Annotated in this window: 55 protein-coding genes; 32 read left to right on the forward strand and 23 right to left on the reverse strand. The window is 72.2% G+C overall.

Annotated elements, in window-relative coordinates; genetic code table 11:
- Positions 1-67: 67 nt before the first annotated feature.
- The 3 genes from AB0O07_RS35220 to AB0O07_RS35230 all read right to left on the reverse strand — a co-directional run bounded on the left by AB0O07_RS35220 (position 68) and on the right by AB0O07_RS35230 (position 3840).
- The gene (locus AB0O07_RS35220; protein WP_365641433.1) at positions 68-1432 is read right to left on the reverse strand and encodes a hypothetical protein; all 1365 of its coding nucleotides are present in this window, start codon (positions 1430-1432) and stop codon (positions 68-70) included.
- Positions 1433-1883: 451 nt separating this feature from the next.
- A complete protein-coding gene (locus AB0O07_RS35225; protein WP_365641436.1) occupies positions 1884-3011 on the reverse strand; it encodes a hypothetical protein in 1128 nt (375 codons plus the stop codon).
- 127 nt (positions 3012-3138) lie between these two features.
- The gene (locus AB0O07_RS35230) at positions 3139-3840 is read right to left on the reverse strand and encodes a class II aldolase/adducin family protein (protein WP_365641591.1); all 702 of its coding nucleotides are present in this window, start codon (positions 3838-3840) and stop codon (positions 3139-3141) included.
- A gap of 227 nt (positions 3841-4067) precedes the next feature.
- Between AB0O07_RS35230 and AB0O07_RS35235 the strand changes: the two genes are divergently transcribed.
- Positions 4068-5381, forward strand: coding sequence for an inorganic phosphate transporter (locus AB0O07_RS35235; RefSeq protein ID WP_365641439.1), 1314 nt, complete (start codon positions 4068-4070; stop codon positions 5379-5381).
- Complete coding sequence (locus tag AB0O07_RS35240) at positions 5378-5650, forward strand: hypothetical protein (protein ID WP_365641442.1); 273 nt, start codon at positions 5378-5380, stop codon at positions 5648-5650. Before AB0O07_RS35235 ends, AB0O07_RS35240 begins: the two co-directional genes overlap by 4 nt.
- Before the next feature lie 92 nt (positions 5651-5742).
- Here the strand turns inward: AB0O07_RS35240 and AB0O07_RS35245 are convergent, their stop codons facing one another.
- Both AB0O07_RS35245 and AB0O07_RS35250 read right to left on the reverse strand, forming a co-directional pair.
- A complete protein-coding gene (locus tag AB0O07_RS35245) occupies positions 5743-6198 on the reverse strand; it encodes a GNAT family N-acetyltransferase (RefSeq protein ID WP_365641445.1) in 456 nt (151 codons plus the stop codon).
- A 76-nt stretch (positions 6199-6274) separates the two neighbouring features.
- Positions 6275-7555 carry an XRE family transcriptional regulator gene (locus AB0O07_RS35250; protein WP_365641448.1) on the reverse strand — a complete coding sequence of 427 codons (1281 nt, stop codon included), beginning with the start codon at positions 7553-7555 and terminating at the stop codon, positions 6275-6277.
- A 233-nt stretch (positions 7556-7788) separates the two neighbouring features.
- Between AB0O07_RS35250 and AB0O07_RS35255 the strand changes: the two genes are divergently transcribed.
- From AB0O07_RS35255 to AB0O07_RS35290, 8 genes are all read left to right on the forward strand, one after another.
- Entirely contained in the window at positions 7789-8235 is a 447-nt protein-coding gene (locus tag AB0O07_RS35255) for an ATP-binding protein (protein ID WP_365641451.1), read from the forward strand.
- The gene (locus AB0O07_RS35260) at positions 8232-8435 is read left to right on the forward strand and encodes a hypothetical protein (protein WP_365641454.1); all 204 of its coding nucleotides are present in this window, start codon (positions 8232-8234) and stop codon (positions 8433-8435) included. Before AB0O07_RS35255 ends, AB0O07_RS35260 begins: the two co-directional genes overlap by 4 nt.
- Positions 8436-8688: 253 nt before the next feature.
- Positions 8689-9711, forward strand: coding sequence for a thymidylate synthase (locus AB0O07_RS35265; protein WP_365641457.1), 1023 nt, complete (start codon positions 8689-8691; stop codon positions 9709-9711).
- Positions 9708-10265: a nucleoside-diphosphate kinase gene (locus tag AB0O07_RS35270; protein ID WP_365641460.1), complete on the forward strand. Its 558-nt coding sequence runs from the start codon at positions 9708-9710 to the stop codon at positions 10263-10265. Before AB0O07_RS35265 ends, AB0O07_RS35270 begins: the two co-directional genes overlap by 4 nt.
- A gap of 32 nt (positions 10266-10297) precedes the next feature.
- The gene (locus AB0O07_RS35275) at positions 10298-11461 is read left to right on the forward strand and encodes a radical SAM protein (protein WP_365641463.1); all 1164 of its coding nucleotides are present in this window, start codon (positions 10298-10300) and stop codon (positions 11459-11461) included.
- A complete protein-coding gene (locus AB0O07_RS35280; RefSeq protein ID WP_365641465.1) occupies positions 11458-12060 on the forward strand; it encodes a 3'-5' exonuclease in 603 nt (200 codons plus the stop codon). The genes AB0O07_RS35275 and AB0O07_RS35280 overlap by 4 nt, the downstream gene beginning before the upstream one ends.
- Positions 12057-12665: an AAA family ATPase gene (locus AB0O07_RS35285; protein WP_365641468.1), complete on the forward strand. Its 609-nt coding sequence runs from the start codon at positions 12057-12059 to the stop codon at positions 12663-12665. Before AB0O07_RS35280 ends, AB0O07_RS35285 begins: the two co-directional genes overlap by 4 nt.
- A gap of 41 nt (positions 12666-12706) precedes the next feature.
- On the forward strand, positions 12707-13183 hold the full coding sequence (locus tag AB0O07_RS35290) for an NUDIX hydrolase (RefSeq protein WP_365641471.1): 477 nt from the start codon (positions 12707-12709) through the stop codon (positions 13181-13183).
- Positions 13184-13243: 60 nt separating this feature from the next.
- Here the strand turns inward: AB0O07_RS35290 and AB0O07_RS35295 are convergent, their stop codons facing one another.
- Positions 13244-13978, reverse strand: coding sequence for a hypothetical protein (locus AB0O07_RS35295; RefSeq protein ID WP_365641473.1), 735 nt, complete (start codon positions 13976-13978; stop codon positions 13244-13246).
- 94 nt (positions 13979-14072) lie between these two features.
- Here AB0O07_RS35295 and AB0O07_RS35300 point away from each other — a divergent pair, with 94 nt between their 5' ends.
- The 5 genes from AB0O07_RS35300 to amaP are packed head-to-tail and all read left to right on the forward strand — an operon-like array spanning position 14073 to position 16551.
- On the forward strand, positions 14073-14543 hold the full coding sequence (locus AB0O07_RS35300) for an Asp23/Gls24 family envelope stress response protein (protein WP_365641476.1): 471 nt from the start codon (positions 14073-14075) through the stop codon (positions 14541-14543).
- A gap of 51 nt (positions 14544-14594) precedes the next feature.
- Complete coding sequence (locus tag AB0O07_RS35305) at positions 14595-14786, forward strand: hypothetical protein (protein WP_365641479.1); 192 nt, start codon at positions 14595-14597, stop codon at positions 14784-14786.
- Positions 14783-15175, forward strand: a complete 393-nt coding sequence (locus AB0O07_RS35310) for a hypothetical protein (protein ID WP_365641482.1) — start codon at positions 14783-14785, stop codon at positions 15173-15175. Before AB0O07_RS35305 ends, AB0O07_RS35310 begins: the two co-directional genes overlap by 4 nt.
- A complete protein-coding gene (locus AB0O07_RS35315; protein ID WP_365641485.1) occupies positions 15172-15933 on the forward strand; it encodes a DUF6286 domain-containing protein in 762 nt (253 codons plus the stop codon). The genes AB0O07_RS35310 and AB0O07_RS35315 overlap by 4 nt, the downstream gene beginning before the upstream one ends.
- A 39-nt stretch (positions 15934-15972) precedes the next feature.
- A complete protein-coding gene (gene amaP / locus AB0O07_RS35320) occupies positions 15973-16551 on the forward strand; it encodes an alkaline shock response membrane anchor protein AmaP (protein WP_365641488.1) in 579 nt (192 codons plus the stop codon).
- Between the two features lie 116 nt (positions 16552-16667).
- On the opposite strand, the gene AB0O07_RS35325 is transcribed toward amaP, so the two are convergent.
- From AB0O07_RS35325 to AB0O07_RS35340, 4 genes are all read right to left on the reverse strand, one after another.
- Positions 16668-17423 (reverse strand): SDR family oxidoreductase, encoded by a 756-nt coding sequence (locus AB0O07_RS35325; protein ID WP_365641490.1) that lies wholly within the window; start codon positions 17421-17423, stop codon positions 16668-16670.
- 4 nt (positions 17424-17427) lie between these two features.
- A complete protein-coding gene (locus tag AB0O07_RS35330; RefSeq protein WP_365641493.1) occupies positions 17428-19383 on the reverse strand; it encodes a glycoside hydrolase family 15 protein in 1956 nt (651 codons plus the stop codon).
- A gap of 147 nt (positions 19384-19530) precedes the next feature.
- Positions 19531-20358 carry an SURF1 family protein gene (locus tag AB0O07_RS35335; RefSeq protein ID WP_365641496.1) on the reverse strand — a complete coding sequence of 276 codons (828 nt, stop codon included), beginning with the start codon at positions 20356-20358 and terminating at the stop codon, positions 19531-19533.
- Between the two features lie 147 nt (positions 20359-20505).
- Positions 20506-21504: a DEDDh family exonuclease gene (locus AB0O07_RS35340; protein WP_365641499.1), complete on the reverse strand. Its 999-nt coding sequence runs from the start codon at positions 21502-21504 to the stop codon at positions 20506-20508.
- Positions 21505-21627: 123 nt separating this feature from the next.
- Between AB0O07_RS35340 and AB0O07_RS35345 the strand changes: the two genes are divergently transcribed.
- Positions 21628-22401 carry a VIT family protein gene (locus AB0O07_RS35345; RefSeq protein ID WP_365641502.1) on the forward strand — a complete coding sequence of 258 codons (774 nt, stop codon included), beginning with the start codon at positions 21628-21630 and terminating at the stop codon, positions 22399-22401.
- Here AB0O07_RS35345 and AB0O07_RS35350 read toward each other — a convergent pair.
- Positions 22398-25481, reverse strand: a complete 3084-nt coding sequence (locus tag AB0O07_RS35350) for an NACHT domain-containing protein (RefSeq protein WP_365641504.1) — start codon at positions 25479-25481, stop codon at positions 22398-22400. The two genes, AB0O07_RS35345 and AB0O07_RS35350, sit on opposite strands and share 4 nt — an antisense overlap.
- A 169-nt stretch (positions 25482-25650) precedes the next feature.
- Positions 25651-27279 (reverse strand): S8 family serine peptidase, encoded by a 1629-nt coding sequence (locus tag AB0O07_RS35355; protein WP_365641507.1) that lies wholly within the window; start codon positions 27277-27279, stop codon positions 25651-25653.
- Between the two features lie 367 nt (positions 27280-27646).
- On the opposite strand from AB0O07_RS35355, the gene AB0O07_RS35360 reads away from it, so the two are divergent.
- The 3 genes from AB0O07_RS35360 (at position 27647) to moaA (ending at position 30899) form a co-directional block, all read left to right on the forward strand.
- Positions 27647-28072, forward strand: a complete 426-nt coding sequence (locus tag AB0O07_RS35360) for a DUF485 domain-containing protein (RefSeq protein WP_365641509.1) — start codon at positions 27647-27649, stop codon at positions 28070-28072.
- Positions 28069-29724: a cation acetate symporter gene (locus AB0O07_RS35365; protein ID WP_365641512.1), complete on the forward strand. Its 1656-nt coding sequence runs from the start codon at positions 28069-28071 to the stop codon at positions 29722-29724. Before AB0O07_RS35360 ends, AB0O07_RS35365 begins: the two co-directional genes overlap by 4 nt.
- Positions 29725-29909: 185 nt before the next feature.
- On the forward strand, positions 29910-30899 hold the full coding sequence (gene moaA / locus AB0O07_RS35370; protein ID WP_365641515.1) for a GTP 3',8-cyclase MoaA: 990 nt from the start codon (positions 29910-29912) through the stop codon (positions 30897-30899).
- A 7-nt stretch (positions 30900-30906) separates the two neighbouring features.
- On the opposite strand, the gene AB0O07_RS35375 is transcribed toward moaA, so the two are convergent.
- The gene (locus AB0O07_RS35375; protein WP_365641518.1) at positions 30907-31203 is read right to left on the reverse strand and encodes a hypothetical protein; all 297 of its coding nucleotides are present in this window, start codon (positions 31201-31203) and stop codon (positions 30907-30909) included.
- Positions 31204-31545: 342 nt separating this feature from the next.
- The gene (locus tag AB0O07_RS35380) at positions 31546-31935 is read right to left on the reverse strand and encodes a DUF3099 domain-containing protein (RefSeq protein WP_365641520.1); all 390 of its coding nucleotides are present in this window, start codon (positions 31933-31935) and stop codon (positions 31546-31548) included.
- A gap of 254 nt (positions 31936-32189) precedes the next feature.
- Between AB0O07_RS35380 and AB0O07_RS35385 the strand changes: the two genes are divergently transcribed.
- On the forward strand, positions 32190-32483 hold the full coding sequence (locus AB0O07_RS35385; protein WP_365641523.1) for a GlsB/YeaQ/YmgE family stress response membrane protein: 294 nt from the start codon (positions 32190-32192) through the stop codon (positions 32481-32483).
- Between the two features lie 141 nt (positions 32484-32624).
- Here the strand turns inward: AB0O07_RS35385 and tyrS are convergent, their stop codons facing one another.
- The 3 genes from tyrS to AB0O07_RS35400 all read right to left on the reverse strand — a co-directional run bounded on the left by tyrS (position 32625) and on the right by AB0O07_RS35400 (position 37030).
- The gene (gene tyrS, locus AB0O07_RS35390) at positions 32625-33947 is read right to left on the reverse strand and encodes a tyrosine--tRNA ligase (protein WP_365641525.1); all 1323 of its coding nucleotides are present in this window, start codon (positions 33945-33947) and stop codon (positions 32625-32627) included.
- Between the two features lie 76 nt (positions 33948-34023).
- Positions 34024-35427 (reverse strand): metallopeptidase TldD-related protein, encoded by a 1404-nt coding sequence (locus AB0O07_RS35395; RefSeq protein ID WP_365641527.1) that lies wholly within the window; start codon positions 35425-35427, stop codon positions 34024-34026.
- Positions 35428-35506: 79 nt separating this feature from the next.
- Positions 35507-37030: a TldD/PmbA family protein gene (locus AB0O07_RS35400; RefSeq protein ID WP_365641529.1), complete on the reverse strand. Its 1524-nt coding sequence runs from the start codon at positions 37028-37030 to the stop codon at positions 35507-35509.
- A 461-nt stretch (positions 37031-37491) separates the two neighbouring features.
- Between AB0O07_RS35400 and fabG the strand changes: the two genes are divergently transcribed.
- Together fabG and fabI are read left to right on the forward strand one after the other, a co-directional pair.
- Positions 37492-38211 (forward strand): 3-oxoacyl-[acyl-carrier-protein] reductase, encoded by a 720-nt coding sequence (gene fabG / locus AB0O07_RS35405; protein WP_365641531.1) that lies wholly within the window; start codon positions 37492-37494, stop codon positions 38209-38211.
- A gap of 4 nt (positions 38212-38215) precedes the next feature.
- Entirely contained in the window at positions 38216-38986 is a 771-nt protein-coding gene (gene fabI, locus AB0O07_RS35410) for an enoyl-ACP reductase FabI (RefSeq protein ID WP_365641532.1), read from the forward strand.
- Between the two features lie 208 nt (positions 38987-39194).
- Here the strand turns inward: fabI and AB0O07_RS35415 are convergent, their stop codons facing one another.
- A complete protein-coding gene (locus AB0O07_RS35415; protein WP_365641535.1) occupies positions 39195-39905 on the reverse strand; it encodes a FadR/GntR family transcriptional regulator in 711 nt (236 codons plus the stop codon).
- Positions 39906-39981: 76 nt separating this feature from the next.
- Here AB0O07_RS35415 and AB0O07_RS35420 point away from each other — a divergent pair, with 76 nt between their 5' ends.
- From AB0O07_RS35420 to AB0O07_RS35435, 4 genes are all read left to right on the forward strand, one after another.
- Positions 39982-41439: a CynX/NimT family MFS transporter gene (locus AB0O07_RS35420; protein WP_365641538.1), complete on the forward strand. Its 1458-nt coding sequence runs from the start codon at positions 39982-39984 to the stop codon at positions 41437-41439.
- Between the two features lie 4 nt (positions 41440-41443).
- Complete coding sequence (locus AB0O07_RS35425) at positions 41444-41566, forward strand: SGM_5486 family transporter-associated protein (RefSeq protein WP_365641541.1); 123 nt, start codon at positions 41444-41446, stop codon at positions 41564-41566.
- 160 nt (positions 41567-41726) lie between these two features.
- Positions 41727-42002, forward strand: a complete 276-nt coding sequence (locus AB0O07_RS35430) for a hypothetical protein (RefSeq protein ID WP_365641544.1) — start codon at positions 41727-41729, stop codon at positions 42000-42002.
- Positions 42003-42125: 123 nt separating this feature from the next.
- Positions 42126-42644, forward strand: coding sequence for a histidine phosphatase family protein (locus AB0O07_RS35435; RefSeq protein WP_365641547.1), 519 nt, complete (start codon positions 42126-42128; stop codon positions 42642-42644).
- 144 nt (positions 42645-42788) lie between these two features.
- Here AB0O07_RS35435 and serB read toward each other — a convergent pair whose 3' ends face one another.
- Positions 42789-44084: a phosphoserine phosphatase SerB gene (gene serB / locus AB0O07_RS35440; RefSeq protein ID WP_365641550.1), complete on the reverse strand. Its 1296-nt coding sequence runs from the start codon at positions 44082-44084 to the stop codon at positions 42789-42791.
- A gap of 592 nt (positions 44085-44676) precedes the next feature.
- Here serB and AB0O07_RS35445 point away from each other — a divergent pair.
- A complete protein-coding gene (locus AB0O07_RS35445) occupies positions 44677-47250 on the forward strand; it encodes an FHA domain-containing protein (RefSeq protein WP_365641553.1) in 2574 nt (857 codons plus the stop codon).
- 133 nt (positions 47251-47383) lie between these two features.
- Here the strand turns inward: AB0O07_RS35445 and AB0O07_RS35450 are convergent, their stop codons facing one another.
- From AB0O07_RS35450 to AB0O07_RS35460, 3 genes are all read right to left on the reverse strand, one after another.
- A complete protein-coding gene (locus tag AB0O07_RS35450; RefSeq protein ID WP_365641556.1) occupies positions 47384-48061 on the reverse strand; it encodes a transglycosylase SLT domain-containing protein in 678 nt (225 codons plus the stop codon).
- A 300-nt stretch (positions 48062-48361) separates the two neighbouring features.
- Complete coding sequence (locus tag AB0O07_RS35455) at positions 48362-49447, reverse strand: S-adenosylmethionine:tRNA ribosyltransferase-isomerase (RefSeq protein ID WP_365641593.1); 1086 nt, start codon at positions 49445-49447, stop codon at positions 48362-48364.
- Between the two features lie 179 nt (positions 49448-49626).
- Positions 49627-50325: an SDR family oxidoreductase gene (locus AB0O07_RS35460; protein WP_365641559.1), complete on the reverse strand. Its 699-nt coding sequence runs from the start codon at positions 50323-50325 to the stop codon at positions 49627-49629.
- A 206-nt stretch (positions 50326-50531) separates the two neighbouring features.
- On the opposite strand from AB0O07_RS35460, the gene AB0O07_RS35465 reads away from it, so the two are divergent.
- From AB0O07_RS35465 to AB0O07_RS35475, 3 genes are all read left to right on the forward strand, one after another.
- The gene (locus AB0O07_RS35465) at positions 50532-51677 is read left to right on the forward strand and encodes a GAF domain-containing sensor histidine kinase (RefSeq protein WP_365641562.1); all 1146 of its coding nucleotides are present in this window, start codon (positions 50532-50534) and stop codon (positions 51675-51677) included.
- 67 nt (positions 51678-51744) lie between these two features.
- The gene (locus AB0O07_RS35470) at positions 51745-52374 is read left to right on the forward strand and encodes a response regulator transcription factor (protein ID WP_365641595.1); all 630 of its coding nucleotides are present in this window, start codon (positions 51745-51747) and stop codon (positions 52372-52374) included.
- A gap of 200 nt (positions 52375-52574) precedes the next feature.
- A complete protein-coding gene (locus tag AB0O07_RS35475; protein WP_365641566.1) occupies positions 52575-52823 on the forward strand; it encodes a chaplin in 249 nt (82 codons plus the stop codon).
- Between the two features lie 192 nt (positions 52824-53015).
- On the opposite strand, the gene AB0O07_RS35480 is transcribed toward AB0O07_RS35475, so the two are convergent.
- Complete coding sequence (locus AB0O07_RS35480) at positions 53016-53813, reverse strand: hypothetical protein (RefSeq protein ID WP_365641569.1); 798 nt, start codon at positions 53811-53813, stop codon at positions 53016-53018.
- Positions 53814-53952: 139 nt separating this feature from the next.
- On the opposite strand from AB0O07_RS35480, the gene AB0O07_RS35485 reads away from it, so the two are divergent.
- The gene (locus AB0O07_RS35485; RefSeq protein WP_365641571.1) at positions 53953-54744 is read left to right on the forward strand and encodes an ABC transporter ATP-binding protein; all 792 of its coding nucleotides are present in this window, start codon (positions 53953-53955) and stop codon (positions 54742-54744) included.
- 76 nt (positions 54745-54820) lie between these two features.
- Complete coding sequence (locus AB0O07_RS35490) at positions 54821-55252, forward strand: NfeD family protein (protein WP_365641574.1); 432 nt, start codon at positions 54821-54823, stop codon at positions 55250-55252.
- Positions 55253-55319 lie beyond the last annotated feature (67 nt).

Raw genomic sequence — 55319 nt, forward strand, 5'->3', positions numbered from 1 at the left:
GCTGGGGGGGGGTCCGGTCCCGGGGCGCCCCGGGACCGTACCCCCACCCCCCGACGGGGCACCGGCGTCAGTGGCCTCCGGTGTGGACCTGGAAGGCGGCCCTGCGGACCGCCTTGGCCAGCGCGGGGTCCGGGTGCGCGGCGGCCAGGGCGACCAGCACCTGGACCGTACGCGGATGGCCCAGGGCCCTGACCTCGGCGAGCAGGGCGGGCACATTGCCCTGGACCGCCGATTCCAGGTGCCGGACCAGCAGATCGCTCTCCCCGTGGTCGGCGACGGCCGCCGCGGTGTCGACCCAGAGCCAGGTGGACTCCTCGCGGGTCAGCACCTCGGCGGCCTCCTCGGGATCGGCGCCCTCGTACTCGGCGAGCCAGAGCAGCGCGTACGGCCGGAGCGAGGTGTCGTGGGCGGCGGCCCGCACCTCCGCCTCGGCGGGGGCGCCGACCACCCGCAGCGCCTCGAAGGCGAGCCCGCGCAGCAGGGCGTCCTCGCCCCGGGCGACGGTGAGGAGTTCGGAGACGGCGCTGCCGACGGTACGGGCGGCGAGCCAGGCCCGGTACTCGGCGCGGGCCGGGCCCGGGGTGAGCCGGGCGCAGCCGCGCAGCATGTGCTCGGCGGACTGCTCGATATTGCCCGCGGGGCTCTGCGCCGCGACGCAGATCTGCTCCAGCTTGACCCAGACCGCCCAGTTGCCGAGCGGGGTGAGGGTGGCGTCCCCGTCGCCCCGGGTGAGGGCGCCGACGGCGGCGAGCCCGTCCAGCGCCCAGTCCAGCAGCGGCGGGAGCAGGGCCTGGTCGACCGGTTCCGCGGCCTGCGCGGCCTGCGCGGCCTGCGCCGCCTGTTCGGCCCGCACGGCCTGCGGCTCGGCGGAGGTGGGCGCGGGGGTGGGCTGGGGGCCGTACGGGACCTCGCAGCGCCCCTCGTGGAGTTCGGCGACCCGCTGCTGGAGCAGGTCGAGCAGGGCCGGTGCGAGGACGGGCCCGGCGGAGAGATGGAGCAGCGAGAGCACCTGGGGGACGGCCTCGATGACCTCGGCGACGGTCCCCGGGGCGATATCGGCCGGGCCGGGGTGGAGCAGCGACCAGGCGTCGAAGAGGGCGACCCAGCCGCGCTGGACGGCGCTGTCGTCGCGGTCCCAGGCCTGGAGCCGCCAGCCGGGGCGTACGGCGCCGTCGTGCAGCTCGACGAGGCCGGCCAGGCGTGCCCTGTCCCAGGCGGCGCCCACCTGCTCGGGGGTCAACTCCAGTGCCGTACAGGCCCGTTCGCGGGCCGCCTCGGTGAGCGGTCCTGATCCGGGGGCCCGGTCGACGGCGGCCCAGCGGGCCACCCGTACCGCGTCGGCGAGCACCGCGCGTGCCTGCCGGGCCAGCTCGGCCCGGGGCGGGGTGCCCTCCGGCGGACGTGGCGCCGGGCGGCTGCGCCGGTCCGTCACGGCCCGTGGGGCCGCGGTCAACGGCCGTGCGCGGACGAGTTGGAGTCGGGAGTTGCGCGCCAATTGCTCATCAGGCTTTCGGGACGTCACGGGGGCAGTCTTCCCGGTGACCGCCCGAAAGCCCAAACGGAACCCCTTTCGGCGGTACCGGAAGGGCGGAAGGGGTCTCTCGTGCGGAGCGCTCCCAGCGGGGCGCGAGATATGTCGGACGGCTGTTCGGGCAGGTGGGGAGGGGTGTGGTGCGGGGGCGCCCCCGATGGTGGCATCTTCGGCGCGGGGGCGTGAAGGCGGCGCAGAGAAACAAAGCGGAGGCGCGCCGGGGGTGCCCGGGCGGGGTCGGCGCCACCGGGTTTCGGGGCGTGCGGCAGCACCGTACGGACGGGGCGGTCGCCGTCCGGGCCGGGGGCCGGCGCGGTACGGGCGGAGCGTCCGCCGTATGAAGGACGGAACGCTACATGAGGGGGGTGAGGAAGCGGCGCAGCAGCTCCTCGTAACGGTCGGGGTCGGCGTTCCACATCGCGCCGTGCGGGGCGTTGTCGACGGTGTGCAGGGTGACCAGGTCGGGCCGGTGCGCGGCGAGTTCGCGCGAGGGGCCCCAGGGGGCGATGGTGTCGCCGGGGCCGTGGAAGATCACCGTCGGTACGTGCAGGTTGCGCGGGTCGGCGGCCTCCAGCAGCCGGTCGCCGTGGAGCTGGGCGCGCCCCTGGGCCGAGCGCACCGCGAGCGGCAGCAGCGGCCCGGGGACCCGGCGGGCGCTCGCCAGGGCCCGTACGGTGGCCTCCCAGTCGAGCACCGGCGAGTCGAGGACCAGCCCGGAGACCCGTTCGCTGAGCGCGGAGTTGCCGACGGCGTGCAGCGCCATCGAGGCGCCGGTGGACCAGCCGTGCAGGACGACGCGCTCGGCGCCGAAGCGGACGGCGTACCGGATCGCCGCGTCGAGGTCGCGCCACTCGGAGTCGCCGAGGTGGTTGAGGCCGTCCGGAGAGCGGGGCGCGCCGGGGTCGCCCCGGTAGCCGAGGTCGAGGACGGGCAGCCGCTGGGCGGCGAGGAACTCCAGGACGTTGAGGGGGTGTTCCCGGGTGGTGCCGAGGCCGTGCACGGTGATCACCCAGGTGTCGCGCGGGCCCGGTACGAACCAGGCGGGCAGGGAGCCGAGTTCGCCCGGCACCCAGACGTCCTGGTGGGCGAGGCCGAGGGCGGTACGGGGGTCGCCGGTGTACGTCTGCGGGGTGAGCCGGACCCGGGTGCCGGGCACGAGGGTGCCGTGGTTCACCCGCTCCAGGCGGCGGACCACGGTGTCGGCGGCGTGCGGGACGCCCTCCAGGACCGGCCCGACGACGGCATGCGCGCCGCCGCCCTCGATGCCGTACCGGCCGGGGCGCAGGGTGGCGAGCGAGCGGGTCAGGGTGACCTGCCCGGCGGCCGTGGCGTGCACGGTGATCTTCTGGTCGCTGGGCAGGGGTCGCCCCGACGGTGCCCTGAGGGCGGCATCGGCGGCGTACCGGCCGGCCGCGACCGCGGCCGCGCCGACCCCGAACAGTGTGGTGACGGCCACTGCCGTCGCGGTTGCCGGGCGCACGCCCCCAGTCTCCCCACCGGGACCGGGAGCGGCGACCGGACGGGGGCCGTCAGGGGCGCGGGGCGGGCGGGGGGCGGCCTGAGTGCGGGGCCGGGGGCATCAGGGGCGGCCGGGACCGTACGTGCCCTCAGGAGCGCCCCGGACCGTACCCCCTGAGCTTCTCCGCCACCTCCGCCACCTGCTCCTCGGTGAGCAGCGCGGGGGTGCGGCCCGGGAGCGCGCTGGCGGTGAGCCAGAGCCTGCACATCCATTCGAGCTGGGCGGTCCGGTCGTACGCCTGGTCGAGGGTGGCGCCGTACGCGACCGTGCCGTGGTTCCCGAGCAGACAGGCCGTACGGTCCGCGAGCGCCGCCCGGGTGTGGCGGGCCAGTTCCTCGGAGCCGTAGAGGGCGTACGGGGCGACCCGGACCGGGCCGCCGAGGGCCGCCGCCATGTAGTGGATCAGCGGCAGCTCGGTGACGAGGGTGGAGACGGCGGTGGCGTGCACGGCGTGGGTGTGCACGACGGCGGTCGCGTCGGAGGCGCCGTAGACCGCGAGGTGCAGGGGGAGCTCGCTGGTCGGCGCGAGCGCACCGAGCACCTGATTGCCCTCTCCGTCGACGGCGACCACGTCACCGGGCCCGAGCCGGTCGTACGGTACGCCGCTGGGGGTGACGAGGATCAGCTCGCCGACCCGTACCGACACATTGCCCGAGGTGCCGACGACCAGCCCCTCGGAGGCGGTCCTGCGGGCGGTGGCGACCAGCTCCGCCCACCCCCGGGCCACGGCGTCCCCGCCTCCGCCCCCGTCCCCGGCTCCGTTCCCGACCCCGTCCCCGGCGTCACCCATCCGCTCATCCGTCATACGGCGATCCTGCCAGCCGCCGTGCGCCGCGCCCATACGTCCCCGTACGCCGCCGCGCACAGCGGTGAACCGTTCGACAACTTCTGGTCAACTCCTGGGCAACTCACAGGGAGGGACACCTTGAATACCTTCTCAGTTCATCCTCCGTTCACCCTGGCTCCCTACGTTCACCTAGGCCAACGACGTCGAACGATTGCCTGGGTCCTGGGTCAATGGAACACATCACCCTGCTGCTCGCGATTGTGATCGTGACAGCTCTCGTGTTCGATTTCACAAACGGTTTCCACGACACCGCCAACGCCATGGCGACGACCATCTCGACCGGTGCTCTGCGGCCCAAGGTCGCGGTGGGCATGTCGGCGGTGCTCAACCTGGTCGGGGCGTTCCTCTCGGTGGAGGTCGCGAAGACGATCTCCGGCGGGCTCATCAACGAACAGGGCATCAGAACGGAAGTCATCTTCGCGGCGCTCGTCGGCGCGATCCTGTGGAACCTCTTCACCTGGCTGCTCGGGCTCCCGTCCAGCTCCTCCCACGCGCTCTTCGGCGGTCTGATCGGCGCCACGCTGATGTCCGTCGGCGCCTCCGGCGTCAACGGCGGCGTGGTCGTCACCAAGGTGCTGATCCCGGCGCTCGCCGCCCCCGTGGTCGCCGGGGTCGCCGCGATGCTGGCGACGCGGCTGACGTACCGGATCGGCCGGGTCGCCGGCGGCGACGAGAAGGCGACCGACAAGGGGTACCGGGCCGGTCAGATCGCCTCCGCCGGGCTGGTCTCGCTCGCCCACGGCACCAACGACGCGCAGAAGACGATGGGCGTCATCACGCTGGCGCTGGTCACCGGCGGGGTGCTCGCGCCCGGCTCCAACCCGCCGATGTGGGTGATCCTCTCCGCGGGGATCGCGATCGCGCTCGGCACGTACCTCGGCGGCTGGCGCATCATCAGGACCATGGGCAGCGGCCTCACCGACCTCCGCCCGCAGCAGGGCTTCGCCGCCCAGACCAGCGCCGCCACGGTCATCCTGGCCTCCTCGCACCTGGGCTTCTCGCTCTCCACCACGCAGTCCTGCTCCGGCGCCGTGATGGGCGCGGGGCTCGGCCGCAAGGGCGGGGTGGTCCGCTGGTCCACCGCGACCCGGATGTTCGTCGCCTGGGGGCTGACCCTGCCGGCCGCCGGGCTGGTGGCGGCGGGCGCGGAGTTCCTCACGGGGCAGGGCGACTGGGGCGTCACGGTGGTCGCGGTGCTGCTGGTCACGGCCTCCGCCGCGATCTGGCTCGCCTCGCGCCGCCGCCCGGTGGACCACACCAACGTGACCGCCGAGCCGACGCCGGACGCGTCCGCCGGGTCCGGCACGTCCGCAGGGGGCACCGAGCCGGCCGGCGTGGTGACCACCGCCATCGCGGCCGTCACGCCGCCGCCCCCGGCGGGCGCCACGGCCCAGAACCTGACGGCCACCATCCCGCCCCCCGCGCCCGCTGCCACCTCCACCCCCGCCCCCTCCGCCACGCCCTCCAAGGGAGCGACCGTATGAAGATCGACTGGGCGGCGCTCGGCTCCGTCTTCGGCGTCAGCCTCGTGGCGACGGTCGGCCTCGTGGGCCTCTTCGCCCTGGGCGTCGTCGGCCTCGCCCGGCGCGACTCCCCCACCGCCCCGAGCACCCCGGCCGCGACCTCCGCCGCCGCCTCCACCCCCGCCACCGCCACCGGACGAGCCCCCCTCGCCGCCCGCGCGGGCGCGTACCTCTGCTTCGCGCTCTGCGCCGGTGCGGTGGCGTACGGGATCGCCCTCATCGTGGCCTGAGCACGCGTCTCCGGCCGGTCGCCGGCGGGCTCTCCGCCGGGGGCCGGCCTCGGCGCGCCTACAAGGGGCGTTTCCTGCCCCGCTGGGGCTGGTCAGCGGGTGGCGCGGACCATCACGGTGAGGACCGGCGAGGCGGCTGACGGCTGGCTCTGCCCGATGTCCTCGAAACCCCAGGACCTGTAGAGCGCGTGAACCTTCCCGTCACCGGCCTCCGGATTGACCATGAGCGTGACGTACGGCTCCTCGCGCGGGGCGAGGAAGGCGTCGAAGATGCGCGACGCGGTCCCTGTGCCACGCCACGCGGTGCGTACGCCGATCTCCTTCAGGGCGACGGCCGGACGCTCGGTGTACTCATCCGCCGGGGCCGGGGTGGTGCGCTGCCAGTACCGGTCGCCGCGCTCGATCGTGTTGCCGTAGGCATAGCCGACCGGGTGCCCGTCCGCGTACCCGAGGACGGCGACGAACCCTGGCTCGGCCCCGTGCCGGTCCAGACGCTCGCCGAAAGCGGTCACCGCGTAGTTCGGGAGGTGGAGCAGCGGGGCGCGCACGTCGGCGTAGACGTCGATCAGATCGCCTCGGGCGGGAGCGGGGCCGGAGAACGTATCCGGATGGCGAGGGCTGTGGTCAGGCCGTGGTTCTCCGGGCGGCGACGGCGTGCTCGGTCCAGGACTGCGCGGCGGTGCTGCCCGGTGCGGTGGCGCGCAGTGCGGCCCCGAACTCTTGCAACAGGAACGTCACCCTGGCGTGTTGGGCGGCGATGTCGGAGGGGACCTTCATCGCCGTGCCGACAGCCAGTTCGGCATCGCCCTGACCGAGTTGGGCGACGGCGAGCCGGGCGGTGTTGATGGCACGGTCGCGCCGCATCCCGGGGCCGAGCAGGGTCAGGCTCCGGTGGGCGTGCGTCTCGGCCCGTTCGAAGTCTCCGAGACGGAAGTGCGCGGCGAGAGCGAGCGTTTCCAGTTCCGCTCCGCTGCGGACCGCGGCCATCCACACCGGCCGGGCGAGATCCGGATCCGCACGTTCGAGCGCGTCCTGAGCACGGCCGAGGGAGCGCCGCACGGCTGCGGAGTCGCCGGTGAGGCCGTACGTGGCGGCGTGGCGAGCATGTCCCAGGGAGGCGAAGAGCGGATCGCGGCACGCGATGTTCAGGTTACGGGCGACATCGTTGGCGGCGAGCGCGTCGACAGGGCGGCCCAGATGCCGGTACATGGTTCCCGTGTGGCTCCAGATGCGGAACTTGATGGTCTGGTCGCCGGACATCTCGGCGAGGGCCTGCGCTTCGCGCATGTGTGCCTTCGCGTCGTCGTAGCGGCAGCCGTCGATCGCCGCCCACATCGCCGAGGAGCGGAACGACGCCGCACATGCGTACAGGCTGTTGCGTACGCGTTCGGTCGCGCTTCCCGCGTTCTGTAGGTTCAGCGCCTCGTCGGCGAGCATGGCGGCCCGCCGTTCGACACCGAGCTGTCCGCCGTGGCGCTGGTCTGTGGCGATGACCTCGACGAAGCGCACGCGAAGACGGTCGACGTCGCTCATGCCGATGCGGCGGGAAGGCGTGCCGGGCGCTGCCGCCGTTGTCGTGGCGGCAGCGGCACCGCCGACGAGGGTGCGGTCCTTCACGCCATGGCCGTCCTGCGGCGGAGCCGCAGGGACCGGACTCCGGCCTCGTGGAACGAACCCCAGGGCGACGGCAGTCAGGCCGGTGACGTCCTCAAGGGCCTTGCGGGTGGCCGATTTCGGCCACTTGACCCGGCCCGCTTTCCAGGACCGGATCGATGAACCGTCCAGCCCGCCGGGCCGCCCGGTGAGCCGTTCGACGGCCCCGTTGACGGCATCGGCCAGGCTGTTGGAGCTGTGCCCGTGTTCGGTCATCCATGCGACCAGAGCCGTATTACGCGTGGCGTGCATATCCGCACCGTAACGGCACGGTTCCCGCCTGTCAGGCAAAGGGAGGTCAAATCACCCTAGGGCATTCCGGTGGATACCGTTCGATCACCCTAACCGCCTTACGGAAAACGGGAGTTGTCTGATTACCGGCCGCGAGCAACGCCATATGAGCGGCTGCTGACGGCCCTTCCGTCCCGGAGAAAACCCCGAGGGCCGAGCCGGGCGCCGCCGAGACAACGACGAAGGCTCCACCCATGACGCGTCTCAGGACCCATGTTCAGGCCGCCCCCGTCGGCCACCCCGCCTACAGTCAAACGTTTCCGTGCGAGCCGGAGACGGCCGAGGCCGGACGCAGACTCGTCCGCCACGCGCTCTCCGTATGGCGCCTCGACGACGTCGCCGACCACGCGGTGTTGATCACGTCGGAGCTGATGGCGAACGCCGCCCGGCACACCACCTGCCCCTCGATCCGCCTGCTGGTCGGACGGCCGGCCACGCGGCGCGTACGCATCGGAGTGGTGGACCGCGCGCCCTCGCGACTCCCGGTACTCGGCCTGGCCGCTGCCGACGACGAGTCCGGTCGCGGTCTGCTCCTCATCGACGCGATTGCCGACCGCTGGGGCTACGACCTCCACCGACGCGGCAGGTGCGTATGGGCCAAAGAGGTCTGGGCGGAGCTCCGTGTCGAGGCCGCCCAGTGACCGCTGATCCCGCCTCCCCCTCCCTGCCGGACCTGACCCGGCTGAGGCCCCGGCAGCAGATGGCCATCGACTGCGCCCGCTGCGCCCGGCACCTGGGCATGTCCGGCCAGGTGCTCGGCGACGTGCGCTACCGGGGTCTGCTCTTCCGTCTGTGGATCTGCGAGAACGGGTGCCACCCGAACCCCCGTGGCGCGCGGTGACCGGCCGCCACCCCCGTACGGGCTCTCCCTTGGCCCCTGACCATCACCACCCGCTGATGTGCCACTGGGAAGTCTGGTGGCTGGTCGCGGACATCGCCGGACTGCTGACAGCCATTGCTCTGGCCCTGCTGGCCGAATGACTGCCGATGGCCCCAGTCGTCCGGAGTCGCACGAGGAACCGTCAGGCGGTTCCAGCACAGAACTCAGTCCCTGTTCATCAGCCGCACTCACGGATCTCCGCTGACCTGGAGAAATGATGCTCATCACCTCGCCCTATCGCAGCGTTGAAGGCGCGTACCTCGACTTGCTGCAACTGGCCACGAACAACGCCGAGCACCACATCACCGCCCGAGGAAACGACGCCCGCGAAGTGATCGGCGTGGGCTTCCGACTGCCCGACCCCCGCCAGAGGCTCCCTTACCTGGCCACGCGGAAGATCAACCCTGTCTTCCAGTTCGCCGAAGCGCTCTGGTACCTGGCCGGCCGCCGTGACCTGGAGATGATCGGGTACTACGCCCGTTCAATGCGGTCCAGCTCCCCCGATGGGGTCACCCTCGGCGGGTCCGCCTACGGTCACACCCTGTTCAACCCCGCCGCCGGCGACACCGCCTCGCCGTTCGACCGTGTCCTGAAACTGCTCCGTACGGAGACCGACAGCAAGCGTGGGTATCTCCCTGTCTTCTCCGCCTCTGAGCTGGCGGTCAGGGACAACCCCGACGTGGCGTGTCTGGCCGGACTGCACCTGCTCGCCCGCGGCGGACACCTGCACATGGTCTGCACCATGCGGGCCAACGACCTGGACTGTGGCCTGCTGTCCGATGTGTTCAGCTTCACGATGATCCAGGAATACGCGGCCGTGCAACTCGGTCTGGAGCTGGGCACGTACACCCACTTCATCGGCTCCGCACACGTCAACGACCGGAACGCCGAGCGCGTCAGGAGGGTGCTGGACGAAGCGGACATGAGACGCCACCCGCACCACTTTCCGTTCCCGGCGATGTCGGCGGAGACCACCCCTGCCACCATCACGCAGATCCTCGAACACGAGGAACTGCTGCGCACGAACAAGGCTCGGTACGGCGCGGACGACATCGCGGGCCTGGATATGGACGCGTACTGGCAGCAGACCATCTTGTTGTTCGAGGTCTACCGCCAGATCAAGCACGACCGGACCGAGACGGTGAGCCGCGACGTGCTCGATGCCCTGCATCCGGGGCTTCGCTGGCTACTCGAACACAAATGGGCGGCCTGCGCGCCCCCCGGAAACCGGCAGTGAGCCGGAAGCCGCCGAGCGGTGCCGTCGTAGAAGGCATCGACTTCGGCCGCTGGGCCGTCATCCTGTGCAAGCCGGACGCGGTCGAACGCGGACTGGTCGATGCCGTGCTGGAACGGATCGCCGCCGAAGGCGCTACGGTCACGAACCGGCGCGAGGTCACCGTGCGGCCCTGGCAGGTCCACGTGCACTACTGGGACTTGTTGGTGGACGCCGACTGGTTCCCCGATCGGGATATCCCCGCATGCCTCGACGAGGCGTACGCCGGACGACAGGTCACTGTCGCGCTCGCCCGCGCTGAGCCGGGCGTGCACACCCGGCTGCGCAATCTGTTGGGCCACTTCGACCCCACACGCGCTGCTCCGGGCACGATCCGAGGCGATCTCGGCGACGACAGCCTCAAGGCGGCACTCGCCGAGAAACGGCTTGTCCGCAACCTCGTGCACACCTCCGACAACGCGAACGCGGCACGCCGCGACTTCGGCACCTGGTACGGCGCCGGTCGGCGCGGCCTTCTCACAAACCTTCCGTTACCGAGCGGCCCCGCCGAAAACTGAACTCCCAGGAGATCATGATGAGCACTCCCGCCATGGGTACTCGCCGAGCCCTGCCGATCATGCCCGCCGACCAGATCGGCACTCTGAAGCCGGACCTCGCGGACGTGATCGAGTACCGCAAGTCAGGACTCTCGCTGAACTGGATCGTCGGCTGCCCGCTGGACTGCGGGTACTGCGTACGGCACCTCTTCGGGAACTTCGAGATGAAGGTCCCGCGACGCCTGATGAGTGACGAGGAAGCCGTACGCCAACTCGTCGGCCATGCCTACTTCCGACCGCACAAGACGCCGATTCAGCTCCTGAACCGGGCCACCGATCCGATGCTCCCCGTGGTCAAACCCCACGTGTTCGACGTCCTGCGACAGCTCGACGACCGTGGCCTGACCAATCACGTCCTGATCATCACACGCTGGCGTGTCGCGCCCGAGGACTGCGCCGTCCTCAACAGCTTCACGAAGCTGCGCCTGACCGTCCTGGTCACACACTCGAACATCCAGGACCCCGCTATCGAGCCGGTGGACAGCGGCATCGCCGCCGAGAGTTTGCGAACCCTCTACGAACACTCCGAGCGGTACCGGACCATTCTGTACTGGCGGCCCATCGTGCCCGGCCTCAACGACTCCGACTCCGACATCGCACGTGCACGGGAACTGTCCCGGCACGCGCACGCCACCGTGTTCACCGGCCTGTTCTTCCGCGACGAGATCGCCGCGTACTACGAGGCCCACGGTCTGACGATGCCGTACGAGGAGACGGCCCGGCGCAAGATCATGCCCGAGGCCGCCGAGCAGCGGATCCTCGACGCCTTCGAGCGGGACAAGTCCTGGGGAGCACTGTTCCGCAAAACCTCCTGCGGTGTGGCCTACGCCCATGAAGAAGCCGACTACAACGGGCATTACGGCATCCGGGAACTGTGCGACATCTGTCCGCCCGAACAGGTCGCCAAGTGCCGGGCCGCGTGGGTCAAGCCCGATCCGGCGAACGTCAGCCGGGAAGCGCGAGGTCTCGGAGCGACCGGTCCGATCGAGGTCAACGACCGTGCCATGGTCGTGGAGGGACTGGACGAGCCGCCGCGCTACTACCTCCAGCACGGCTTCGGCTACCAGTGCCACGACCGAGCCAAACCCCACCACCACCGCCGGCACGGCCGGGCCCCCATCGGCTGGACGGCGGAGAACGGAAACACCGGCACATGAACTTCTCCTCCTGGCCCCCGCTGCTCGTTGTCGATGTCGAGGGCAATGGCACCAACCCGCCCGACCTTGTAGAGGTCGCCGCCCTCCCCGTACGGGACGGGCGCCCGGACACGGGCACGGCAGGGGCGTGGGTGGCCAAGCCGCACCGCCCCGTCACCCCGTTTGCCGCACGCGTCCACGGTCTGACCAACGAGCGGCTGGAGAAGGCGCCGGGCTGGCAGGAGATCGCCGACCAGGTCCATACGCTCCTGGGCGCCTCGTGGATCTGCGCCCACAACGCGCACGTGGACTACAGGGTGCTCTCCGCGCACCTTCCGCAGTGGCAGCCGGCCGGAGTACTCGACACGCTCCGGCTGGCCAGGGCCACCTATCCCGGCCTCGCCAAGTACAGCCTCGACGCCCTGATCGAACACGCGGCGCCGGATCTGAGCGAAGCCCCCGCGCAACGTCACCGCGCGACCTTCGACGCCTACGCGACCGCACAGCTCCTCATCGCCATGGCCGACCACTACGCGAGCTGGGACCAACTCGTCGCCGTCGCCGTACCGCCCGGCCTCCCCGGAGCCCCCGATCCAGAACAGGAGCCCACCCTGTGGTGACCTCACCTTCTCCCCTCCGTATCGGTGTGATGGGAGCCCCTTCTACCGGCAAGACCCTGCTGATGCGTCGCATCGAGACGGAGCTGCGCGACCAGGGCATTCCGGTGGCCCGCACGGGCAAGCTCGGTCGGCGTGCCGCCCTCGTGCCGCTGCCCAAGATGCAGCACCACACCGTCGTTTCCACCACGTGGGTCATCGCCACCGGCATCGCCGACGAGATGGCCGTCACAGCCCGACTGGAGCATGGCCCTGTACAGGTCGTGCTCGCCGACCGAGCGTGCTGGGACGCGCTCGCCTACTTCCGCGCCGCTCAGGAGTGGCACCGGCAATCCGCCCCGGAGGCGGACCGAGAAGCGCCGCACCGGCTTGCCTCCGCCCACGGCCGCACCTACGACCTTCTCCTGGCCACTGTTCTCGACCCGACCCTCCCCGTGGAACGCAAGCACGGCCACGACGCCCGCTACCGCACGCTGGTCGACCGTCACACCCACGATCTCCTGCGCGAGGAGAACATCCGATACGTCCGTGTCACCAGCGCCCCCGCCAGCCAGGAGCTGGCCATCGAGCACGCCCGGCAGCTCTGCGCGACGGAGGCTCCGGGATGACCGACGAACCCCTGCCGGGTGGGCGGCCATGCTCCCGGGCCATGACCGAGACATCCCAGCGGGAGGCAACACGCGACGCCTCCGTCATCGTGGCCCGGGACGCGGACGGCATGGTCGCCGTCCTGACCGCAGCGTTCCCCCAGCATGGCGGCGAGTACGTGTTCCTGCCCGGAGGGCGCCGGGAGAGTGGTGAGACGCCGGAGGAGTGCGCGCGGCGGGAGCTGAGGGAGGAGGCCGGTGTCACCGCCGAGACCTGGCGCCCCCTCGGCTCGTACGCGCTCACCCTGGACTCCCCGGCCCGCATCCATCTCTTCCTGGCCCAGGACCTCACGTGCGGGCCACAGCAGCTCACGCCGAGCGAAGCGGACTTCACGTTGATGTGGTGGCCCATGGGCGACGCCGTCCAGGCCGCAGCCCAGGGCCGCTTCCTGCTCCAGGGCGGCCCCCTGGCGCTGCTGCTGGCGGAACGGATGACCGGAGCTGCCTGTCACCGTTCGCCGGTCACGTCCACGGGTTGACCCGTCAGCGGCTGGAGAAGGGGTCGGCTTGGGAGGAGGCCCCGCCCATACGGCCGCCGCTCACGTCCGGCCGGTGTGCGGTGGGGCCTCCACCGCCGTTACCACCACGGTGACCGTCAGGGGCTCCCCGGTGGTGCGGGTCAGTTCCGTGCGGACCGCGCGGGCCACGGTCAGGGGGTGGTGGCCCGGTGCCGTCGCGAGTTCGACGCGTACGTTCCGGGGGTGCGGCCCCGCTGGTTCCGCGGGCTCCGTCGTGACCACCGGGGCGCCCAGTACCCCGGTCAGGTGGGCGACCCCGGGGACGGCTGCCGCTGTGGTGCCCGGCTGGTCGCCTGGTGGGGTGGCCGTTCGCTCGACCGGCTCAGTGGGTGCCGGCGGTTCCGGCGCGGTGTCCAGCAGCTCCGTCACCCGCAGGTCGACCTCGGTGACGCGGAGGCCCAGGCCCTCCCGCGCGCGGGCGGAGAGTGCCGCGCGCAGCCGCCGCGACAGGGCGGGCAGGGGCTCGTCGGGGGCGGCGGCGAAGTCCGCCGTGATGCGGAGCGCGCCCGGTGGCTGGGCGCCTGGTGGCGGGGGCACCGCTGGAGGGGTTGTCGCGTCCGGGTCGGTCAGGGCGATCCGGATGGTGCCGAGCACCGCCCCGGGGACGCTCGCCGCGGCGCGCCGCAGTTCGGCCGTGGCGGCCCGTTCGGCGAGCCAGGTGCCGTCCTCCGGGGCGCCCAGCGCCAGGAGCCCGCCCAGGGCGAGTCGTCGCCGTACCGCCGCTGTCCAGCCCTCGCCGCCCTGCCCAGTCGTCATCCCTCCACCTTGCCGCATCCACGGCGCGGGGGCGGGCAAGCGCACCTAATGTGGGCAAAGGAGTCAATCACCGCGCGGAAAGGGATGAACGGCGATGTCAGACACCGCACCCCGCAGTCGGTCCGAGGAGAAGGGCGGCGGAGCCTCCCCCGTCACCAGGCGCGGCGGCGGCGCCCCGGCCACCAGAGGCCGTACGACCATCGCCGACGGCGTCGTGGAGAAGATCGCGGGTCTCGCCGCCCGCGACGTCCTCGGCGTGCACGCCATGGGCAGCGGGATGTCCCGCACCTTCGGCGCCGTACGGGACAAGGTCCCCGGCAGCGGCAAGGCCGTCAGCCGGGGTGTGAAGGCCGAGGTCGGGGAGGTGCAGACGGCGCTCGATCTGGAGATCGTGGTCGACTACGGCGTCTCGATCACCGAAGTCGCCGCCTCCGTACGGGAGAACGTCGTCGCCGCCGTCGAGCGGATGACCGGACTGGAGGTCGTCGAGGTCAATATCGCGGTGAGTGACGTGAAGCTGCCGGACGAGGACGATGACGACGAGTCGGAGTCCCGGCTCCAGTAGGAGCGCCCGACGGGCAGCGAAGCGGACCGAGCAGGGGAAGAGGTGCGCAGGATGAGCATGGCAGCGATCGGCCTGGTGGCCGGGATGGTGCTCGGATTCGCCGGATACTTCGGCGGGTTCGGAGCCTTTGTGGTGGTGGCCGTGTTGGGCGCGATCGGTTTCATCGCGGGCAAGTTCGTCGACGGGGACCTGGAACCCGGCGAGTTCTTCCGCCCCCGTGACCGCGACGACCGGCGGCGGTGACCCCGGTGGCCGGTGACCGCGCGGTCGAGGGGCCGGGGCGGCCGGGACAGGCCCGGGTGGCGGCGGGCGGACGGGGCGCGACCACGATCGCCGACCGGGTCGTCGCGAAGGTCGCCGCACAGGCGGCCAGGGAGGCGCTCGACGGCGTACCGGAAGGCGGCGCCCCGCCGCACGCCTCCGTGACGGTGCGCCAGAACAGCGCGCGGGTACGGGTCGGCGTCGAGCTGGAGTACCCCTGCGACATCGGCTCCCGGTGCGGCGCGGTGCGCAGCCAGGTCGTCCACCGGGTCAGGACCCTGGTCGGGATGGAGACCTCCGAGGTGGACGTACGTGTCGAGCACCTCCACGCCGACCGCTCGCACCGTGCCGGGCAGGGGAGGCTCCGATGAGTGAGGAGCCCGAGCCGGGACCGGAGGTCGACCAGGAACGTATCCGGGGCACGGACCCGCGCGCCGTCCTCGCCGGGCAGGGGCGCAGGCCCACCCTCGACGGTTACGGGGGCGACGGCGGGGATGGCAGCGGCGGCGGCAGTGGGGGCGACGGCGGTGATGTCGGCGGTGACGCCGGTGGTGATGCTCTCCAGGGCGAAGGCGAGCGGGTCGGGCGCGCCGGGCGGTTCTGGTCCAGCCGTCGCGTTCCCGCCGCGCTCACCGCCCTGGTCCTGCTCGGCGCGACCGGACTGCTGCTCTACGACATCGCGGCCGTACGCGCCGGACACCACGCCATGTACTGGCGCCGCGCCCTCGCCCACCAGCTCGGCCGGCAGCCCCTGGACGAGGTGTGGGTCCTCGTCGCCGCCGCCGTCGCGGTCCTCCTCGGCCTGTGGCTGCTCGCCCTCGCCCTCACCCCCGGGCTGCGCCGGCTGCTCCCCATGCGCCGCGAGTCCGCCACCGTACGCGCCGGGCTCGACCGCCAGGCCGCCGAACTGGCCCTGCGCGACCGGGCGATGGAGGTCTCCGGGGTCCGCTCCGCCACCGTACGGCTGCGGCGCTCCCGGGCCACGGTCTCGGCCACCGCGCACTTCCGCCCCCTGGCCGACGTACGGGCCGATCTGGAACAGGTGCTGGACGACGGCATCGGCGAGCTGGGCCTCGACCGGAGGCCGGGGCTGCGGGTACGGGTCCACCGGCCCGCGCGGAAGGACTGAACTGGTGGCAGGAACGAAGCAGGTGGAAGGGGTGACGGGATGACGCGTCTGGTCAATCGGGTGCTGCTGGCCCTCGTCGGTCTCGTGCTGCTCTGCTGGGGCGGCGCGGTCCTCGCGGCCGGGGTTGGGTGGGGGGTGCCCTCCTGGTGGCCGTACGCCGGTCCCCGCGCCGTCCTGCTGAGCCGCGCGGACCGGATCAGGTACCGCGCCGACGGCTGGTCGTGGCCGGTGGTCATCGCCGTCCTGGCGGTCCTCGTTCTTCTCACCCTGTGGTGGTTCCTCGCCCAGCTCCGCCGCCCGAGGCTGCCGGAGATCCTGGTCGACAGCGGCGACGGGGAGGGCGCGGTGCTGCGCGGCCGGGCGCTGGAGAACGTTCTCGCCGACGACGCGGAGTCCCTGGACGGCGTCGCCCGGGCCGACGTACGGCTCACGGGCCGCCGCACCGCCCCGTCGGCCCGGGTCGCCCTCCTCCTGGAGCCGCACGCGCCGCCCCGCACCACGCTGCGCCGGCTGACGGACTCGTCCGTGGAGCAGGCGCGGCGCTCGGCGGGGCTGGGCGTGCTGCCCGCGGTGGTACGGCTCCGCGCGGTGCGGCACCGGGCGGAGCGGGTGAGCTGAGCGGCAGAGGGCAGGCGGCGGAGAGAGACGGGGGAGAGAGACGGGGGAGCTGGGGGCAGAGTTGGGGGGAGTTGGGTGGCAGGGCCCGCGCGGCTGGCCCTGGTGCCCTCCTGGCCCTAGAAGCCGTGCCGGGCGCCGCCGTCCACCGGGAGCATCACGCCGGTCAGATAGGACGCGGCGGGGGAGAGCAGGAACGCCGCCGTCCTGCCGAACTCCTCCGGTGTCCCGTACCGCCGCAGCGGGATCCGGGACTCCTGCGCCGCCCGCGCCGCGTCCGCGTCGCCCGAGAGCGCGTCCAGTTCGCGGACCCGGTCGGTGTCGATGCGGGCCGGCAGCAGGCCGACCACCCGGATCCCGCGCGGGCCGACCTCCTCCGCCAGCGACTTCGCGAAACCGGCCAGGCCGGGACGGAGTCCGTTGGAGATGGTCAGGCCGGGGATCGGCTCATGGACCGAGCCGGAGAGCACCAGGCCGACGACCCCGCCCTCGCCCAGCTCCGCCACCGCCGTACGGGCCAGCCGTACCGCCCCCAGGAAGACCGACTCGAACGCCGTACGCCACTGCTCGTCCGTGTTGGACGCCGCCGAGCCCGGCGTCGGGCCGCCGACGCTGATCAGCACGCCGTCGAAGCGGCCGAACCGCTCCCGGGCGGCGCCGATCAGATGCCCGGCCACCTCGGGGTCGGCGTTGTCGGCGGCCACCCCGTGCGCGTTCGGACCCAGTTCGGCCGCGGTGGCGGCCACCCTCTTCTCGTCGCGGCCCGAGACGACCACCTTCGCGCCGTCCGCCACGAGCGCCGCCGCGGTGGCGCGGCCCAGTCCGCGTGAGCCGCCGGTGACGATGTAGACGCGGTCCTTCAGTCCAAGATCCATGGGCCTATCCTGCCGTGCCCGCCCCCACGCTGTCGTCCCCCTCCTCCTCGCTCTCCGTCTCGTTCCCGCCCTTCGCCTTCTCAGCCGCCCCTTCAGCGGCCCCTTCAGCGGCCCTTTCAGCTGCCCCTTCGGCGCCGGCCCCTTCAGCGGTCCCGTCCCCGGCCTCCGTGCCCTGACCCGCGTCCAGCTCCACCCCCGAGAGCGTCAGCGCTGTCACCACCAGGCCGATATGGCTGAACGCCTGCGGGAAGTTGCCGAGCTGCCGCCCCGCCACCGGGTCGTACTCCTCGGCGAGCAGCCCCACGTCGTTGCGGAGCGTGAGCAGCCGCTCGAAGAGTGCCTCGGCCTCCGCCGTGCGCCCCGTCAGATGGAGCGCGTCGGCCAGCCAGAACGAGCAGACCAGAAACGTTCCCTCACCCCCCGGCAACCCGTCCACCGGAGCCCCCTCCGCGCTGTACCGGCGCAGGAAACCGCCCTCGCCCAGCTCATCCCGTACCGCGTCGACCGTGCCGATCACCCGGGGATCGTCGGGCGGCAGAAAGCCGACGCGCGGGATGAGCAGGGTCGCCGCGTCCAGCTCGCGGGAGCCGTAGGACTGGGTGAACGTGTTGCGCACCGGGTCGTACCCCTTCTCGCACACCTCCCGGTGGACCGCGTCGCGCATCGCCCGCCAGCGCTGGACGTCGCCGCGCAGCGTGGGGTCGTCCTCCAGCGTCTTCACCGCGCGGTCCGCCGCGACCCACGCCATCACCTTGGAGTGCACGAAGTGCCGGCGCGGACCGCGCACCTCCCACAGCCCCTCGTCCGGCTCGCGCCACTTCGACTCCAGGAAGCCGAGCAGGCTGAGCTGGAGGTTCCAGGCGTGCGGCTTCGAGGCGAGCCCCGCCGTCCGGGCGAAGTTCAGGGAGTCCATGACCTCCCCGTAGACGTCGAGCTGGAGCTGGTCGACCGCGCCGTTGCCGGTACGGACCGGGGCGGAGCCCGCGTAGCCGCTCAGCCACGGCAGCTCGCTCTCCGGGAGCCGGCGCTCACCGCCGAGCCCGTACATGATCTGGAGGTCCGCCGGATCCCCGGCCACCGCCCGCAGCAGCCAGTCCCGCCAGGCCGCCGCCTCCTCCAGATAGCCGACCGAGACCAGCGCCCCCAGCACCAGGGTGGAGTCGCGCAGCCAGCAGTAGCGGTAGTCCCAGTTCCGTACGCCGCCCAGCTCCTCCGGCAGGGACGTGGTGAGCGCGGCGACGATGCCGCCGGTCGGGCCGTACGTCAGCGCCTTCAGCGTGATCAGCGAGCGCATCACGGCCGCCCGGTGCGGGCCCCGGTAGCAGCAGGCGGCCGCCCAGTTCCGCCAGTCCTCCAGGCTGTTCTCCAGCGCCTCGAACGGGTCGATCATGGTCGGGCGGGGCTCGTGCGAGGGGTGCCAGGTGAGGACCCAGGCGACCTTCTGACCGGCCTCCACCGCGAACGTCGAACACGTACTGAAGTGCTGCCCCCATGTCTTCACCGGCGGCTCGCTGCGCAGCCAGACCGAGTCGGGCCCGGCGACCGCCACCCGGTGGCCCTCGGAACGCCGCATCCAGGGCACGACGGAGCCGTAGTCGAAGCGGAGCCGGAGGGTGGCGGACATCTCCACCGTGCCGCTGACCCCCTCGACGACCCGCACGATCTCGGGGGCCAGCTCGCGCTGCGGCATGAAGTCGATGACCTTGACGGTGCCGGTCTCGGTCTCCCACACCGACTCCAGCACCAGCGACTCACCCAGATAGCCGCGCCGGGTGCACGGACCGCCGGAGGCGGGGGAGAGCCGCCAGTGGCCGTTCTCCTCGGTCCCGAGCAGCGCGGCGAAGCAGGCCGCCGAGTCGAAGCGGGGAAGGCAGAGCCAGTCGATGGAGCCGTCCCTGCCGACCAGGGCGGCGGTCTGGAGGTCGCCGATGAGCGCGTAGTCCTCGATGCGTTGCGTCACGCCAGGGCTGTTCCCGTACGGCCGTCACGCTAAGCAGCGGGGTGGGGCAGGCGGATGACGGCGGGGCGGGGGGGGATGGAGGCGGGGGTGATCGGCGGAGGGGAGCGGGAGTACGGGGCGGGGAGTACAGGGGGCGGGGGAGCGCCCTCAGGCGCTCGCGGGCGCCGGCTCGGACTCCGCGCTCTCCTTGCCCGCTTCCGCTTCCGCCTTCGCCGCGCTCTTCGCTGCGGCAGCGAGCCGGTTGCGCCGCTCGTTCCGTACGAGGATCCCCCAGCCGACCGGTACGGCGGCCACGAAGAGCCACCACTGCACGGCGTACGCCATGTGCGGCCCGATCGAACTGTCGTCGGGGCTCTGGACGAGCTGCGGGGAGCCGCCCTCGGGCGCGGGCGAGGTCAGCTCGATGTACCCGCCGAGGAACGTACGGCCCAGGGCCTTCTCCTGCCGGTCGCTGTTGATCAGCATCACCTGACGCGGCGGCAGGTCCCCGAGGTCCCGGATGCCGGTGGCCGCCGAGGTCTCGTCGGCCTTGAGCCGCCCCGCGATGGTGACCTCGCCCTTAGGCGGCGCGGGGACAGTCGGGAAATCGCGCTGGTCGCCGTCGGCCGGGATCCACCCCCGGTTGACGACGACCGCCCGGCCGTCGTCCAGGATCAGCGGGGTCAGGACGTGGTAGCCGACCCGGTCGTCGTTGGAGGTCCTGCGGCGTACGACGACCTCGTGCGCGGTGTCGAACGTCCCGGTGGCCGTGACCGTGCGCCAGTAGTCGGAGCGCGGGACGGTGTGCCCGGGGGAGGTCAGCTCCGTGACCGGGACGGGCTTCGCGGCGAGGTTCGCCGCGATCAGCGCGTTCTGGGCGACCCGGTGCTCATGGCGGTGCAACTGCCAGAAGCCCAGCTCGATCATCGCGGGGATGAGCGCGAGGGCGAGGAGGGTGAGGATCACCCACTGCCGGGACAACAGGAAGCGGTACACGCCTCCGACGGTACCCGGGGGGCTTCGGGCGCCCGACCCGGGGGTGGCGACGGGGGCGGGGCGCCGCACTGGTACACCCCCGGGGAGGCTCCGCCGGGGGCCACCCGGGGACGTACTCCGCACCTGGGGTTCGTCCCCCCCCCCGCCTCACCCCTCCGCCGGGGTCACGTCCCGCAGGAGCTGGGTGAAGGCCGCCTCGTCGACGACCGGGGTGCCGAACGAGGCCGCCTTGACCGTCTTCGACGTCGAGGAGTCCGGATCGTTGGTCACCAGCAGACTGGTCAGCCGCGACACGCTCGTCGCCACATGCAGCCCCGCCTCCACCGCCCGGTCCTCCAGCAGCTCACGGTCGACGGAGGTGTCCCCGGAGAACGCCACCCGCATCCCCTGCCGCAGCGACCCGCCCGGCACATACCGCCCCGGGTTCGGGTAGGGGCACGGGGGCCGCTTGCGCGAGGGGCGCCAGCTCGTCCTCCCGTACGACGGCTGATAGCCGACCCGGGGCCTGGCCGGGCCCTCCGACCACTCGGTCAGCGGCCGGCACTCCAGCAGCGGCAGCCGTACGCCGCCCCGCGCCGCCGCGTGCAGGCTCGGCCGGAACGCCTCCGCCAGCACGCGCGCGTCGTCCAGCGCGTGGTGCGCCCGCTGCTGTACGACGCCGAAGTGCGCGGCCAGCGACTCCAGTTTGTTGTTGGGCAGCGGCAGTCCCAGTTCCTTGGAGAGCGCGATGGTGCACAGCCGCTGCCGGGTGGGCGCGGTGCGCTGCGCGCGGGCGTACTCCCGGGCGATCATCGACCAGTCGAAGATCGCGTTGTGCGCCACGAGCACCCGCCCGTCCAGCCGCTCGGCCAACTCCCCGGCCACCTCCGGGAAGAGCGGCGCGTCCGCCAGCACCTCACTCGTCAGCCCGTGGATCCACACGGGCCCGGGGTCGCGCTCCGGGTTGACGAGCGTGTACCAGTGGTCCTCGACTTCGCCGAAGGCGTCCAGGCGGTAGACGGCGGCGGAGATTATCCGGTCGTCGCGGGCGAGACCGGTGGTCTCGACGTCGACGACCGCGTACCCCTGGGGATAGGCGGTCGGCCATGCCGCTGAGCCCGTTGAGGCCGTTGAGGTCGTCTGCGTCTGGTCGTCAAGCATGGTCACACAGAATACGGGCCGCCACCGACACTCCTGTCGCTCGGTCAGCCGTCACCGCCGCCCCGTCAAGGGCCTTGCGGGGCACGTCGGTACGGGGGCCACGGGCCCCCGGGGTGAGATCTTGACGGGATGAACGACACCACGAACCGGGACGAACCACCCGGCGACCCTCATCAGCAACCCCACGACGGGCCCCAGGACCGACCCCACGACGAACCCCACGGTGATGCCCTCGGCGCCCGCCTCAACTGGCTGCGGGCGGCCGTCCTCGGCGCGAACGACGGCATCGTCTCCACGGCCGGCATCGTCGTCGGCGTCGCGGGCGCCACGGGCTCCCGCTCCACGCTCCTCACGGCGGGGCTCGCCGGACTCCTCGCCGGGTCGATGTCGATGGCGGCGGGGGAGTACGTATCCGTATCCACCCAGCGCGACTCGGAGAAGGCGGCCCTGGAGACCGAGAAGCGGGAACTGCGCGAGCAGCCCCGGGCCGAACTGGAGGAGCTGACGGAGCTGCTGGAGGCACGTGGCCTCTCGCGGGAGGTGGCGGGCGAGGCGGCGGAACAACTCACCCGGCGGGACGCCCTGCGGGCCCACGCGAGCGTGGAACTGGGCATCGACCCCGATGCCCTCACCAACCCCTGGCACGCGGCGGGCGCGAGCTTCCTCGCCTTCACCGCGGGCGCGCTGCTCCCCCTGCTGGCGATGGTCCTCCCGCCCGCCTCCCTGCGCCTCTGGATCACGGTCCTGTCGGTCCTGGCCGCCCTCTGCCTGACAGGCTGGGGCAGCGCCCACCTGGGCGCGGCGGCGGTGGGGCCTGCGCTGCTCCGTAACGTGGCCGGAGGGGCGCTGGCGATGGGGGTGACTTATGGGGCGGGGGCGTTGCTGGGGGCGGTGGGGGTTTAGTCGTAGCGGATGATTTGGTCCGGCGGGAACGCTTCCTCGCCACGGACAGGTGTGTTTCCTTGCAACAGGATCTTCAGGTTGTCCACAGTGGCCAGCGGGGACAGGTCCAGCACCCCGGTGGCGTGTGTGCATTGGGAGAGGACGAGGCCCCTGAGTTTCGGGAGGTGGGCAAAGGGCTCCAGCCCGTCCGCAATGTGGCAGTCCGACAGTTGGATTTCGGCCAGCGAGCCCCAGTCGGCCAGCCATGTGAGGCTCAAGCTGTCGTCCTCGATGAGATGAAGAGTGGTGAGGGGGAGCGGTGAGGGAAGAACGCGCAGTTCGTCGACTTGCCGGGCGCCAGTGACCGACAGGTCGCGGAGTGCCGGCAGGCGACCGACTCCGTCCAGCTTCAGGTGAGCGGCATCCTTGCCCAGGAAGAGATGGGTAAGCCGGGGGCCGAGGGAGAGTTCGGCGACCGAGGCAACCGACACGGGGGAGTTGAGGAAGAACTTCTTGAGGCGGCCCAGCCGCCGCAGCGGGGAGAGGTCCCGCAGCGCCGCGCAGCGAATCAGGCTCAGCGCGCGCAGGGAGGCGATGTCCGCCAAGGGAGATAGATCGGTGACCAGAGGATTGTCACCGACATACAGCGCTTCGAGCGCGGGGAGAACGCTCAGAGGCGACAGATCGGGGAGGGAACCGAGGAGAGAGAGCTCGCGAACCTTCGGGAGCAGCCGCAGCGCATGGAGCTGTTCCTCCGTCCGTACATCGAGGATGGCACCACTCGAATCGCGCGGAGCCAGAACCGACCGGGCATATATATCCGCTGCGAAGTTGCCCCAGGCCGACGACACCTCCACCCCGACCAGGAAATCCTCGTTCTCCCGGAACCGGGAAATCACCTCCAGCGCCGCATCACCCCCCACCAGCCCGGCCGTCCGCACCACCGCCGCCGCGCTGTCCTCATCCAGCCCCTCAGGCCCCGGCAGCAGCTCCAGCACCAGCGGACCCACCTTAGCCAGCTCCTCGGCCTCCTCAGGATCACGCGGCGGAATCAACTCCTCAGTCCGCCGCTCAACCTCCTCCCGCACCCCCGGATCCAGCTCCGGCGCATGCTCCAGAGACGCCGCCGCGAGCAGGATCAGCCGGCTCCTGTGCCGTCGGCCCCTGTCCGCCCGCCGCAGCAACTGCCGGAGCAGCTTCACCCGCTCGTCGGCCCGCGCGTGGCCCACCGCCATCCGGACCACGTCGTTCCACTGCTCGTCGTGCGCATGGCTGACGAGCACCCCGAAGTCCCGCGCCTCCACCGCCGCCTTCGCGCCCAGGTAGTCCTGGAACGTGCGGTGGACGAAGTCCACGGATCCCGGGACCGGTTCGCGGAGGAGGCCGCTGCGGATCAGCAGGTGCGCGAAGACCTGTTCCGCGTCGCCCTCCACCTGGGGCATCGCGGCCAGCCACTCGCCGACCTGCTCCACGACCTCCTCGCGCGCCGCCTCCACCTGGCCGTTGCGGATGAGCCAGTACGCCAGCCGCTGGAGCAGCGCCGTCTGTTCGTCCCGGGTCAGGTCGACGCCCTCGACGCCGATCACGTCGCGCTCCGTGTCCCGCCGTACCAGCAGCAGGTCGAGCGCCGCGTCGTACAGTTCCTTGCGGGCGCGCGGCAGGCGCATCCTTCGGTCCCGGTTCAGGGCGCAGAGCAGTGCGCACATCAGGGGGTTCGTCGCCAGCCGGCCCACGTCGCGCCGGGCCGTGACCGCCTGGAGCAGGGAGCGTTCGTACGTGCCGAGCTGTGCCGCGTCCGGCGGGGCCGGGGACTCCTGGCGGGCCGCGTCGTGCCAGTGGGCGACGAACGCGCGGAGGTCGCTCTGGTCCATCGGGAGCAGCGAGTGCGCGGTGAAGCCGTGGCCCGTCAGCCAGTTCTCGGGGACGGCGGACGGCCGGGTCGTCACCACGTACCGCGCCTCGGGGAAGGCCGCGATCAGGGACTTGAGCCACCGTTCCGTACGGTCCCGCAGCCGCGTGGGGACCTCGTCCACGCCGTCCACGAGTACCAGCGCCCGGCCGCTCGTCAGCAGGTCCTCCGCCCATCCGGCGGGGGCGGAGGAGCTCAGTGGTACGCCCGCCGCGCTCAGGAAGTCGGCGGGGAGCGGGAGTTCGTCCGAGGTCGTGAACGCGCGCAGCCGCAGGACGAAGGGGACGCAGGTGTTCCACTCCGCCAGCCCGGCCGGGAAGGTGCGCCGGGCCGCGTTGAGCGCCAGCCACTGCACCAGCGTGCTCTTGCCGGAGCCCGCCGGGCCGCGCAGCACCGCCCGCCGTGTGCCGCGCAGCGCCTGTTCGGCCTTGACGGGGCCCCGGGGAGCCACGGCGGCCCCGTGCGGCTCCCACCATCTGTCGTCGTCCCGGGCGCTGTCCCGGTCCCGGTCGTCGGTGACCGCGAGGCTGATGTAGGCCGTGTCGAGGGGCCACTCGCCCGCCGTCCGGCCCAGTGTCAGCCCGTACAGTTCCAGGCGGCTCTGGGTGGCTTCCAGGTACCTCGCGTACCGTTCCTCGAAGGCGGCGGCGGCCGAGGCGGGGCGCGGGCCGAGGCGGTCCCGTACGTCCTCCACCAGTTCGCGTGTGCGCCCCGCCGAACGTGTCTGTTCCACCGCCGCCCGCGCCGCGAAGGAGGGGTGCGACGTCAACTGCTCCATGACGTGGGCGCAGCACAGGGCCAGCAGTTCGTCGTAGAGGGAGATGGCCCGTTCGCTGAGTCCCGCCGCCGGGGCCCTCAGGCGGGCGGTCAGCCGGGCCGGGTCCAGGTCCAGGGAGAAGAGCAGGTCCGCGTCGAGGGGGCCCGCTGCCGTGAAGGTGTCCTGTACGGAGTCGGCCGCCGCCTGCCGTTCGTGCTCGGGGAGTGCGGTGTACGCGGCGGAGAGGCGCCCCGCGAGCGCCTTCGCCAGGCGGTGCGGGTCCTCCTGGCCCACCGCGCGCGGGCGGGGGCGGGGGAGCGGGCGGACCGGGTTCTCGACCAGGGCGGCGCCGGGGCGCGGGGTGAGCAGGGACTTGGCGACGGCGCCCGCGACCGTACCCGCGAGACGCAGCAGCAGCACTTCCGGACCTGACACAGCGGCCTCCCCCGACGCCGGTTCATCTGACGGTACGTCTGATCGTACGGTCGGCCGGGCCGTCAGGTGTCAGGCGTACGGGATCGCGCGCGGGCCGCCGTGATGTCGCGCGGGCCGCCGTGATGTGGGGACGACGGCCCGCGCGTCCGGTTCACCGGATCGGCAGCCTCTACTTGCGGACCGCCGCCAGCGCGTCCACCAGGCCCGCACCGTAGAAGCTGTTGTACTTCGCGCCGCCCTCGCAGACCGCGTCGATCTCGCCGTCACCGTCGATGTCGTACGCCTCCGGGCAGGCCAGCCCGGTCGCCTGCGCCTTCAGCAGCGCCTTGACCGCGGCGGCGGGCGCGTGCGGATGCGTCGACTTGATGAGCGCCGCGACGCCCGCCGCGTGCGGGGAGGCCATCGACGTACCGGCCATGTACCCCCACCTGCCGCCCGGCAGCGGGCCGAGGATCAGGCCGCTGGTGGCCGGCGGGGCCGGGGTCTGGTAGGCGGTGGAGTCGCCGCCGGGGGCCGCGACGTCGATGACGCCCAGGCCGTGGTTGGAGAACGAGGACTTGAGGGTCTTCGCGCCGGTGGCCGAGACCGTCACCACGCCCGGCAGCTCGGTCGGTATGTCGAAGCACTTCTTGGTGTCCACGACCCGCTCGACCGGCGTCGAGTCGTTCGGGCTGGTGGTGTCCGTGATCGACGGGGTCGTCAGGTCGTAGTTCTCGTTGCCCGCCGCGGCCACGTTGACCGTGCCCTTGCCCTCCGCGTAGCGGGTGGCCCGGCCGACCGCGTCGACCAGGGCCTTCTGGTCCGGGTCGGTGGTGCAGTTGAAGTACCACGGGTCGGTGTAATAGCTGTTGTTGGTGACGTCCACGCCGTGCTCGGCGGCCCAGACGAAGCTGCACACCACCGCCTCGGCGTAGAAGAACCCTTCCGGGGTGGACGCCTTGATCCCGGCGACCCGTACGCCCGGCGCGACGCCGGTGATGCCGATGCCGTTCTTCGCCCCGGCGATCTCACCGGCCACGTGGGTGCCGTGCGGGCTCTCCCCCGTGGCCGGGCGCCACGCGCCGTCCGCCGTGTCCGGCTTGCCGCTCACGCAGTTGACCGAGGCGGCCCGGTTGAAGTTCGGCTCGATGTCCGGGTGGGTGTCGTCGACGCCCGTGTCGATGACGGCGACCGTCACCTTGGGACTGCCGAGGGTCTTCTCGTGCGCCTTGTCCGCCTTGATGGCGGGCAGGTCCCACTGCAACGGCTCCAGCGGGTCCTGGGCCGTCGGCTGGCCCTCCGCGCCCTTCGCGCTCCGCCCCGCCGCGAACGCCGCCTTGTTGGCGCGCTCGGCCTTCGCCGTCGCCGCCGCGATCTCCTCGGCCGTCACCTCACGCGGCGCGCCGAGGTCCTGCGTGGACTGGGAGGGCAGCGGCGCGGTACGCGTCGCACCGGCCGAGTCGACCCCCTTGACCTTCCGGATCGTCTTCGCGAAATCGGGGTTGCGCGAGGTGGCGACGGTGACACCGATCCGGTCGTACGAGGTCACCACCGTGCCGCCGGCCTTGGTGATCGCCTTCTCGACCGAGGCGAGGACCGCGCGCCCGCCGTGGGTGTTGACCACGTACGAGAGCTTCGGTCCGTCCGTCACGACGGGGCTGTCCGTCGCGGCCGGGCCGCCCGCGGCGCTCGTACCGGCCTCCCCGGCCGTACCGGCGGCCGAGGCCGTACCGGCCGGCACGAAGCCGAGCGCGAGCGTGAGGGCCAGACCTGCGGGCAGCGCGAGGACACGCCGCCGTCTGGATCCCAGATGAGCCATGGGTTCTCCACATCATCCGTGAGAGCCGTCCCGGCGCGGACTACGCGGGGACGACGAGTACATGACCAGTGAAGTTAACGCTGACGGGCCGTCGTCATCAATGGCAGCCGAGGAACGTTCCCCGATCTTCTCTTCCGCTCTTCCGCGCTCTCCGCGAGCGCCTTCCGCGCCTTCCCCCGACCGGTCCCGGAACCGTCCCGGGGCCATCCCGGAACGATCCCGGGGCCATCCCGGAAGAAAAAGGCCGGTGTTGAACCGCTTCGCCCCGCCCTCCGTGCCGTTGACAGGGGGACCAGTACCCGCACCCCACTGTGAGGTCCGAGCCCCCATGCCCCACCCCACCGCACCCGCGTCACGAGGAGAGTCCGTGGCTTCCGAGACACCGCCGCCGCCCGAGGGCGGTACGGACACCAGCACCACCGCCGACACCAGCACCACCACCGACAGCATCACTGCCGAGAGCACCGCCGCCACCGCCCACCCCACGACGGCCCAGTTCGCCGCCGTCCAGGAGAGCGAGGAGTTCGGCGAACTGCGCCGCGCCTACCGCTCCTTCGCCTTTCCGCTGACCGTCGCCTTCATCGCCTGGTACCTGCTCTACGTCCTGCTGTCCAACTACGCGGGCGGCTTCATGGGCACCAAGCTCTTCGGCAACGTCAACGTCGCGCTGGTCCTCGGCCTCGCGCAGTTCGCCACCACCTTCCTCATCGCCTGGTACTACGCGCGCCACGCGGCCAGGAAGCTCGACCCGCGGGCCGAGGCCATCAAGTCCCGTATGGAGGCCGACGCATGAGCCACCCCGTCACCCTCCTCACCGGCCCGGCCGCGCCGGTCCACCTCGCCGCGGCCGGGGACGCCAGCGAGCACCGCCCGCTGATCATCACGCTCTTCGGGCTCTTCGTCGTGGCGACCCTGATCATCACGGTGTGGGCCGGGCGCCAGACCAAGAACGCCTCCGACTTCTACGCGGGCGGACGGCAGTTCTCCGGCTTCCAGAACGGTCTGGCGGTCTCCGGCGACTACATGTCCGCCGCCTCGTTCCTCGGTATCGCCGGGGCCATCGCGCTCTTCGGCTACGACGGCTTCCTCTACTCCATCGGCTTCCTGGTCGCCTGGCTGGTCGCGCTGCTCCTGGTCGCCGAGCCGCTGCGCAACTCCGGCCGCTACACCATGGGCGACGTCCTCGCGTACCGGATGCGCCAGCGCCCGGTCCGTACCGCCGCCGGCACCTCCACCATCGTCGTCTCCATCTTCTACCTGCTGGCGCAGATGGCGGGCGCGGGGGTGCTGGTCTCGCTGCTGCTCGGCATCACCAGCGACGGCGGGAAGATCGCCATCGTGGCGCTGGTCGGCGTGCTGATGATCGTCTACGTCACGATCGGCGGCATGAAGGGCACCACCTGGGTGCAGATGGTCAAGGCCGTCCTGCTCATCGCGGGCACCCTGCTGATCACGATCCTGATCCTGTGGAAGTTCCACTTCAACTTCTCCGACCTGCTGGGCACGGCGGCGAGCAACAGCGGCAAGGGCGCGGCCTTCCTCGAACCCGGACTGAAGTACGGGGCCACCGCCACCTCGAAGCTGGACTTCCTCTCGCTCGGTATCGCGCTGGTCCTCGGCACGGCGGGGCTGCCGCACATCCTGATCCGCTTCTACACCGTGCCGACCGCGCAGGCCGCCCGTAAGTCGGTCATCTGGGCGATCGGCATCATCGGCGCCTTCTACCTGATGACGATCGTGCTCGGCTTCGGTGCCGCCGCGCTCCTCAAGCCCGACGACATCACCGCCTCCAACAAGGCGGGCAACACGGCGGCACCGCTCACCGCCCTGGAGATCGGCGGCGGCGCGGGCTCGACCGGCGGCGCGATCCTGCTGGCGGTGATCTCCGCGGTCGCCTTCGCCACCATCCTCGCCGTGGTCGCCGGGCTCACGCTCGCCTCCTCCTCGTCCTTCGCGCACGACATCTACGCCAATGTCATCCGCAAGGGTGAGGCCACCGACAAGGAGGAGGTCAACGCGGCCCGCTGGGCGACCGTCGCCATCGGCGTCGTCTCCATCGCGCTCGGCGCGCTCGCCCGCGACCTGAACGTGGCCGGCCTGGTCGCGCTCGCCTTCGCGGTCGCCGCCTCGGCCAACCTGCCGACCATCCTCTACAGCCTGTTCTGGAAGCGGTTCACCACCCAGGGCGCCCTCTGGTCCATCTACGGCGGTCTGGCGGCCTCCGTGCTGCTGGTGCTCTTCTCACCGGTGGTCTCCGGGAAGCCCACCTCGATGTTCCCGGGGGTCGACTTCCACTTCTTCCCGCTGGAGAACCCGGGGCTGATCTCCATCCCGCTCGGCTTCCTGCTGGGGTGGCTGGGCACCGTACTCTCCAAGGAGGAGCCCGACAGCGGCAAGTACGCCGAACTGGAGGTCAAGTCGCTGACCGGCACCGGGGCGCACTGAACGGCGCGCACTGAACGGGGCGCACTGAACGGGGCGCACTGAACGGGGCGCATTGACCGGGACCGTACGGTTTCACGGAGGTGTCCGGTCCGAGGCCGCGTCGCACACCCCGCGACGCGGCCTCGTTGTCAGTCGTCTGGCGTACGCTCGAAGGAGCCGGATCCGATCACCGGGAGGGAGCCGCCGTGCTCATCGACACCTACGGCCGGGTTGCGACGGATCTCCGTGTCTCGCTCACGGACCGGTGCAATCTGCGGTGTACGTACTGCATGCCCGAAGAGGGCTTGCAGTGGCTCACCAAGACCGACCTGCTGACCGACGACGAGATCGTCCGGCTGATCGGTCTCGCCGTGACCCGTCTGGGGATCGAGGAGATCCGTTTCACCGGTGGTGAGCCGCTCCTCAGGCCGGGGCTGGTCTCCATCGTCGAGCGGTGCGCGGCCCTGGCACCGCGCCCCAGGATGTCGCTGACCACCAACGGCATCGGGCTGCGCCGTACCGCCGCCGCGCTCAAGGCCGCGGGGCTCGACCGCGTCAACGTCTCGCTCGACACGCTGCGGCCGGACGCCTTCAAGACCCTCACCCGCCGCGACCGTCACCAGGACGTCCTCGACGGGCTGCGGGCCGCCCGGGACGCGGGGCTGACCCCCGTCAAGGTCAATACGGTCCTGATGCCCGGGCTCAACGCCGACGAGGCACCCGACCTGCTCGCCTGGGCCGTGGAGCACGGCTACGAGCTGCGGTTCATCGAGCAGATGCCGCTCGACGCGCAGCACGGCTGGAAGCGCGACGACATGGTCACGGCCGGTGACATCCTCGCCTCGCTGCGCACCCGCTTCACCCTGACCGAGGAGGGCGAGAGGGCCCGGGGCTCGGCACCCGCCGAGCGCTGGGTGGTGGACGGCGGGCCGCACCGCGTCGGGGTCATCGCCTCCGTCACCCGCCCGTTCTGCAGCGCCTGCGACCGCACCCGGCTCACCGCCGACGGACAGGTCCGTACGTGCCTGTTCGCCCGCGAGGAGACCGATCTGCGCGAGGCGCTCCGCTCCGGCGCCTCCGACGAGGAGATAGCCCGGATGTGGCGGCTGGCGATGTGGGGGAAGAAGGCCGGTTCGGGGCTGGACGACCCGGCGTTCCTCCAGCCCGACCGGCCGATGTCCGCGATCGGGGGCTGAGCGGGCCCTAGCGTCCCCCGTGTTCCTGTCCCGGCTCGTGTCCCGGTTCCTGTCCGGGCCCGTGTTCCCGCTCCCATTCCGTGAGCGTCACGACGTCCTTGAGGAAGCCGCGTACGCCGAGGAAGTGCGCGAGGTGCTCCCGGTGTTCGTCACAGGCCAGCCAGGTCTTGCGCCGCTCCGGGGTGTGCAGCTTGGGGTTGTTCCAGGCGAGGACCCAGACGGCGGGGGTCCGGCACCCCTTCGCCGAGCAGACCGGCGGTGCGTCGTCGGGGGGTTCGGGGGCCGGGAAGAGCGGGAGGTTCACCCGTCCACTCTAGTGCCGCGGCCCGGCGGGACCTCCCGGGAAGGCGGCGGAGATGTGCACAGAAGGTTCACCGGAAGATCATGGATGTGGCCGGAAAGTGTGCGGATGTGCCCGGCAGGATCCGGAAATGGCGACGCCGAGCAGCCACGGGGGGAGCTGCCCGGCGTCGGTCCGTCGCTCCGACGGGGGATGCGGAGCGCTTGCAAAGTATGTCACGCACAACGGGGTGCCGTGCACCGGAACTTCACGATTCATCTGAGCTTTTCTTGAGGCTTTCCCCGGGCTTTGCGGAGGCCAGGAGTCCGCTCTTCCCCGGATCTCCCCCGGCCGGGCCACGCTCCGTCAGTTCCCGCCGCCCGCCGCTGACGGCGGCTCAGCGCCCGTACCACCGTCGGCCGTCGGCCCCGGCGCCGCCGTTGCGGAGGCAACCGGCGGCGCGATCATCGGCGGCAGTGCCGGCGCTGCGACGAACGTGCCGGGGAGCGCGGGGGACCTCTCGCGGCCGGCATTGGCGACCACGACCGCCACATAGGGCAGCAGCACCCCCAGGGCCAGCGTCACGATCGCGACAGGACGCTGCACGTTCCACAGGGCCACCGTGGCGATCACCGCCACCGTCCGCAGGGTCATCGAGATCACGTAACGGCGCTGCCGGCCACGGACGTCCTCGGCCAGTCCCGTACGGGCCCCGGTGATCCGGAAGACCTCCGTACCGCCCCGCTTCCGGGCCATGCCCACCACCCCGATTCCGCCGCCGGTGCCCTGCCGGACCGGACCCCCTTCACGGTACGCCCACCGTCCGGCCGCGCGAGAGGGGGCACCCCCGCAGCGCCCGCACCGCGCCCCGCCCCACGACCGGTACCGCGCCCGCACCGCGCCCGGCGCCGCCCGGCGGCGCTCCGTACGGCCGCGTCCGACATGCGCCGTATGGCCGATCGCCGCAGACTGGCCCTCATGCGCATATCGCGCGGCCTAAGGAGGCAACCATGAGCTGGTTGTGGGTCATCGTCGTGGGCCTGGTGCTCGGCCTGATCGCCAGGGCGATCATCCCCGGCAAGCAGAACATCCCCCTGTGGTTGACGGCGCTCTTCGGCATCCTGGGCAGCATCCTCGGCAACGCCGTGGCCGGCTGGCTCGGCGTCGCCAACACCAGAGGCGTCGACTGGACCCGGCATGTGCTCCAGCTCGTCGGGGCCATCATCGTGGTCGCGCTGGGCGCCAGGCTCTGGCACGCGATCCGGGGGGAGAAGGGCACGCACGGCACCCGGGAGCACATCTGAGGGGCGACCGCCCCCGAAGCGACGCCGGGCCGCCTGCCGCCCGACCGGTGCGACGACAGCGCGACAGCCCGACAGCGCGACGGCCGGGTACGCGGGGCACCTGTCCCCGCGTACCCGGCCGTCACACCCGGTCCGGCCGGATCAGCCCGCCGTGGCCTCCGTAGCCCCGCCGGCCCCAGCGACCCCGCCGGCCCCAGCGACCCCGGTGACCTCGACCGCCGCCAGGTTCTTCTTCCCCCGGCGCAGCACCAGCCAGCGGCCGTGCAGCAGCTCCGTACGGTCCGGAACGGCCTCGCCGTCCGCGACCTTCACGTTGTTCACGTACGCGCCGCCCTCCTTGACGGTCCGCCGCGCCGCCGACTTGCTCGGCGCCAGCCCGACCGCCGCCAGCAGCTCCACCACCGACGTCAGCTCGGCGACCTCGGCGCGCGGCAGCTCGGCCAGGGCCGCGCCCACCGTCGCCTCGTCCAGCTCCGCCAGCTCGCCCTGGCCGAAGAGGGCGCGGGAGGCCGCGACGACCGCCGCGCACTGCTCCGCGCCGTGCACCAGCGTCGTGAGCTCCTCCGCCAGCGCCCGCTGCGCGGCCCGCGCGTGCGGCGCCTCCTCGGTGGCCCGCTCCAGGTCCGCCAGCTCCTCGGGGGACTTGAAGCTGAGGATGCGGCTGTACGGGGTGATGTCCCGGTCGTCCACGTTCAGCCAGAACTGGTAGAAGGCGTACGGCGTGGTCAGCTCCGGGTCGAGCCAGACCGCGCCGCCCTCCGTCTTGCCGAACTTGGTGCCGTCCGCCTTCGTCATCAGCGGCGTCGCCAGCGCGTGCACCTCGGCCTCCGGCTCCAGCCGGTGGATCAGGTCGAGCCCCGCCGTGAGGTTGCCCCACTGGTCGCTGCCGCCCTGCTGGAGGACACAGCCGTACCGCCGGTACAGCTCCAGGAAGTCCATCGACTGGAGGAGCTGGTAGCTGAACTCGGTGTAGCTGATGCCCTCGTCGGACTCCAGCCGCCGCGCGACCGAGTCCTTCGTCAGCATCCGGTTGACGCGGAAGTGCTTCCCGATGTCGCGCAGGAACGCGATCGCGGACATGCCCGCGGTCCAGTCCAGGTTGTTGACCATGGTCGCCGCGTTCGGCCCCTCGAAGGAGAGGAAGGGCTCGATCTGCGACCGGAGCCGCTCCACCCAGCCGGCCACGGTCTCCGGGTCGTTCAGCGTCCGCTCGGCGGTCGGCCGGGGATCACCGATCTGCCCGGTGGCCCCGCCCACCAGCGCCAGCGGCCGGTGCCCGGCCTGCTGGAGCCTCCGTACGGTCAGCACCTGCACCAGGTGTCCCACGTGCAGGCTGGGCGCGGTCGGGTCGAAACCGCAATAGAACGTGACGGGACCGTCCGCGAGCGCCTTGCGCAAAGCGTCCTCGTCGGTGGACTGGGCGAACAGCCCGCGCCACTTCAGCTCGTCGACGATGTCCGTCACGGTCGTCTCTCTCCTCATGAATGATGCGGCCCGTCCGGGGCGGACGGGCCGGGGATCTCACGTCAGTCTATGGGCGTCATACGCCCTGGCTGACCGAGCTCATATTGAAATCGGGTACGCGCAGCGCGGGCATCGCGGCCCGGGTGAACCAGTCGCCCCACTCGCGGGGCAGCGTCCGCTCCGTACGGCCGGCCTCGGTGGCCCGCGACAGCAGGTCGACGGGCGACTCGTTGAACCGGAAGTTGTTCACCTCGCCGACCACCTCGCCGTCCTCGACCAGATAGACGCCGTCCCGCGTCAACCCGGTGAGCAGCAGCGTCGCCGGATCGACCTCGCGGATGTACCAGAGGCAGGTCAGCAGCAGCCCGCGCGAGGTGTCGGCGACCATCTCCTCCAGCGAGCGGGTGCCCCCGCCGTCCAGGATCAGATTGCCGACGCCGGGCGCGACCGGCAGTCCGGTCAGGGCGGCGCTGTGCCGGGTGGTGACCAGCCGTTCCAGGGTGCCGTCGGCCAGCCACCGGGTCGGGGCGAGCGGCAGCCCGTTGTCGAAGACGGAGGCGTCGTCGCCGGAGGAGTGCGCGATCACGAACGGCGCGGACTCCAGACCGGGCTCGGCGGGGTCGCTGCGGAGCGTGAGCGGCAGCTCCGACAGCTTCTCCCCGACGCGGGTGCCGCCGCCGGGGCGGGAGAAGACCGTACGGCCCTCGGCGGCGTCCCGGGCGGCCGAGGACCAGTACTGGTAGATCAGCAGATCGGCCACGGCGGTGGGCGGCAGCAGCGTCTCGTACCGCCCGGCGGGCAGCTCGATCTTCCGCTCGGCCCAGGCCAGCCGCCGGGCCAGCTCCGCGTCGAGGGCGGCCGGGTCCACATCGGTGAAGTCCCTGGTGGCCCGCCCCGCCCAGGCGGAGCGGGTGCGGTCGGGCGACTTGGCGTTCAGCTCCAGGGTGCCGCTGGGCTGGTCGTGGCGGAGCCGTACGCCCGTCGACGTACCCAGATACGTGGAGGTCAGCTCGTGCTGGGCGAAGCCGTACAGCTCCCGGCCGCCGTCCCTGGCCCGGGCGAAGGACTCGCCGAGCGCGGGCGCGAACTCCGCGAAGACGGCGGAGGTGGTCTCGGCGGGCGGCGCGGTGAAGCCGGCGGACCCGGCCCCGTCCGGGGCGACCAGCGGCCCCGCGTCCTCGGCGGGCCCGGCCCCCCGCGCGGCGGCCTCGGCGGCCCGCACCAGCGGCTCCAGCTCGTCGGCGGTGACGGCGGACCGCGACACCACCCCGGAGGCGGTGCCCTGGCCCCCGTCGACGGTCGCGACGACGGTGAGGGTACGGCCCCGGGTGACCCCGTTGGTCGTCAGCGCGTTCCCCGCCCAGCGGAGGTTGGCGGAGGAGTGCTCACCGGCGATGACCACGCACCCGTCGGCGGTGGAGAGTTCGAGGGCACGCTCGACGATCTCGTGCGGCGCGCCGACACGGCTGTTGGCGCTCATCGCCCGGCCTCCTGCGTGGTGCGGTGCTTTCCCGGGGGGCGACCCCCGGACCCCCAGCAAAGGTTGGTTGCCCCGGTCATCATCGTCCCGCCTCCTGAGTCGTGTTGAGGATGTTCACTCCGCGGAAGAGCGCCGAAGGGCACCCGTGCGAGACCGCAGCCACCTGCCCCGGCTGGGCCTTGCCGCAGTTGAAGGCGCCGCCCAGGACATAGGTCCCCGGGCCGCCGACCGCCTCCATCGAGCCCCAGAAGTCCGTGGTCGTCGCCTGGTAGGCGACATCGCGGAGCTGCCCCGCCAGCTTGCCGTTCTCGATCCGGAAGAACCGCTGCCCCGTGAACTGGAAGTTGTAGCGCTGCATGTCGATCGACCAGGACCGGTCGCCGACCACATAGATCCCGCGCTCCACCCCGCCGATCAGGTCCTCCGTGGAGAGCCCGCCCGGATCCGGCCGCAGCGACACGTTCGCCATCCGCTGCACCGGCACATGCCCCGGCGAGTCGGCGTACGCGCAGCCGTTCGAGCGGCCGAGCCCGGTGAGCCTGGCGATCCGGCGGTCGAGCTGGTAGCCGACGAGCGTGCCCTCCTTGACCAGGTCCCACGACTGCGCCGCGACGCCCTCGTCGTCGTACCCGATCGTGGCGAGCCCGTGCTCGGCGGTGCGGTCGCCCGTCACGTTCATCACCGGGGAGCCGTACGCCAACGTGCCGAGCTGGTCGAAGGTGGCGAAGGAGGTCCCCGCGTACGCCGCCTCGTACCCCAGCGCCCGGTCCAGCTCCGTGGCGTGGCCGATCGACTCGTGGATCGTCAGCCAGAGGTTCGACGGGTCGACGACCAGGTCGTACGTACCGGCCTCGACGCTCGGCGCCCGCATCTTCTCCGCGAGCAGCCCGGGGATCCGCTCCAGCTCCGCGTCCCAGTCCCAGCCGGTGCCGGTCAGATACTCCCAGCCCCGGCCGGCCGGCGGCGCGATCGTCCGCATCGAGTCGAACTCGCCGCTCTCGCCGTCCACCGCGACGGCCGTGAGCTGGGGGTGGAGCCGTACCCGCTGCTGGGTGGTGACGGTGCCCGCCGTGTCCGCGTAGAACTTGTTCTCGTGGACGGTGAGCAGCGACGCGTCCACATGCGCCACCCCCTCCGCCCGCAGCAGCCGCTCGCTCCACTCGGCGAGCAGCCCGCTCTTCTCTTCATCCGGAACGGTGAACGGGTCGATCTCGTACGCCGACACCCAGGTCTTCTCGGCGTGCACCGGCTCCTCCGCCAGCTCCACCCGCTCGTCGGAGCCCGCGGCGGCGATCACCCGCGCGGAGAGCTTGGCCATCGCCACGGCCTGCCCGGCGACCCGCGCCGCCGCGTCCATGGTCTGATCCACCCCCGACGCGAACCCCCAGGCCCCGCCGTGCACCACCCGCACCGCGTACCCGAGATCCGTGGTGTCCGACGAACCGGCGGGCTTCCCGTCCCGCAACCGCCAGGACGCGCCACGCACCCGCTCGAACCGGAAATCCGCGTGCTCCGCCCCGAGCGCCCGCGCCCGCGCGAGCGCGGCATCGGCGAGCGCCCGCAGCGGCAGCGCCAGAAACGACTGATCTACCTCGTGGGGCACGGATGCCTCTCTTTCCTCACGGTCTGCTTCTCACACCTGTCCATGGGCCCGCAGTGAATCATTCACAGGGACGGCCCGTGACCGCAAAGCCCGATGCCCGACCGGGGAAACGTACGTCCGGGGCCTACGTCTCCCGCTGTCACGAGGACGATCGTCTGCTTCTCCCACCACCGCGGCCGCCATCGCCACCGGGGGCGTCGCGGTCGGCACGGGCACCGCCTTCGCGGCCCCCGCCCCCGCCGCGTCGACGGTGGCCCGCGCCGAGGCCTTCGTTCCGCGCCGCGCGGAAGTACGGTCGTACGCACCGGGGACCCGGACGGGGGTCTCCGGTGCGTACGCTCGTTTCTGTAGGGATCCGACAGGGACCGCACCCCGGTGCTGTCAGGGGGCGCTTCCCCGCGGGGAGGGGCGGGCCGATAGGTTTTCAGGGGTACCAGACCCCTTGAGGAAAGGCTGATCCGTTGAGCCGCTCGGTTCTCGTCACCGGAGGAAACCGGGGCATCGGCCTCGCCATCGCCCGTGCCTTCGCCGAAAACGGCGACAAGGTCGCCATCACCTACCGCTCCGGCGAGCCGCCGAAGGAGATCGTCGAGGCGGGCTGCCTCGCGGTGCGCTGTGACATCACCGACAGCGAGCAGGTGGAGCAGGCATACAAGGAGATCGAGGAGAAGCACGGTCCCGTGGAGGTGCTGGTGGCCAACGCCGGCGTCACCAAGGACCAGTTGCTGATGCGGATGTCCGAGGAGGACTTCGCGTCCGTCCTCGACACCAACCTCACCGGCACCTTCCGTGTCGTCAAGCGCGCCAACCGCGGGATGCTGCGCGCGAAGAAGGGCCGCGTCGTCCTGATCTCCTCCGTGGTCGGCCTGCTCGGCTCGGCGGGGCAGGCGAACTACGCCGCGTCCAAGGCCGGTCTGGTCGGGTTCGCCCGCTCGCTCGCCCGTGAACTGGGTTCGCGGAACATCACCTTCAACGTCGTCGCGCCCGGCTTCGTCGACACGGACATGACGAAGGTGCTCACCGACGAGCAGCGCGCGGGCATCGTCTCGCAGGTGCCGCTCGGCCGTTATGCGCAGCCGGAGGAGATCGCCGCGACGGTGCGGTTCCTCACCTCCGACGAAGCCTCGTACATCACTGGAGCCGTCATTCCCGTTGACGGCGGATTGGGCATGGGTCACTGATCACATGAGTGGAATCCTCGCCGGCAAGCGCGTTCTCGTGACGGGCGTCCTCACGGAGTCCTCCATCGCCTTCCAGGCCGCCAAGGTGGCCCAGGAGGAGGGCGCGGACGTCATCCTCACCGGCTTCGGCCGGCTCTCGCTCGTCGAGCGCATCGCCAAGCGGCTGCCCAAGCCCGTCCCGGTCATCGAGCTGGACGTCACCAACCAGGAGCACCTGGACGGCCTCGCCGACAAGATCCGGGAGCACCAGGGCGAGGGCGCCTCCATCGACGGCATCGTGCACTCGATCGCCTTCGGCCCGCAGGGCGCCTTCAACTTCCTGGAGGGGAGCTGGGAGGACGTCTCCACGGCGGTGCACGTCTCGGCGTACTCCCTGAAGTCCCTCACCACGGCCTGCCTGCCGCTGATGGAGCGCGGCGGCTCCGTCGTCGGCCTGACCTTCGACGCGCAGGTCGCCTGGCCCAAGTACGACTGGATGGGCGTCGCCAAGGCGGCCCTGGAGTCCACCAACCGCTACCTCGCGCGGGACCTGGGCGCGCGGAACATCCGCTGCAACCTGATCTCGGCGGGCCCGCTCAAGTCGATGGCCGCCAAATCCATCCCGGGCTTCGAGTCGCTCGCGGACGTCTGGAACCACCGCGCCCCGATCGGCTGGGACCTCACCGACCCGGAGCCGGCCGGGCGCGGCGTCGTCGGTCTGCTGTCGGACTTCTTCCCGAAGACGACGGGCGAGATCGTGCACGTCGACGGTGGCGTGCACATGATGGGCGCCTGATACGCGGGTGCCTCATCCGTAGGCGTACGTGTGCGGAGGCCGCGTGGTCCGTCCCCGGAGGGGGCGGCGCGCGGCCTCCGTGCGTACGGGAGTACGTGCGTAAGGGAGTACGGGAGTGCGTGCGTACGGGACCGGGTGGCCGGGCAGTGTGCGGGGCCCGGTGGTCGTACGGGATCGAGTCGCCCCGCTCCGGTCAGGCCAGGTCAGGTCAGCGGGGACCTGTCAGGTCGGCGGGGACCTGGCGTACCAGGCAGTGGCTGGTGTAGCTCGCCGCCTCGGCCTCCGCCCGCTCCGCGTCGCCCGCCCGGATCGCCTCCACCAGCCGCGCGTGGTCCATATGGTTCTCCGGACGGAGCTGACGCCCTCCGTCCTCGTGGAGCCGGCCGCGCAGCCAGTCCCGCAGGAGATGGCCCAGGTCCGCGTAGAGCGCGGTCAGCACCTCGTTGTGGGACGCCGCCACGAACGCCATGTGCAGGGTCGCGTCCGCCGTCACGAACGCCTCCGCGTCCCCCGACCCCCAGGCCTCCTCGCGCCGCGCCAGCAACGTGTCGAGCTGCCGCAGATCGCGTTCCGTACGGCGCAGCGCGGCCATCCGCGCCGCCGACGGCTCCAGCGTGGCGCGGAGTTCGGCGATGTGCCGGGGGTCCGCCCCGGCGAATCTGCGCTGCATCACCCCGGCCAGCTCACTGGTCGCGACGACATACGTACCGGAACCCTGCCGGATGTCCAGCAGCCCGTTGTGGGCGAGCGCCCTGACCGCCTCGCGGACGGTGTTACGGGCCACCCCGAGCTCCTCGACCAGCTCGGGCTCGGTCGGGATGCGCGAGCCGACGGGCCACGCGCCCGAGGTGATCTGGTTCCGCAGCTCGATGATCACCTGATCGGAGAGCGCGGAGCGCCGGGGGGAGGTCAGTGCCATGGTGCTCCTCGTCTCGGAGCCGAAGGATAACCCGCGCGTGGGGACTCATTCATCCCATCATTCTATGATGGGGCCCATGCCTGACGAGTCCTACGCCCCGCCCCAGCCGCACCCGGACCGCATAGCCACGCCGGCCGCGTCCCCGGCAGCGGTGACGCCGCCGGCATCGGTGACGTCCCCTGCCTCGGTGATGCCGCCGGCCCCCTCGGCCGCTCCGGTCTCCTCGGGCGCCCCGGTCTCCCCGGTCGCTCCGACGGCCGGCTCGCCGTGGCGCGCGCGCCTGCTCGTCGCCGGGCTCGTCCTCGCCGCGCTCAACCTCCGCCCCGCCATCACCAGCCTCGGCGCCCTCCTCGAAGAGGTGCGGACCGGGCTGCACATGAGCGGCACCGTCGCGGGTGTCCTCACCTCCGTGCCGCCGCTCTGCTTCGCCGTCTTCGGCCTCGCCGCGCCCCGGCTGGCGCGCCGCGCCGGGCCCGAGGCGGTGGTCCTCGCCGGGATGGCGGCGATCGCCGTCGGAGTCGCCGTACGGCCCTTCACCGGCGGTACGGCCGGATTCCTCGCCGTCAGCGCCCTCGCCCTCATGGGCATCGCCGTCGGTAACGTCCTGATGCCGGTCATCGTCAAGCGCCACTTCCCGGACCGGGTCGGCCCCATGACCGGCCTCTACTCCATGGCCCTGGCGGTCGGCACCGCGTCGGCCGCCGCCCTGACGGTCCCGCTGACCCGGGCGCTGGGCGGCGGGTGGCGCACCGGGCTGGCCATGTGGGCGGTGCTCGGCGTGGCCGCCGTACTGCCGTGGCCGGCGCTCCTCCGCGACCGCCGGGGCCCCTCGGCCGCCCCGGACCACGCCGGGGGAGGCGCGCGGGCCGCCCGGGGCGGTGGCCGGGACGGGGCGCGTACGGGCGAAGGGGCGCGGGACGGGGCGCGTACGGAGGCGCCGGGGCCCCGGCTCCGGCACAGCCGTACGGCCTGGGCGCTGGCCTGCTTCTTCGGGCTCCAGGCCACCGGCGCGTACATCACCATGGGCTGGATCCCGCAGCTCTTCCGCGACGCCGGGGTCCCGGCCGGCACCGCGGGGGTGCTGCTCGCCGTGATCATGGTCATGGGCGTTCCGATGAGCTTCGTCATCCCGCGCCTGGGCACCCGGATGAGGAATCAGGGGCCGATCGTCGTGGTCCTGGGGGTCTGCGGGCTGATCGCGTACGCCGGGGTCGCCGTCGCGCCGGCCCAGGGCGCCTGGCTCTGGGCGGTGCTGCTGGGCATCTCGGGGTGCACGTTCCCGCTCGCCCTCACCATGATCGGCCTGCGCTCGCGGAGCGGCGCGGGGGTCGTCCGGCTCTCCGCCTTCGCCCAGAGCGTCGGCTATCTGATCTCGATCCCGGGCCCCGTCCTGGTGGGCGTGCTCTACCAGCACTCCGGCGGCTGGGGGCTGCCGGTCGCGCTGATGGCGGGGCTGCTGGTGCCGCAGATGGTGGCCGGTGTCGTCGCGGGGCGGGACCGGACGATCGAGGACGAAGTACGAATGGGAGACTGACCGCATGCCTGTCCTTGACCCGAACCCCCAGAACGGCCAGCGGAACCTGCTGCTCCTGCTCGGCGTGATCGCCGGGATCACGGTGATCATCGGCATCATCGCGACGATCGCCAGCCCCTCGACCTGACCTCACCCCTGACACCGGGGTAGGGGAAACCCCCTACCCCCTAGGGGGCGGGTCTCAGGGTCAGGTGGGTGGGTCACCTGATGGGAACCGGACCGCTCGATCCGTACCGTTGAACCATCGCGGATCACCGATCCCTCCCAACCGACCCCCGGAGGCGGCCATGCAGGCCCGTACCCACTCCCGGCCCCCGGCCCCCTCCTCCCTCCCTTCACTCTCCGCTCCGTCCGCCCCGTCGTCCGCCCTGTCCTCCCGGTCCGCTCCGTACGCCTCAGCGGGGGGCGACCTCCGGCTGCCGTGGTGGGCCGTCGCCCTGCCCGTCATCGCCTTCGTCGCGCTGTTCCTGCTGGTCGCCGAGCCAGGCCAGGCCCACGCCGCGAGCACGGAACCGGCGGTGGGCCGGATCCTCGGCCAGCTCCATCTCACGCTGGCCCGCTAGGGGGGCCCGGACCGGCCGGGTTCGGCCGCTGCTGGTCAGCCGCCGTCGCGGCGTTCACCCGTGCCGGGTGAGCACGTCAACAACCCTGCGCCCGCTGGCTCATTTCATGCGAAGCTGAGAGGCATGAGCGTCGAAACACCCCGCAGGATCGTCCTCCTCCGCCATGCGAAGGCCGACTGGCCGGATGTCGCCGACCATGACAGGCCGCTCGCCGACCGGGGCCGTGCGGATGCGCCCGTCGCCGGCCGCAAGCTGGCCGCGACCGGGATCGCCTTCGATCTGGCTCTCTGCTCGACCGCGGCCAGAACGCGCGAGACCTGGAAGCTCGCCGTGGCGGAGCTGCCCCAGCGCCCGAAGACCGTCTACGAGGACCGGCTCTACGAGGCGAGCCTCGGTGAGGCGATCGCCCTGCTGAACGAGGTGCCGGACGAGGTACGGAACCTGCTCGTCATCGGCCACAACCCGGTGACCCACGCCCTGGCCGACGCGCTCGCCGGGGAGGCGGAGGGGGACACGCTCGGGCGGATGAACCGGAGCGGCTTCCCCACCGCCGCCTTCGCCGTCCTCACCTTCGACGGCACATGGAAGTCGGTGGAGCACGGCGTGGCCACGCTCGCCGACTTCTGGACCCCGCGCGGCTGACCCGGTCCCCGGTACGCGGAACGGAAGAGCCCCGGTACGGGGAGCGGCCGGATGGCGGCCGCTCCGCACCGGGGCTCTCCCACGCCGTGCGGAGGGTGCGCGGTGGACGCGCGGACGGTGTGCGGTGGGTGTACGGGCGCGGGCTCAGCCCGCCGTGGTGCCCTCCCGGCCAGGGGCCGGCTTCCGGTCCGGTGCCGCCAGCTCCTCGAAGCCCTCGTCGAGGCCGTCCTCGCAGTCCGCGAGCTCGACCTCCTCACGGGTGATCCCCAGCAGGTAGAGCACGGTGTCCAGGAACGGCACGTTCACCGCCGTGTGGGCGGCCTCGCGGACCACCGGCTTGGCGTTGAAGGCCACCCCGAGACCGGCCGTGTTCAGCATGTCGAGGTCGTTCGCCCCGTCACCGATGGCGACCGTCTGCGACAGCGGCACCCCGGCCTCGGCCGCGAACCGGCGCAGCAGCCGCGCCTTGCCCGCCCGGTCGACGATCTCGCCGGTGACCCGCCCGGTGAACTTGCCGTCCACGGTCTCCAGGGTGTTGGCGGCGGCGAAGTCCAGCCCGAGCCGCTCCTGGAGCGCGTCGGTGACCTGGGTGAACCCGCCGGAGACCACCCCCACCTGGTAGCCGAGCCGCTTGAGCGTACGGACCAGGGTGCGGGCGCCGGGGGTGAGCCGTATGTCGGCGCGTACCTTCTCCACCACCGACGCGTCGAGCCCGGCCAGCAGCGCCACCCGGGCGTGCAGGGACTCCTCGAAGTCCAGCTCGCCGCGCATCGCCCGCGCGGTCACCTCGGCCACCTCGTCCTCGCAGCCGGCGTGCGCCGCGAACATCTCGATGACCTCGTCCTGGATCAGGGTCGAGTCCACATCCATGATCACCAGGCGCTGGGCCCGGCGGTGCAGCCCGGCCGAGACGACGGCGACGTCCACCCCGATCCCGGCCGCCTCGGTGGCGAGCGCCGTGCGCAGCGGTTCGGTCTCCACCCCGGAGACGGCGAACTCGACCGCCGTGACCGGGTACTTCGCGAGCCGGAAGATTCTGTCGATGTTGCCGCCGGTCGCGGTGATGCTGGCGGCTATGGCCGCCGTCGACTCGGCGGTCAGCGGGTTGCCGAGGACGGTGACATGGGAACGGCCGCTGCCGCGCGGCCGGTTGTCACCCGTACCGGAGATGATCTCGGCCTGGAGTTTGAGGGATTCGGTCCAACTGTGCACGGTGGCCCGCAGCTCACCCTCGGTGGCACCGTCCGTGACCGGCGCGGTGATGAGCGCGCACAGGACGATACGGCCACGGGTGACCACCTGCTCGATGTCGATCACGTCGACGGAGAAGGCGGCGAGGGTGTCGAAGAGCCCGGCGGTGATCCCCGGGCGGTCTTTCCCGAAGATCTTGACGAGGAGGGTCGGGACGTCGGAGTTCAGACGGGGCTGAGTTGCGCTCATGGTGGTTCCACCGTATCGGGCGGGGCGCGGAAACCGGCCAACGGTCCCGCGTACCGGACGGCCCGGGCCCGGAGGGGAGACGGTGACCTGCGGCTACGGCCGGGCCGTCCTTTTTCGGAACACCCCGGCCTGCCCCTCCCGGCCGCCCCGGAACCCGCCCAGAACCGGGCGCGCGCCGCCGGAAGTGCCCGGCGTATCGGATTCCAGGCTTCCGTTACGCTGCCCCCGCCGCCCTCCGGCTGGCCGGAAAACGACGGTCGAATCGCCCTCCCGGCCACCCCGAAGGGGCCCGGGAAGCCGCCCGGAACTGCCCCCGGGACCTCCCGGATCCACCCCGGGACGCGGCGGATCCGGGCCGGAGCGCAGGTGACGGGGGCGGAAGCGGCGGTGTTCTGTCCGCCTTGGTGTCGTTGGCGCGCTTTGTGTGCGAGGTGCGCTCACCTGTCCGTGGGCTGTTACACGCTTGTGCCGGTATTGCGTACAACCCGGCTTTCAAACCTGGGATCGAGCCTGAAATAGTTCCTCACGATGTTCGCCATCCCTAGACTCCCTGCGATGGGGGAAACTCGGGGGACAACAAGTGGGGCATGGAGTGCCGGAACTCGTACTGGAATTGAACGGAAGGACCTGGACGCTCGACCAGTCCAGGTCGTACACGCTCGGCCGCGATCCACAGGGCGACCTCGTGATCGACGATGCCCGAGTCTCGTGGCGTCACGCCACCATCAGCTGGGGAGGCCGTGCCTGGGTCATCGAGGACCACGGCTCCACCAACGGCACGTATGTACAGGGCCGGCGCGTCCAGCGGGTGGAGATAGCGGCGGGCTCCGCCGTCCACCTCGGCAACGCCACGGACGGCCCCCGCGTGAGCCTCACCGCCCCGGGGGGCGCCGCCGGTGCCCCCGCGTACAGCGCCCAGGCCGGTGCCGCCGCCCAGGGCGCCCCGCCGCAGCAGGCGCAGGCCCCGCAGGGATGGGCGGGCCAGCCGCAGGCCGCCCCGCCGCAGCAGCAGAGCTGGCAGCAGGCCCAGGCCCCCGTACCCCAGCAGGCGCAGCACGGGCAGGCGCCCGCGCCGCAGTACGCACAGCAGCCACAGCACCACCAGGGGACTCCGCAGCAGCGGCCCGGCGGGGCCGGCGGCGGCGCCGCACACGGTGACCGCAGCCCGACCACGTTCCACCAGTTCGCCCTCGGCCGCGTCATGCGCATCGGCCGTGCGCTGGAGAACGAACTGGTCGTCTCCGACCTCCAGGTCTCCCGCCTGCACGCCGAGTTCACCGCGACGCCCGACGGCCGCTTCGAGATCCGCGACCTGGGCTCGCACAACGGCACGTACGTCAACGGCCAGCCGATCGCCAAGTCCGGCACCGTGCTCCTCGGCCCCAACGACATCGTCGGCGTCGGCCACTCCACCTTCCGGCTGGTCGGGGACCGCCTCGAAGAGTTCGTCGACACCGGCGAGGTCTCCTTCTCGGCCCGCCACCTCACGGTCACCGTCGACGGCGGCAAGCAGATCCTCAAGGACGTCTCCTTCGGCGTCCCGGAGAAGTCGCTGATCGCCGTCATCGGCCCCTCGGGATCCGGCAAGTCCACCCTGCTCAAGGCGCTCACCGGCTACCGCCCCGCCGACCAGGGCGATGTCCTCTACGACAACCGGAACCTCTACAAGCAATTCGCCGAACTGCGCCAGCGCATCGGTCTCGTTCCGCAGGACGACATCCTGCACAAGGAGCTGACCGTCAAGAAGGCGCTCAAGTACGCGGCCAAGCTCCGCTTCCCCGGCGACACCGCCGAGGCCGAGCGCGAGGCCCGTATCGGCGAGGTGCTCGGCGAGCTGAAGCTCGACATCCACAAGGACAAGAAGATCACCTCGCTCTCCGGTGGTCAGCGCAAGCGCGTCTCCGTCGCCCTGGAACTGCTCACCAAGCCGTCGCTGATCTTCCTGGACGAGCCGACCTCCGGCCTCGACCCGGGCATGGACCGCGATGTCATGCAGCTCCTGCGCGGCCTCGCCGACGACGGCCGTACGGTCCTGGTGGTCACCCACTCCGTCGCCGAGCTGGCCATCTGCGACAAGCTGCTCGTGATGGCCCCCGGCGGCGCCGTGGCGTACTTCGGCCCGCCCGAGGAAGCGCTCAACTTCTTCGGCTACACCACCTGGGCCGATGTCTTCTCCGCCTTCGAGAACTACCGCGACTACGACTGGGCGGGCCGCTGGCGCGGCTCGCAGCACTACCAGATGTACGCCGCGGACATCGACTCCGTCGCCGCGCAGTCCGTCCACATGCCCCCGCCGCAGCAGATGCGCCCGCCGAAGGCGCAGAGCTGGGGCTCCCAGCTCTGGACGCTGATCCGCCGCTACGCCTCGGTGATCGCCTCCGACAAGGGCTTCATGGGGCTGATGCTGATCCTGCCCGCCGTGCTCGGCGTGGTCAGCACCGTCATCCCGTCCGACTTCGGGCTCGCCCCGCCCACGCCGCCGTCCCGGTTCAACAGCACCGCCGGCACGATCATGCTGATCCTCACGGTCGGCATGTGCTTCTCCGGCGCGGCCAACTCCGTACGTGAACTGATCAAGGAACGGGTGATCTACGAACGGGAACGGGCCACCGGGCTCTCCCGTTCCGCCTATCTGATGTCCAAGGTGATCACCCTCGGTGTGATCACGGCCATCCAGGGCGTCATCATCTGCGCGATCGGCTTCTTCCCCCGCGACCTCCCCGCGGAGGGCCTCTTCCTGCCGCCGGCCGTCGAGATCTGCCTGGTCGTGATCGCGCTCGGCTTCACCTCGATGATGTTCGGCCTGGTCATCTCCTCGCTGGTGAAGACCGCCGAGAAGACGATGCCGCTCCTCGTGATGTTCGCGATCGTCCAGGTCGTCTTCACCGGCGTCCTCTTCAAGGTGTACGACTCGCCGGGCCTGGAGCAGGTCGCCTGGCTGATGCCGTCCCGCTGGGCCATCGCCGGCGCGGGCACCACGCTCGACCTCGCGCACCTGATGGCGCCGTGGGACATGAAGGACCCGACCAACCTGGACCCGCTGTGGACCCACTCCGCCGGCCAGTGGTTCATGAACATCACGGTCCTGCTGGTGATCGGCGTCGCCTGCGGCTTCGCCGTCGCCCGCCTGCTGCGCCGCCACGAGCCCGAGGTCATGCGCAAGTAGCGCCGGGCGCGAGGCCAGGGCGCTCCACCGGAACACGCCGGAGGGCGGCACCCCCACAGTGGGGGTGCCGCCCTCCGGCGTCGGTGCCGGTCCGGTCGCGCCGGTCCGGGTGTGCCGGCCGGTCGGCGCCGGCTCAGTACGCGCTGTTGACGTTGTCCATCGAGCCGTACTTGTCCGCCGCGTAGTTGCACGCCGCGACGATGTTCGAGACCGGGTTGTAGATGTCGAACTTCGTGCCCTTGACGTGGTACGCCTTGAAGGTCGGCGGGATCACCTGGAGCAGCCCCTTCGAGGGGATGCCGTTCCGGGCGTTGATGTCCCAGAGGTTGATCGCCTTCGGGTTACCGCTGGACTCGCGCATGATGTTGCGGTGGATCCCGTTGTACGTGCCCGGGATGCCGTGCTTCTTCATGATCGCGAGGGACTCGCGGATCCACCCGTCCAGGTTGTTCGGGTACATCGGCTTACGGACGGCCGAACGGCTGGCGGCGCCGGACGTGCCGCGCTCCGCCTCCGCCTTGGCCTTCGCCCCGGAGTCGGACTTGACCTTGGCGACACCGTCGAGCGCGTTCGTGTGCTGCTTGGCGATGATCGTCTGGACGGTCGACGCCTGCTTGCCGTTCGTCGCGGAGTTCCAGGCCACATGAGCGGCGCTGGACTTGGCCTGGGCCTCGGGCGTGGCCTCGGAGCTGTGGCCCCCGGGGACGAGGGTGAGCGTCAGAGCGGCGGCTCCGGCGGCTGCGACGCCGGCGATCGAGGCCTTGTGGGTCTTGTTCAGACGACTGAGGCCAGGGGTGCGTGACGAGAACATAGAGACGTACCTCTTCGGATAGCGGGAGTCGCGGAGGCCGGACGGCCAGCCATCTCGGCGGCGACGTCGGCAATTGTTAGCGCCCGCAAAATGGCTTGGCAAAGGTGTGACGTACGACCCCGGATAGTGCGAAGGGGCGCCCGGAAGGCGCCCCAATGTCCGCTTATGCCGTGCTCACGCGGCCCGCTATCCGTCGACTAAGCCCCCTCGTAAGTGATGTAGGTCCTATGCCGGGGCTCACATCGGGCCCCCCTCGAAATGACCTGGTGTTGCTCCGGCAATTCAAAGCGTGAGCGATTTTCAGGGGGTGCGGGGAAGGATCAGGTGGACGTCCCCGAATTCGTGCCAGAGATAGCCCCGCCGCACCGCCGCCGTGTACGCCTGGACCAGCGCGTCCCGCCCCGCGACCGCCTCCAGCATCAGCAGGTGCGAGGCCGCGGGCTCGTGCAGCCCGGTCAGCAGCCCGTCCACCACCCGCACCCCGCGCCGGGGCGTCACCACCAGCTCCGTCCACCCCTCGGCGGGCCGCACCACCCCGTCCTCGCCCGCCGCCGACTCCAGGGCGCGCACCGCCGTCGTGCCCACCGCGATGATCCGGCCGCCGGCCGCCGCCGCGCCGTTCACCAGCCGCGCCGTCTCCTCCGGCACCGCGAAGCGCTCCGGGTACGGCGGCTCGTGCGCCTCCGCCGACGCGACCCCCGTATGCAGGACCAGCGGGGCGATCCGTACCCCTCGGGCCACCACCTCGGCGAGCAGCGCCCCGGTGAAGGGCCGTCCCGCGCTCGGCATCTCCGCCGAGCCCGCGCCGTCGGGGGAGGGGCGGGCGAAGACCGTCTGGTACGCGGAGAGCGGCTGGTCCCGCTCCGTGTACCCGTACCGGATGGGCCGTCCGTGGCGGCGCAGCAGCCCCGGTACGTCCCCGTACGGGATCCGCGCCCACCAGAGCCGGCTCCCCGCCGGGTCCAGCGGCTCCTCCAGGACCACCCGCTCCCCGCCCGGCAGCCGCACCGCCATCCCCGCCGGCCCCCCGTCCCTGGGCGACGTCGTCCCGGGCCCCGGGCCGGCCCCGGCCGTCCGTGGCGTGCGCAGCTCGACCGCCCACCGGCCGTCGTCACCCCGCGTCGAGAAGTGCACCACCACCCGCTCGCCGCCCGGCTCGGGCCCGGTCCGCCCGTCGACCGCCGCGGGCAGCGTCGCCGACGTGTTGACCACCAGGACATCCCCGGCCCGCAGCAGCCCCGGCAGCTCCCGGAAGGTGTGGTGGCTCACCCGTGTCCCCCGCGACACCAGCAGCCGCACATCGTCCCGCCCCGCCCCGCGCCCCTCCGCCGGGACCCGGGCCGACAACTCCTCGGGCACCTCCGGAATCGCCAGCGGCACCGGCATCTCCGGCATCGCCCGAATCGCGGGCGGCGCGGGCATCCCCGGAATCGCCGCCGACGCGGGCATCCCCGGTGCCTCCCGTTCTTCCCGTCCCTCCTGTCTCTTCTGTCTCTCCTGTACTTCCTGTCCCTCCCGTACCACTGGTACCTCCCGCGCCCCCGGCGCCTCCCCCGTTCCCGTACTCACGCCCCCGCCCCCGCCAGGTCACGCGCCGCGTACCGCCCGCTCGCCGGACGCCGCTCCAGCAGCCGCAGGAAGCCGGGCACCACCGACTCCGGGGCCGGGCGCGGATCCCGGTCCTCCGGTACGGCCGCCGCGTACAGCTCCGTCCCCATGTCCCCCGGGTCCACCGCCCAGACCCGCAGCCCCGGCTCCTCCACTCCCAGCACCGCCGCCAGGTGGTCCAGCGCCGCCTTGGACGCCCCGTACCCGCCCCAGGTCTCGTACGCCTCGGCCGCCGCGTCCGAGCTGACCGCGATCACCGTGCCCGCCGCGCTCGCCCGGAGCAGCGGCAGCGCCTCCCGTACCAGCCCCAGCGCCGCCACCACATTGGTCTCCAGCGCCGCCCGCAGCCCCTCCAGCGGCAGCGCGTCCAGCCGGACCAGCGGCTCCGCGCCCAGCGCGCTGGCATTGGAGACCAGCAGATCCAGCGAGCCGAGCCCGGCCGCCGCCGCCACCAGCGCGGCCCGGTGCGCGGCGTCCGTCACATCCCCGGCGAGCGCCACCACCCGCGTCCCGTGCGCCCGGGCCGCCTCCGCCGCCTCCTCCAGTACGGAGCCGGTCCTGGCGTCCAGCACCAGGTCCCAGCCCTCCCGCGCCAGCCCCTCGGCCAGCGCCCGCCCCAGCCCCTTCGATGCCCCCGTGATGACCGCTACCGGCATGACGTCCGCTCCTTCGCGCCGCGCTTGTACGGGGCCACCCGTCCCGGTGCCCCCAACATCGCGACCACCGTAGGAACGGGCCCGTCGGCGCCGCCTCGGGCGCCGGCCCGGACCCGAGGGGCCCTTCGCCCTAGGCCGAACGGCCCGGCCACAGGACCGGCCCCGGTCCGATACGCCTCGTACCGTCCCGCCGGTACGGTGACCACATGAGCCACCGACCCCGCTCCGGCCTGGCGGCCGTGAGCACCGCGCTGCTGGCGATGAGCAGGCGCCTGGAGGTGCACGACGTCCTCCAGACGATCGTCGTCTCCGCCCGCGAACTCCTCGACGCCGAGTACGCGGCCCTCGGGGTGCCGGACGACCACGGCGGCTTCGCCCAGTTCGTCGTGGACGGCGTCAGCGAGGAGGAGTGGAAGGCCATCGGCCCGCTCCCGCGCCAGCACGGCATCCTCGCCGCGATGCTCCACGAGGAGAAACCCGAGCGCCTCGCCGACGTACGCCGCGACCCGCGCTTCGGGGGCTGGCCCGCCGCCCACCCCGACATGTCCGACTTCCTCGGCATGCCGGTCAGGGACGGCGACGAGACCATCGCCGCGCTCTTCCTCGCCAACAAGCGCTGCCCCCGCCCGGCCGGCGGCTGCGGCTTCACCGAGGAGGACGAGGAACTCCTCGGGATCCTCGCCCAGCACGCCGCCATCGCCCTGACCAACGCCCGGCTCTACGAGCGCAGCCGCGAGCTGACCATCGTCGAGGAGCGCTCCCGCCTCGCGCACGAGCTGCACGACGCCGTCAGCCAGAAGCTCTTCTCCCTCCGGCTCACCGCCCAGGCCGCCGCCGCGCTGGTCGACCGCGACCCCGCCCGCGCCAAGGGCGAGCTCCAGCAGGTGGCCGTCCTCGCCGCGGAGGCCGCCGACGAGCTGCGCGCCGCCGTGGTCGAGCTGCGCCCCGCCGCCCTGGACGAGGACGGCCTGGTCGCCACGCTCCGTACCCAGGTGCAGGTCCTCGACCGGGCCCACTCGGCCCGGGTCACCTTCGACAGCTCCGCCGTACGCGCGCTGCCCGCCGCCCAGGAGGAGGCGCTGCTCCGGGTGGCGCAGGAGGCGCTGCACAACGCGCTCCGCCACTCCGGCGCGAACCGCGTCGGGGTCACGCTGGCCCGCCGCGCCCAGGGGGCCGTGCTCAGCGTCACCGACAACGGCAAGGGCTTCGACGCCCGCGCGGTCCGCAGGGCCGGGCGCCACCTCGGGCTGGTCTCCATGCGGGCGAGGGCGAGCGGGGTGGGCGGCAGGCTCCGTGTGCAGTCGGCGCCCGGACAGGGCACCACGATCGAGATGGAGGTGCCCGGTGGCTGAGGCTCCGGAGAACAGGACCCCGGCGGACGGCGCCACCACGGACGGCGCCCCGGGCGGTGGCCGGGCGATCCGGGTGCTGCTCGTCGACGACCATCAGGTGGTACGGCGCGGACTCCGGACGTTCCTGGAGATCCAGCCCGACATCGAGGTCGTGGGGGAGGCCGCCGACGGGGCCGAGGGCATCGCCCGGACCGAGGAGCTCCGCCCCGATGTCGTCCTCATGGACATCAAGATGCCCGGCACGGACGGGATCGAGGCCCTGCGCACCCTCCGCGACCTGGACAACCCGGCCCGGGTCCTGATCGTCACCAGCTTCACCGAGCAGCGTACGGTCGTCCCCGCCCTGCGCGCCGGGGCCTCCGGGTACGTGTACAAGGACGTCGACCCGGACGCGCTCGCCGGTGCGATCCGCTCCGTACACGCGGGGCATGTGCTGCTCCAGCCCGAGGTGGCGGGGGCGCTGCTGGCGCAGGACGTGCCGGCCATGGGGCAGGGCCGAGGGAACTCGCTGACCGAGCGGGAGCGCGAGGTGCTCACCCTGATCGCGGACGGGCGCTCCAACCGGGAGATCGCCCGCGCGCTGGTGCTCTCCGAGAAGACGGTCAAGACGCATGTGTCGAACATCCTGATGAAGCTCGACCTCGCGGACCGTACGCAGGCGGCGCTCTGGGCGGTACGGCACGGGGTGACCGGCTGAACCCCTCCCACAGGGAGGGGCGGGGAGGCAAACGGAGGGTCATCTTCCGATCCGAGATTCATACCGTCGGGTGTATGTCACCCACACGGCGTATCCCGGACGGGGGCCGCGCGTTCTCCAGAGCGTGCCGCCGCGCCCCGCGGCGGCCGGTCAGTTGATCACGCGATGCGATTCGCGATCCGATTCATTAAGGAACACCCATGAAGGTCGCCAAGAAGGCCGCCCTGGTCCTCGTCACCGCCGGTCTCGCCGCGGGCGCCTCGGCCGGCGCCGCGTTCGCCACCGAGGGCGGCGCCCACGCCAACGGTGTGGCCCAGCACTCCCCGGGCGTCGGCTCCGGCAACGCCGTCCAGGTCCCGGTGCACATCCCCGTGAACGTCACCGGCAACACGGTCACCGTGATCGGCCTGCTCAACCCGGCGTTCGGCAACCACTCGGTCAACCACTGACCCCAGCGGATGTCACGGGCCGCCGCACCCGGCGGCGGCCCCCCGCCCGTGTACGGGGCTGGGCCTCTGTCCGTGTACGGGGCTGGCCTCCGTCCGTGTACGGGGCTGGGCCTACGCCGCGTGCGGGATCGGCCCCCGCCTGCGTACGAGGCCGCCCGCCCCCACCCGCGTACAAGGCCGCCCCCGTCCCGCTCAGGAGACCGGCGGAAGGCCCCGCTCCCGTTCCTCCACATACGCGTTGTACGAGGCCACCTGGGCCCGCCGCGCGTACCGCTCCACCGGCCGCAGCGCCGCCCCGCGCGCCGCCATCTCCGACGCGCTCACCGCCCCGCCGTGCCCGTGCTCGTACGCCAGCTCCACCAGCAGCCCCACCCGCCGCGCCTGCTCCAGCACCCGCGCCGCCCGCTGCGGATACCCCGGCGCCAGCACCTCGCCGCCCGCCCCGGCCCGCGCCCGGTACGCGTCCACGATCGCCTCCGCCACCGGCCCCGACGCCGCCACGTCCAGCCCGGAGAGCACCGCGGTCGCCTCCCGCAGCGCCTCCGCCAGCTCCCGCTCCGCCTCCCCGAGCGAGGGCACATCCGCCGGCGGGGCCTCCCGTACGGGTAGACAGTGCCAGACCACCTCCACATGGCGGTCGCCCTCCGGACCCACCGATGTGACCTCCGGCACCAGCCCCCACGGCGCCCCCACCGCGATCACCGCCTCCTCGGCCTCCAGCGCACGGGCGTTGAACTCCGGCGGCCCGCACAGCCCCAGCGGATGCCCCGGCGCGGGCAGCGCGATCCGGTACCCGGTCACCCCGAGCGCCCGCAGCCGCCCCAGCGCCAGCGTCAGCCCCACCGGACCCGCCTCGCCCGGCACCCCCTCCACCCGGTGCGACGCGTCCCCGCCGACCACGGCGAGCACGGCGTCGTCCGGCGATACGAATCCGGCCAGCAGGGCATTTCCCCATGCGGCCAGCAGTCCTGAGCGTGGTTGCGAAAGCATGGCCCCAGCCTAGGGAACGGACCTCACGGCCGGACCACTCGACCGGTGGCGTAGGTTTTCCCTGGGGGGACGCGTCCACAGGCGCACCCGGAAACCTCAAGACGACTGCATGACGACTGCATGGGGAGACAACGCGCTCATGAGCGATGTACTGGAGCTGGTGGACGTAACCGTGGTCCGCGACGGACGCGCTCTGGTGGACGATGTCTCCTGGTCGGTCAAGGAGGGCGAGCGCTGGGTGATCCTCGGGCCCAATGGCGCAGGCAAGACCACCCTGCTCAACCTCGCCTCCAGCTACCTCTTCCCGACCTCGGGAGAGGTCTCCATCCTCGGCGACCGGCTCGGCCGGGTCGACGTCTTCGAACTCCGCCCGCGCATCGGCATCGCGGGCATCGCCATGGCGGAGAAGCTCCCCAAGCGCCAGACCGTCCTCCAGACCGTCCTGACCGCCGCGTACGGGATGACGGCCACCTGGAACGAGGACTACGACGAGCAGGACGAGCGGCGCGCCCGCGCCTTCCTCGACCGGCTCGGCATGAGCGAGTACCTGGACCGCAGGTTCGGCACCCTCTCCGAGGGCGAGCGCAAGCGGACCCTGATCGCCCGCGCGATGATGACCGACCCCGAACTCCTCCTCCTCGACGAGCCCGCCGCCGGACTCGACCTCGGGGGCCGCGAGGACCTGGTACGCCGCCTCGGCCGGCTCGCCCGCGACCCGTACGCCCCCTCCATGATCATGGTCACCCACCATGTCGAGGAGATCGCCCCCGGCTTCACCCACGTCCTCATGATCCGGCAGGGCAAGGTCCTCGCCGCCGGCCCCATGGAGACCGAGCTGACCTCCCGCAACCTCTCCCTCTGCTTCGGCCTCCCGCTCGTCGTCGAGCGGGCCGGCGACCGCTGGACGGCCCACGGACTGCCGCTCGGCTGACGCCTCCTCAACCCGCCGTGTTCTGACCCGATATCGCCCCTGTCGGGAGAGGGACCCGCGCCCCTACCATGAACATGTGGAAATCGACGCGTGGGTGTGGTGGCTGATCGGCGCCGTGGGCCTGGGAATTCCCCTCGTCATCACGGCGATGCCCGAGTTCGGCATGTTCTCCGCCGGTGCGGTCGCCGGCGCGATCACCGCGGCCCTCGGGGGCGGCGTGGTGGTCCAGGTCCTGGTCTTCGTCGTGGTGTCGGTGGCGCTCATCGCCGTCGTACGCCCGTACGCGGCCCGGCAGCGCGCCGCCACCAGTCCCGGCTCCGCCACCGGGATCGACGCCCTCAAAGGCCGCCAGGCCATCGTCCTGGAACGGGTGGACGCCAGGAACGGCCGGATCAAACTCGCCGGCGAGATCTGGTCGGCGCGCGCCTACGACGAGGACGGCACCTTCGAGCCGGGCCAGCAGGTCGACGTGGTCGAGATCGACGGAGCCACCGCCGTCGTCATGTGAGCGGCGGAGACTCCACCGAGCGGCGGAGATTCCACAGCGGAGATTCCACGACAGAGAGTCACGGTGA

The organism is Streptomyces sp. NPDC093085 (genome assembly GCF_040683935.1).
In the GTDB taxonomy this organism is placed as follows: Bacteria; Actinomycetota; Actinomycetes; order Streptomycetales; family Streptomycetaceae; genus Streptomyces.

Excerpts from the sequence above, each read along its gene's own strand:
- AB0O07_RS35425 (WP_365641541.1), top strand. The coding sequence starts at position 41,444 with ATGCCTGTCCTTGACCCGAACCCCCAGAACGGCCAGCGGAACCTGCTG.
- AB0O07_RS35300 (WP_365641476.1), top strand. The coding sequence starts at position 14,073 with ATGTCAGACACCGCACCCCGCAGTCGGTCCGAGGAGAAGGGCGGCGGA.
- AB0O07_RS35380 (WP_365641520.1), bottom strand. The coding sequence starts at position 31,935 with ATGGCCCGGAAGCGGGGCGGTACGGAGGTCTTCCGGATCACCGGGGCC.
- AB0O07_RS35455 (WP_365641593.1), bottom strand. The coding sequence starts at position 49,447 with ATGCCGGTGCCGCTGGCGATTCCGGAGGTGCCCGAGGAGTTGTCGGCC.
- AB0O07_RS35255 (WP_365641451.1), top strand. The coding sequence starts at position 7,789 with ATGACGCGTCTCAGGACCCATGTTCAGGCCGCCCCCGTCGGCCACCCC.
- fabI (WP_365641532.1), top strand. The coding sequence starts at position 38,216 with ATGAGTGGAATCCTCGCCGGCAAGCGCGTTCTCGTGACGGGCGTCCTC.
- AB0O07_RS35430 (WP_365641544.1), top strand. The coding sequence starts at position 41,727 with ATGCAGGCCCGTACCCACTCCCGGCCCCCGGCCCCCTCCTCCCTCCCT.
- AB0O07_RS35485 (WP_365641571.1), top strand. The coding sequence starts at position 53,953 with ATGAGCGATGTACTGGAGCTGGTGGACGTAACCGTGGTCCGCGACGGA.
- AB0O07_RS35265 (WP_365641457.1), top strand. The coding sequence starts at position 8,689 with ATGATGCTCATCACCTCGCCCTATCGCAGCGTTGAAGGCGCGTACCTC.
- AB0O07_RS35305 (WP_365641479.1), top strand. The coding sequence starts at position 14,595 with ATGAGCATGGCAGCGATCGGCCTGGTGGCCGGGATGGTGCTCGGATTC.
- AB0O07_RS35295 (WP_365641473.1), bottom strand. The coding sequence starts at position 13,978 with ATGACGACTGGGCAGGGCGGCGAGGGCTGGACAGCGGCGGTACGGCGA.
- AB0O07_RS35480 (WP_365641569.1), bottom strand. The coding sequence starts at position 53,813 with ATGCTTTCGCAACCACGCTCAGGACTGCTGGCCGCATGGGGAAATGCC.
- AB0O07_RS35250 (WP_365641448.1), bottom strand. The coding sequence starts at position 7,555 with ATGCACGCCACGCGTAATACGGCTCTGGTCGCATGGATGACCGAACAC.
- AB0O07_RS35435 (WP_365641547.1), top strand. The coding sequence starts at position 42,126 with ATGAGCGTCGAAACACCCCGCAGGATCGTCCTCCTCCGCCATGCGAAG.
- AB0O07_RS35415 (WP_365641535.1), bottom strand. The coding sequence starts at position 39,905 with ATGGCACTGACCTCCCCCCGGCGCTCCGCGCTCTCCGATCAGGTGATC.
- AB0O07_RS35235 (WP_365641439.1), top strand. The coding sequence starts at position 4,068 with ATGGAACACATCACCCTGCTGCTCGCGATTGTGATCGTGACAGCTCTC.
- AB0O07_RS35325 (WP_365641490.1), bottom strand. The coding sequence starts at position 17,423 with ATGGATCTTGGACTGAAGGACCGCGTCTACATCGTCACCGGCGGCTCA.
- AB0O07_RS35465 (WP_365641562.1), top strand. The coding sequence starts at position 50,532 with ATGAGCCACCGACCCCGCTCCGGCCTGGCGGCCGTGAGCACCGCGCTG.
- AB0O07_RS35395 (WP_365641527.1), bottom strand. The coding sequence starts at position 35,427 with ATGAGCGCCAACAGCCGTGTCGGCGCGCCGCACGAGATCGTCGAGCGT.
- AB0O07_RS35365 (WP_365641512.1), top strand. The coding sequence starts at position 28,069 with ATGAGCCACCCCGTCACCCTCCTCACCGGCCCGGCCGCGCCGGTCCAC.
- amaP (WP_365641488.1), top strand. The coding sequence starts at position 15,973 with ATGACGCGTCTGGTCAATCGGGTGCTGCTGGCCCTCGTCGGTCTCGTG.
- AB0O07_RS35315 (WP_365641485.1), top strand. The coding sequence starts at position 15,172 with ATGAGTGAGGAGCCCGAGCCGGGACCGGAGGTCGACCAGGAACGTATC.
- AB0O07_RS35240 (WP_365641442.1), top strand. The coding sequence starts at position 5,378 with ATGAAGATCGACTGGGCGGCGCTCGGCTCCGTCTTCGGCGTCAGCCTC.
- AB0O07_RS35230 (WP_365641591.1), bottom strand. The coding sequence starts at position 3,840 with ATGGGTGACGCCGGGGACGGGGTCGGGAACGGAGCCGGGGACGGGGGC.
- AB0O07_RS35460 (WP_365641559.1), bottom strand. The coding sequence starts at position 50,325 with ATGCCGGTAGCGGTCATCACGGGGGCATCGAAGGGGCTGGGGCGGGCG.
- AB0O07_RS35275 (WP_365641463.1), top strand. The coding sequence starts at position 10,298 with ATGGGTACTCGCCGAGCCCTGCCGATCATGCCCGCCGACCAGATCGGC.
- AB0O07_RS35385 (WP_365641523.1), top strand. The coding sequence starts at position 32,190 with ATGAGCTGGTTGTGGGTCATCGTCGTGGGCCTGGTGCTCGGCCTGATC.
- serB (WP_365641550.1), bottom strand. The coding sequence starts at position 44,084 with ATGAGCGCAACTCAGCCCCGTCTGAACTCCGACGTCCCGACCCTCCTC.
- AB0O07_RS35280 (WP_365641465.1), top strand. The coding sequence starts at position 11,458 with ATGAACTTCTCCTCCTGGCCCCCGCTGCTCGTTGTCGATGTCGAGGGC.
- AB0O07_RS35475 (WP_365641566.1), top strand. The coding sequence starts at position 52,575 with ATGAAGGTCGCCAAGAAGGCCGCCCTGGTCCTCGTCACCGCCGGTCTC.
- AB0O07_RS35355 (WP_365641507.1), bottom strand. The coding sequence starts at position 27,279 with ATGGCTCATCTGGGATCCAGACGGCGGCGTGTCCTCGCGCTGCCCGCA.
- AB0O07_RS35420 (WP_365641538.1), top strand. The coding sequence starts at position 39,982 with ATGCCTGACGAGTCCTACGCCCCGCCCCAGCCGCACCCGGACCGCATA.
- AB0O07_RS35290 (WP_365641471.1), top strand. The coding sequence starts at position 12,707 with ATGACCGAGACATCCCAGCGGGAGGCAACACGCGACGCCTCCGTCATC.
- AB0O07_RS35450 (WP_365641556.1), bottom strand. The coding sequence starts at position 48,061 with ATGTTCTCGTCACGCACCCCTGGCCTCAGTCGTCTGAACAAGACCCAC.
- AB0O07_RS35345 (WP_365641502.1), top strand. The coding sequence starts at position 21,628 with ATGAACGACACCACGAACCGGGACGAACCACCCGGCGACCCTCATCAG.